Origin of the sequence: Pseudomonas fluorescens NCIMB 11764, assembly GCF_000293885.2 — a bacterium.
GTDB lineage: Bacteria > Pseudomonadota > Gammaproteobacteria > Pseudomonadales > Pseudomonadaceae > Aquipseudomonas > Aquipseudomonas fluorescens_B.
In genome coordinates, this window is sequence record NZ_CP010945.1 from 5444592 (window position 1) to 5501705 (window position 57114).

General features: G+C 57.1%; 57 protein-coding genes and 1 pseudogene (2 of these 58 running past the window's edge). 26 read left to right on the top strand and 32 right to left on the bottom strand.

The window, feature by feature from the left end; genetic code table 11:
- The 3 genes from B723_RS24760 to B723_RS24770 form a co-directional block, all read right to left on the bottom strand.
- Positions 1–370, bottom strand: the 5' end (the start) of a protein-coding gene (locus B723_RS24760) for a molybdopterin-dependent oxidoreductase (protein ID WP_017338431.1). The gene continues 410 nt to the left of window position 1, outside the view; only the first 370 of its 780 coding nucleotides appear in the window; its start codon is at positions 368–370; its stop codon lies beyond the left edge, outside the window.
- On the bottom strand, positions 367–975 hold the full coding sequence (locus B723_RS24765; protein ID WP_017338430.1) for a cytochrome b/b6 domain-containing protein: 609 nt from the start codon (positions 973–975) through the stop codon (positions 367–369). The genes B723_RS24760 and B723_RS24765 overlap by 4 nt, the downstream gene beginning before the upstream one ends.
- A 130-nt stretch (positions 976–1105) precedes the next feature.
- Complete coding sequence (locus B723_RS24770) at positions 1106–4201, bottom strand: hypothetical protein (RefSeq protein WP_144425271.1); 3096 nt, start codon at positions 4199–4201, stop codon at positions 1106–1108.
- Positions 4202–4484: 283 nt separating this feature from the next.
- Here B723_RS24770 and B723_RS24775 point away from each other — a divergent pair, with 283 nt between their 5' ends.
- Positions 4485–5423 (top strand): class I SAM-dependent methyltransferase, encoded by a 939-nt coding sequence (locus B723_RS24775; RefSeq protein ID WP_017338428.1) that lies wholly within the window; start codon positions 4485–4487, stop codon positions 5421–5423.
- Between the two features lie 23 nt (positions 5424–5446).
- Here the strand turns inward: B723_RS24775 and B723_RS24780 are convergent, their stop codons facing one another.
- Positions 5447–6220, bottom strand: coding sequence for a helix-turn-helix transcriptional regulator (locus B723_RS24780; RefSeq protein ID WP_017338427.1), 774 nt, complete (start codon positions 6218–6220; stop codon positions 5447–5449).
- Between the two features lie 111 nt (positions 6221–6331).
- On the opposite strand from B723_RS24780, the gene B723_RS24785 reads away from it, so the two are divergent.
- Together B723_RS24785 and B723_RS24790 are read left to right on the top strand one after the other, a co-directional pair.
- Positions 6332–7435, top strand: coding sequence for a polyamine ABC transporter substrate-binding protein (locus B723_RS24785; protein WP_017338426.1), 1104 nt, complete (start codon positions 6332–6334; stop codon positions 7433–7435).
- 73 nt (positions 7436–7508) lie between these two features.
- Positions 7509–8627, top strand: coding sequence for a P1 family peptidase (locus B723_RS24790; protein WP_017338425.1), 1119 nt, complete (start codon positions 7509–7511; stop codon positions 8625–8627).
- On the opposite strand, the gene B723_RS24795 is transcribed toward B723_RS24790, so the two are convergent.
- Positions 8584–9231, bottom strand: a complete 648-nt coding sequence (locus B723_RS24795) for an NAD(P)H-dependent oxidoreductase (protein WP_017338424.1) — start codon at positions 9229–9231, stop codon at positions 8584–8586. The genes B723_RS24790 and B723_RS24795 overlap by 44 nt on opposite strands.
- Positions 9232–9317: 86 nt before the next feature.
- Here B723_RS24795 and B723_RS24800 point away from each other — a divergent pair, with 86 nt between their 5' ends.
- Positions 9318–9971, top strand: a complete 654-nt coding sequence (locus B723_RS24800; protein ID WP_017338423.1) for a TetR/AcrR family transcriptional regulator — start codon at positions 9318–9320, stop codon at positions 9969–9971.
- Positions 9972–10413: 442 nt separating this feature from the next.
- Here the strand turns inward: B723_RS24800 and B723_RS24805 are convergent, their stop codons facing one another.
- Complete coding sequence (locus tag B723_RS24805; protein ID WP_017338422.1) at positions 10414–11031, bottom strand: TetR/AcrR family transcriptional regulator; 618 nt, start codon at positions 11029–11031, stop codon at positions 10414–10416.
- A gap of 155 nt (positions 11032–11186) precedes the next feature.
- Between B723_RS24805 and B723_RS24810 the strand changes: the two genes are divergently transcribed.
- Positions 11187–11627, top strand: coding sequence for a hotdog fold domain-containing protein (locus tag B723_RS24810; protein WP_017338421.1), 441 nt, complete (start codon positions 11187–11189; stop codon positions 11625–11627).
- 182 nt (positions 11628–11809) lie between these two features.
- On the opposite strand, the gene B723_RS24815 is transcribed toward B723_RS24810, so the two are convergent.
- The 4 genes from B723_RS24815 to B723_RS24830 all read right to left on the bottom strand — a co-directional run bounded on the left by B723_RS24815 (position 11810) and on the right by B723_RS24830 (position 14279).
- Complete coding sequence (locus B723_RS24815) at positions 11810–12493, bottom strand: GNAT family N-acetyltransferase (protein ID WP_017338420.1); 684 nt, start codon at positions 12491–12493, stop codon at positions 11810–11812.
- Positions 12494–12610: 117 nt separating this feature from the next.
- Positions 12611–13180: a YceI family protein gene (locus B723_RS24820; RefSeq protein WP_017338419.1), complete on the bottom strand. Its 570-nt coding sequence runs from the start codon at positions 13178–13180 to the stop codon at positions 12611–12613.
- A 124-nt stretch (positions 13181–13304) separates the two neighbouring features.
- On the bottom strand, positions 13305–13757 hold the full coding sequence (locus B723_RS24825; protein WP_017338418.1) for an Ohr family peroxiredoxin: 453 nt from the start codon (positions 13755–13757) through the stop codon (positions 13305–13307).
- Between the two features lie 69 nt (positions 13758–13826).
- The gene (locus B723_RS24830; RefSeq protein WP_017338417.1) at positions 13827–14279 is read right to left on the bottom strand and encodes an Ohr family peroxiredoxin; all 453 of its coding nucleotides are present in this window, start codon (positions 14277–14279) and stop codon (positions 13827–13829) included.
- 299 nt (positions 14280–14578) lie between these two features.
- Between B723_RS24830 and B723_RS24835 the strand changes: the two genes are divergently transcribed.
- The 4 genes from B723_RS24835 to phnE are packed head-to-tail and all read left to right on the top strand — an operon-like array spanning position 14579 to position 17809.
- Complete coding sequence (locus B723_RS24835) at positions 14579–15430, top strand: putative selenate ABC transporter substrate-binding protein (RefSeq protein WP_017338416.1); 852 nt, start codon at positions 14579–14581, stop codon at positions 15428–15430.
- Positions 15427–16224: a phosphonate ABC transporter ATP-binding protein gene (locus B723_RS24840; RefSeq protein ID WP_017338415.1), complete on the top strand. Its 798-nt coding sequence runs from the start codon at positions 15427–15429 to the stop codon at positions 16222–16224. The genes B723_RS24835 and B723_RS24840 overlap by 4 nt, the downstream gene beginning before the upstream one ends.
- Complete coding sequence (locus B723_RS24845) at positions 16218–17045, top strand: PhnE/PtxC family ABC transporter permease (RefSeq protein ID WP_017338414.1); 828 nt, start codon at positions 16218–16220, stop codon at positions 17043–17045. The genes B723_RS24840 and B723_RS24845 overlap by 7 nt, the downstream gene beginning before the upstream one ends.
- Positions 17042–17809 carry a phosphonate ABC transporter, permease protein PhnE gene (gene phnE, locus B723_RS24850; protein WP_017338413.1) on the top strand — a complete coding sequence of 256 codons (768 nt, stop codon included), beginning with the start codon at positions 17042–17044 and terminating at the stop codon, positions 17807–17809. Before B723_RS24845 ends, phnE begins: the two co-directional genes overlap by 4 nt.
- Before the next feature lie 2 nt (positions 17810–17811).
- On the opposite strand, the gene B723_RS24855 is transcribed toward phnE, so the two are convergent.
- The 3 genes from B723_RS24855 to B723_RS24865 form a co-directional block, all read right to left on the bottom strand.
- Positions 17812–18243, bottom strand: coding sequence for a cytochrome d ubiquinol oxidase subunit II (locus B723_RS24855; RefSeq protein ID WP_017338412.1), 432 nt, complete (start codon positions 18241–18243; stop codon positions 17812–17814).
- A 205-nt stretch (positions 18244–18448) separates the two neighbouring features.
- Positions 18449–19423, bottom strand: coding sequence for an alpha/beta fold hydrolase (locus tag B723_RS24860; protein ID WP_017338411.1), 975 nt, complete (start codon positions 19421–19423; stop codon positions 18449–18451).
- Between the two features lie 153 nt (positions 19424–19576).
- On the bottom strand, positions 19577–20935 hold the full coding sequence (locus B723_RS24865; protein WP_017338410.1) for an MATE family efflux transporter: 1359 nt from the start codon (positions 20933–20935) through the stop codon (positions 19577–19579).
- A gap of 431 nt (positions 20936–21366) precedes the next feature.
- On the opposite strand from B723_RS24865, the gene B723_RS24870 reads away from it, so the two are divergent.
- Positions 21367–21639, top strand: coding sequence for a hypothetical protein (locus tag B723_RS24870; RefSeq protein WP_031318826.1), 273 nt, complete (start codon positions 21367–21369; stop codon positions 21637–21639).
- Positions 21640–21787: 148 nt separating this feature from the next.
- On the opposite strand, the gene B723_RS24875 is transcribed toward B723_RS24870, so the two are convergent.
- Positions 21788–23116 carry an AAA family ATPase gene (locus B723_RS24875; protein WP_017338408.1) on the bottom strand — a complete coding sequence of 443 codons (1329 nt, stop codon included), beginning with the start codon at positions 23114–23116 and terminating at the stop codon, positions 21788–21790.
- 470 nt (positions 23117–23586) lie between these two features.
- Between B723_RS24875 and B723_RS24880 the strand changes: the two genes are divergently transcribed.
- Positions 23587–25074 (top strand): hypothetical protein, encoded by a 1488-nt coding sequence (locus B723_RS24880; RefSeq protein ID WP_238588297.1) that lies wholly within the window; start codon positions 23587–23589, stop codon positions 25072–25074.
- A 413-nt stretch (positions 25075–25487) separates the two neighbouring features.
- On the opposite strand, the gene B723_RS24885 is transcribed toward B723_RS24880, so the two are convergent.
- Both B723_RS24885 and B723_RS24890 read right to left on the bottom strand, forming a co-directional pair.
- Entirely contained in the window at positions 25488–26024 is a 537-nt protein-coding gene (locus tag B723_RS24885; RefSeq protein WP_017338406.1) for a dihydrofolate reductase family protein, read from the bottom strand.
- 180 nt (positions 26025–26204) lie between these two features.
- Positions 26205–28172: an alkyl/aryl-sulfatase gene (locus B723_RS24890; RefSeq protein WP_017338405.1), complete on the bottom strand. Its 1968-nt coding sequence runs from the start codon at positions 28170–28172 to the stop codon at positions 26205–26207.
- A 456-nt stretch (positions 28173–28628) separates the two neighbouring features.
- Between B723_RS24890 and B723_RS33825 the strand changes: the two are divergent.
- Positions 28629–28730, top strand: a pseudogene (locus tag B723_RS33825) (transporter); the annotation flags it as partial.
- Between the two features lie 66 nt (positions 28731–28796).
- On the opposite strand, the gene B723_RS24895 reads toward B723_RS33825, so the two are convergent.
- From B723_RS24895 to B723_RS24925, 7 genes are all read right to left on the bottom strand, one after another.
- On the bottom strand, positions 28797–30065 hold the full coding sequence (locus B723_RS24895; protein ID WP_031318824.1) for an OmpP1/FadL family transporter: 1269 nt from the start codon (positions 30063–30065) through the stop codon (positions 28797–28799).
- 222 nt (positions 30066–30287) lie between these two features.
- Positions 30288–31280 (bottom strand): TerC family protein, encoded by a 993-nt coding sequence (locus tag B723_RS24900; RefSeq protein WP_017338403.1) that lies wholly within the window; start codon positions 31278–31280, stop codon positions 30288–30290.
- Between the two features lie 165 nt (positions 31281–31445).
- Positions 31446–31739, bottom strand: coding sequence for an antibiotic biosynthesis monooxygenase family protein (locus B723_RS24905; RefSeq protein WP_017338402.1), 294 nt, complete (start codon positions 31737–31739; stop codon positions 31446–31448).
- A gap of 41 nt (positions 31740–31780) precedes the next feature.
- Complete coding sequence (locus B723_RS24910) at positions 31781–32755, bottom strand: zinc-dependent alcohol dehydrogenase family protein (protein ID WP_017338401.1); 975 nt, start codon at positions 32753–32755, stop codon at positions 31781–31783.
- A 61-nt stretch (positions 32756–32816) separates the two neighbouring features.
- The gene (locus B723_RS24915) at positions 32817–33119 is read right to left on the bottom strand and encodes an ArsR/SmtB family transcription factor (RefSeq protein WP_017338400.1); all 303 of its coding nucleotides are present in this window, start codon (positions 33117–33119) and stop codon (positions 32817–32819) included.
- 184 nt (positions 33120–33303) lie between these two features.
- Positions 33304–34059, bottom strand: coding sequence for a DUF4239 domain-containing protein (locus tag B723_RS24920; RefSeq protein ID WP_017338399.1), 756 nt, complete (start codon positions 34057–34059; stop codon positions 33304–33306).
- Positions 34060–34177: 118 nt separating this feature from the next.
- On the bottom strand, positions 34178–34672 hold the full coding sequence (locus B723_RS24925; RefSeq protein ID WP_017338398.1) for a cupin domain-containing protein: 495 nt from the start codon (positions 34670–34672) through the stop codon (positions 34178–34180).
- A 330-nt stretch (positions 34673–35002) separates the two neighbouring features.
- On the opposite strand from B723_RS24925, the gene B723_RS24930 reads away from it, so the two are divergent.
- A complete protein-coding gene (locus B723_RS24930) occupies positions 35003–35521 on the top strand; it encodes a hypothetical protein (protein WP_052909710.1) in 519 nt (172 codons plus the stop codon).
- 86 nt (positions 35522–35607) lie between these two features.
- On the opposite strand, the gene B723_RS24935 is transcribed toward B723_RS24930, so the two are convergent.
- From B723_RS24935 to B723_RS24950, 4 genes are all read right to left on the bottom strand, one after another.
- The gene (locus B723_RS24935; protein ID WP_017338397.1) at positions 35608–35952 is read right to left on the bottom strand and encodes a cupin domain-containing protein; all 345 of its coding nucleotides are present in this window, start codon (positions 35950–35952) and stop codon (positions 35608–35610) included.
- A 214-nt stretch (positions 35953–36166) separates the two neighbouring features.
- A complete protein-coding gene (locus B723_RS24940; protein ID WP_017338396.1) occupies positions 36167–37207 on the bottom strand; it encodes an alpha/beta hydrolase family protein in 1041 nt (346 codons plus the stop codon).
- Positions 37208–37503: 296 nt separating this feature from the next.
- Positions 37504–37830, bottom strand: coding sequence for a low molecular weight protein tyrosine phosphatase family protein (locus tag B723_RS24945; RefSeq protein ID WP_017338395.1), 327 nt, complete (start codon positions 37828–37830; stop codon positions 37504–37506).
- A gap of 44 nt (positions 37831–37874) precedes the next feature.
- On the bottom strand, positions 37875–38564 hold the full coding sequence (locus B723_RS24950; protein WP_017338394.1) for a winged helix-turn-helix transcriptional regulator: 690 nt from the start codon (positions 38562–38564) through the stop codon (positions 37875–37877).
- Positions 38565–38667: 103 nt separating this feature from the next.
- Between B723_RS24950 and B723_RS24955 the strand changes: the two genes are divergently transcribed.
- Both B723_RS24955 and B723_RS24960 read left to right on the top strand, forming a co-directional pair.
- Positions 38668–39609, top strand: a complete 942-nt coding sequence (locus B723_RS24955) for a carbon-nitrogen hydrolase family protein (RefSeq protein WP_017338393.1) — start codon at positions 38668–38670, stop codon at positions 39607–39609.
- Positions 39610–39638: 29 nt separating this feature from the next.
- Positions 39639–40073 carry a GFA family protein gene (locus B723_RS24960; RefSeq protein ID WP_017338392.1) on the top strand — a complete coding sequence of 145 codons (435 nt, stop codon included), beginning with the start codon at positions 39639–39641 and terminating at the stop codon, positions 40071–40073.
- Between the two features lie 81 nt (positions 40074–40154).
- Here B723_RS24960 and B723_RS33515 read toward each other — a convergent pair whose 3' ends face one another.
- Complete coding sequence (locus B723_RS33515) at positions 40155–40649, bottom strand: hypothetical protein (protein ID WP_080995154.1); 495 nt, start codon at positions 40647–40649, stop codon at positions 40155–40157.
- A gap of 141 nt (positions 40650–40790) precedes the next feature.
- Positions 40791–41252, bottom strand: coding sequence for an anti-virulence regulator CigR family protein (locus B723_RS24965; RefSeq protein WP_017338389.1), 462 nt, complete (start codon positions 41250–41252; stop codon positions 40791–40793).
- 338 nt (positions 41253–41590) lie between these two features.
- Here B723_RS24965 and B723_RS24970 point away from each other — a divergent pair, with 338 nt between their 5' ends.
- Positions 41591–42046 carry a VOC family protein gene (locus B723_RS24970; RefSeq protein ID WP_017338388.1) on the top strand — a complete coding sequence of 152 codons (456 nt, stop codon included), beginning with the start codon at positions 41591–41593 and terminating at the stop codon, positions 42044–42046.
- A gap of 51 nt (positions 42047–42097) precedes the next feature.
- Here the strand turns inward: B723_RS24970 and B723_RS24975 are convergent, their stop codons facing one another.
- Complete coding sequence (locus B723_RS24975) at positions 42098–43558, bottom strand: L-lactate permease (RefSeq protein ID WP_017338387.1); 1461 nt, start codon at positions 43556–43558, stop codon at positions 42098–42100.
- A 130-nt stretch (positions 43559–43688) separates the two neighbouring features.
- On the opposite strand from B723_RS24975, the gene B723_RS24980 reads away from it, so the two are divergent.
- The 3 genes from B723_RS24980 (at position 43689) to B723_RS24990 (ending at position 46515) form a co-directional block, all read left to right on the top strand.
- Positions 43689–44177, top strand: coding sequence for an Lrp/AsnC family transcriptional regulator (locus B723_RS24980; RefSeq protein ID WP_017338386.1), 489 nt, complete (start codon positions 43689–43691; stop codon positions 44175–44177).
- Positions 44178–44421: 244 nt separating this feature from the next.
- Positions 44422–45714 (top strand): MFS transporter, encoded by a 1293-nt coding sequence (locus tag B723_RS24985; protein WP_017338385.1) that lies wholly within the window; start codon positions 44422–44424, stop codon positions 45712–45714.
- 24 nt (positions 45715–45738) lie between these two features.
- Entirely contained in the window at positions 45739–46515 is a 777-nt protein-coding gene (locus B723_RS24990; protein WP_017338384.1) for a substrate-binding domain-containing protein, read from the top strand.
- Here B723_RS24990 and B723_RS24995 read toward each other — a convergent pair.
- Entirely contained in the window at positions 46505–47410 is a 906-nt protein-coding gene (locus B723_RS24995) for a LysR family transcriptional regulator (protein ID WP_017338383.1), read from the bottom strand. The genes B723_RS24990 and B723_RS24995 overlap by 11 nt on opposite strands.
- Before the next feature lie 409 nt (positions 47411–47819).
- Here B723_RS24995 and B723_RS25000 point away from each other — a divergent pair, with 409 nt between their 5' ends.
- The 4 genes from B723_RS25000 (at position 47820) to B723_RS25015 (ending at position 52870) form a co-directional block, all read left to right on the top strand.
- Complete coding sequence (locus B723_RS25000; protein WP_017338382.1) at positions 47820–48755, top strand: LysR family transcriptional regulator; 936 nt, start codon at positions 47820–47822, stop codon at positions 48753–48755.
- A 167-nt stretch (positions 48756–48922) separates the two neighbouring features.
- Positions 48923–50377 (top strand): FAD-dependent tricarballylate dehydrogenase TcuA, encoded by a 1455-nt coding sequence (gene tcuA, locus B723_RS25005; protein WP_017338381.1) that lies wholly within the window; start codon positions 48923–48925, stop codon positions 50375–50377.
- On the top strand, positions 50364–51521 hold the full coding sequence (tcuB, locus tag B723_RS25010) for a tricarballylate utilization 4Fe-4S protein TcuB (RefSeq protein ID WP_017338380.1): 1158 nt from the start codon (positions 50364–50366) through the stop codon (positions 51519–51521). Before tcuA ends, tcuB begins: the two co-directional genes overlap by 14 nt.
- Positions 51522–51568: 47 nt before the next feature.
- Positions 51569–52870: an MFS transporter gene (locus B723_RS25015; protein WP_031318821.1), complete on the top strand. Its 1302-nt coding sequence runs from the start codon at positions 51569–51571 to the stop codon at positions 52868–52870.
- A 318-nt stretch (positions 52871–53188) separates the two neighbouring features.
- Here the strand turns inward: B723_RS25015 and B723_RS25020 are convergent, their stop codons facing one another.
- Positions 53189–54064 carry a LysR family transcriptional regulator gene (locus B723_RS25020; protein ID WP_031318819.1) on the bottom strand — a complete coding sequence of 292 codons (876 nt, stop codon included), beginning with the start codon at positions 54062–54064 and terminating at the stop codon, positions 53189–53191.
- A 99-nt stretch (positions 54065–54163) separates the two neighbouring features.
- Here B723_RS25020 and B723_RS25025 point away from each other — a divergent pair, with 99 nt between their 5' ends.
- From B723_RS25025 to B723_RS25035, 3 genes are all read left to right on the top strand, one after another.
- Positions 54164–55333: a mandelate racemase/muconate lactonizing enzyme family protein gene (locus B723_RS25025; protein ID WP_017338377.1), complete on the top strand. Its 1170-nt coding sequence runs from the start codon at positions 54164–54166 to the stop codon at positions 55331–55333.
- Positions 55334–55435: 102 nt separating this feature from the next.
- Positions 55436–56743 carry a C4-dicarboxylate transporter DctA gene (gene dctA, locus B723_RS25030; RefSeq protein ID WP_017338376.1) on the top strand — a complete coding sequence of 436 codons (1308 nt, stop codon included), beginning with the start codon at positions 55436–55438 and terminating at the stop codon, positions 56741–56743.
- A 122-nt stretch (positions 56744–56865) separates the two neighbouring features.
- Positions 56866–57114, top strand: partial view of an isocitrate lyase/PEP mutase family protein gene (locus B723_RS25035; RefSeq protein ID WP_017338375.1) — the 5' end (the start) only. The gene runs 624 nt beyond the window's last position; the window shows 249 of its 873 coding nt (coding positions 1–249); its start codon is at positions 56866–56868; its stop codon lies off the right edge, out of view.

A 57114-nucleotide genomic window follows, 5' to 3' on the forward strand; every position in this document is an offset into this window, starting at 1 on the left:
TGTCGGCCACCAGCCCGGTGACTTCCAGTCGATAGCTTTCTTCCTCGACAGTGGGTGCCTCGTCGATGCCGTAAAAGGCATTGAACGGAAACGGCCGGGTGATCATCGACGCCGGATAGGTCGGCGCCAGTGCGTTGGGATTGAACAACCAGCCCTGCACCCGATCGTTGAACCGCGACATGGAGGACAACGCCGTCTCGACGCTTTCGTTGTCGGTGATGTTGCAGCCGGACAACATGGCCACGCCACCGAGGGTCAGCCCACGCATCAGGAACGAGCGGCGTGAGCGGTCCTCGATCTGCGGTGCAATGATTTTCCGGGCGTCTTTCAGGATGGACGACTCGTCCAGACCTTCGATGCGCTTTTTCATACGGACTCCTTGCGACCGACAATCATGGCCAGCAACGTTTTGGGAACGAGCGCGACCATCGCCAGGTGCACCGCCACAAAGGCCATCAACAGCGCCATCGCGATGAAATGCACATGCCGCGCCGCTTCGTAGCCGCCCAGCAATTCACGCAACAGCGGAAACTGGACGGACTTCCACAACACCAGCCCGGAGATCACCAGCAGCGTGATATCGACCATCACGAACAGGTAGGCCAGCCGTTGCACCTGGTTGTAATGACTCAGGTCGGCATGCCCCAGACGTCCGCACAATGCAGCCCACAGGTCGTGCACAACACCTTTGGGTGACACCGGGAAAAAACGCCGTGACAGACGACCGCTGGCGAGGTTGATGACCAGGTAAACGAGCCCGTTGATGGCGAGGAACCACATCGCGGCGAAATGCCATTGCAATGCACCGCCGAGCCAGCCGCCCAGGGTGATGCCTTTGGGAAAACTGAAGTCGTAAAGCGGGGAAGCGTTGTAGATGCGCCAACCGCTGGTGACCATGACCAGCACCGCCAGCGCGTTCAGCCAGTGGGTGAGCCGGAGCCAGCGCGGATGGGATGAAGCAGGTATCGGCGACATGATGGGCTCCCGGCGGTGTTGTTATTCGTTGGAGCCGAGTATGGGAGCCGACAGATCGCCAAATCCTCACGTAAAGTTAAATTATTTGTGATAACTCCAAGGGCCAGAGCCGCTTGTTTTGTCCCGTGAGTTAATCATCGACACGATGTTTAGCTAGCTCCGCCTCAAAATCTTCTATCTTAGGGCCTAGAGATAAAAATCTATTCACGCTGTCCTCATAGAGTCTAAACGCCTCCTCTGCCCCTACAGTGCTTCTCGCTTCCGGAATGTCCATATGAGTTTTTTCGACCTGGACCAAATCAATATCTGATAGCTCTGGAATATACTCACTCCTCAAGTCCAATATCTCCTGGTTTATATCAGCCGAAGTAATTGGCCCGCTACTAAAGGAACGACTCAAGCTACTCGATGAGCTGTAACCAGAATCAGAACTGTCAGTGCTGCTGGTGCGTTCCAAAGGCTTGTCGACATGGGTTTCCGGCAAACTTCTTTGCACGCTCCGCTGGCTATTTTCTTGCTCTTGTTTTCGCCTCTCACTACTTAGGTGTGCCTGATAAGTTTGCGACCGTCCAATTCCAGCAAGTACATTAGTCCACTCACGCCCCCTGACTGCGCGGGCATTCAGATAGTTTGTCTGTTTTTCTGCTTGCCCCCGACTCAGCATATCTTGGCGCTCATTCTCCTCTCGATCACGCTTATTCAAACTGGTTTGATAAGCCTGGGCACCCGCACGGACTGAAAATTTCGCCAGTTCAGCATCGTGCTGTTTGCGCTCTTGTTTCTTTCGCGCCACCTCATTTGCCTCATCGGCTATTCGACGGTTATCCGCTGCAATTCTTTCCTGGCGCTGCTCCCTGGTCCCTATCAATAAACTTATCTCGTGAACTGCCTGATCCTGCCTCCTGGGGTCGGCAAATATGTTGACGGACCCGGCTTGAGGACGCTCAAAGCCTGGAAACTTTCGAGCAAGAAAACCTCGTGCACGTTCCTCACTCAATGTCCCATTGCTTACACAGCTATTCAGAGACTGCATCAAACTCTTCGCTATTTGCCCTGGCACCCAACTTGCTTTCGACCCCAAGAGGCGACCATTGAAATACGAGACCGGAATTCTGAACAGTTCATCTGCTCGCTTAAAAAGATTCAAATCAATGACCGAGGCTTGTACGACAGGTGAAGACTTCGCCAGTAAAATGGCAAATTCCAACATCCGTTCAATTTGCACCGCCTTGATTTCTTCTCCTGAGTTCAAAGCCATTGTCAATTTATGTTGTAGTTCAACGCTAGCAGGACCAACAGTATCCAGCGATTTGCTCACTGGAGCAGTGGGCGGGGTCATTGCATTGGCAGAACCGGATGGCCTATCTGGCTTTGCGTCATCCTCACTATCGCTGTCAGATAAAATATCTGTTCGGTGAGTTGTCGAGAATGCCCCCGCACCGGCTCCGCCGTTATCAGAATCATCGTCACGAGGCTTCTTTTCCATAGCATTGGATACAGGAGCGCAGACGCCTTCCGATGTTTTTCGATCGGCTGCGCCCCCTCCTCTCAAACCCGTTTTTTTACGCTGGGCAATGAAGGCGGCGTTTTCATCGTCTTCGCTCAGACTGTCATCGCCATCATCTGAAACATCCTCTAATTCCTTCGGAATTGTTTTATGCCTCTCCAGCGCCTGTATTTCCGTTCCAGTCAATTTATCGTGGTCCCGAAAACAGTCTTCCGGGAGTAGGCGTTTAGTCAAATCTGTGAGATTGCTAAAGCGGTGCTCGGCGTGAGGCTTATAATGGCCACTACCATTTGTCCAGAATTTTATTTTTCCTTCTTCAAATAGAATCTCGCCCGCAAAGAGTGTTGGTTTGCCGCCGCTTAACGAACTGTGACCGTCTACAAAGAACGGGTCTTTATATCGATGATTGTTGAGCTTTCCGTTCGAACTTCTTTCGTAATTTCTCGAACCGCAAATAATATGGTCAGGCTCCTCGGCAAGGATCACAAACGCGAGCACACCTTCCAGGTCATACCTTTCCCCATTGTCTTGCCGAACAAACTCATATTCATTTTTGTCGTTTTTTCTGAGGTCAAAAAATTGATCCGGATAAGCTGGTTTCTGCATTTGACCATTGGGATCCTCCCTGAGCACTACTCGGCTTTTCTCCAGAACACTTGGGACTTCAAATGTTGACATTGCAGAAGCATTCAATGTCGTACCCGACGATGCCACACCGGGTGGAGCTGTTTCTTTCGCGGGTACATAGCGAGCCCACAATTCTGGATCCTGCTCCCACGGCGAGGGTTCCGGCATGTTGTTTTTATAGAACCTGACGGTATCGCCCAGTTGCGCTCTGCATCGATACAAATGGCGCAGTTCTTCCGCCGTTATTCCGTTTGCTTCCAGCTCTTTATTATCAACCACATCAACCATCTGAATATCATCCAGCAGAACATGGAGGCAGGCCGTTGACACTCCTTCACTTTTTTGCTGAATAAACTCATCGATCATACGTTTACTTATATTAGAAAAGAGGTAGGTGGCCGATTTATGAATCCGTTGCCATGCTTCTCCCCTGGTAAATTTTTCCCGTCCTTCTTCTGCATCGAGGAGGCCGTATGCATGAGCATAACCAGGATGCTTGCACATATCTGAAAACAACTTATCCAGTTTATTGCTTGTACTATCCGGAATGTCTGAAAAAGCATTGTTAATACTTCCACTCTCTTGTGCTCTCTCTTCCAACTCGACAATACAATCAAAAAAACCGGTCACAAAATCTATAACACAATCCACCGGCACACTGGGTGTAACATCCGATAAAGCAACCTTGTCATCCTTGGCATTGTTATTGCCAACCGAATTATTATCCCTACTTGGCTTTTTTCGTTGTTTCTCTGCCGTCACGACAACTGCCAGCGCGTCTTCCACGTCGATTATCGTAGTAGGTTTGTCGTTTACCTCTGTGCCTGGCAGACTTTCAAAATTATAGGCTTCAGGCTGCTCAGCCATTATATTAAATGCAACCCTCAGACTTTCCAGGAGACGGACTGGCGTCCATGTAGAATTTTCCTTGCTGGTGATCGAAGACAGACCTAGTACGCGATCTCCTCTAGCTTCAGAAAAAGAAGAGCAGAAATACTGTTCGGATACTGCTGTTGCAGAGGCTGTTTCGCTAACTTTCTGTCGAACACTTTGAGTGCTTAACAAGTTTGAAGAACCGCAAGAAGAGAACATGCTATTTGTTTCTACCGTCAATGTATGCAGGGGTCTAACGCTGCGAAATGGTTTGTCACGCAGTTTGAACGTCCAGCCAATTACAGCAACGCCGGCATCGTAACTAAATATTTGATGGCTGCGACCTGTGTTGACTTTGATGAAAAGCCAGGCGGATACAAGCCAGCCCTGTATCTGGGAGTAGGACCTCCAAGCATAGAAACTCCCACATTGATTGCGTCATCCGCTCATTCGCTGCAATTGTGGTTAAAATGCCGCCCCCTCAAATCGCCGATCCGACCCGATGAACTCAGAAGCGCTGACCACCCTCCACGACCATCTGCTGACAGCCCTGGCAACGGCCCCTGCAGAAACCCGCCGGCTGTTCCACGGTCGCGGTCGCTGCTGGCCGGGTCTGGAGCAACTGACCGTCGACTGGCTGCAGGGCGTGGTGCTGGTGTCGCTGTTCAAGGAACCTGAAGCAGCGCAACTGGATGCGTTGAAACAGCGGCTGATGGCGATCACCCGGTCACCCGAGTGGACGCAATCCGGTGCACATACCCTGGCGCTGCAGCATCGTTACCTGCTGCAAAGCACCACCGAATGGCTGGTCGGGGATGTGATCGAGGACATGACCATCACCGAGGGTGGCCTGCGCTATCGCGTGGACCTGGGCCGCAAGCAGAACACCGGTTTGTTCCTCGACATGCGCTATGGCCGCGATTGGGTGCGCGCCAATGCACAGGGCAAGCGGGTGTTGAACCTGTTCGCCTACACCTGCGGTTTTTCGGTGGCGGCCATCGAGGGTGGCGCTGAACACGTGGTCAATCTGGACATGTCCAGCCCGGCCCTGAGCCGTGGCCGCGACAATCACCGGCTCAACGGGCACGACTTGAGCAAGGTGAGTTTTCTCGGCCACGACCTGTTCAAGTCCTGGGGCAAGGTGATCGGCAAAGGTCCGTATGACCTGGTGATCATCGACCCGCCCTCCTTTCAGAAAGGCAGCTTTTTGCTGACCAAGGATTACCAGCGCGTGCTGCGGCGGTTGCCGGAATTGCTCAGCCCGCACGGCACGGTGCTGGCCTGCATGAATGACCCGGCGTTTGGCGCGGACTTCCTTATCGAGGGCGTGATGCGTGAAGCGCCGAGCCTGCGGTTCGAGCGACGGCTGGAGAACCCGCCGGAGTTTCCGGATGCGGATGTCGAGTGCGGATTGAAGGCGTTGGTGTTTACGCTCGGCTAACTAAAGATCTTTTGAAGTTGATATCAACGCGGCCGCAATACCAACGCGAACAACTCGCCATGCCCGTTCACATTGAGCTTGTGATAGACGTTGCGCCGATGCACCTTCACCGTTTCCGGCGATATCCCCAGTTGCTGGGCAATCGCCTTGCTGGAGAAGCCCTGAAGAATCAGGCGCGCCGTTTCGATTTCCCTCACCGTCAAGCGCGCATCAAAGCGATCCAGCAGGGTCGCCAAATCCCCGGCCACAGCCTCGGTGGCCGGGCCTTCCGGCGGCATCAATTGCAGGTGACGACGCATCGCGGCCAACACCCAGTCACGCACACAGAGCAGACGGCCCTGCTCTTCCAGGGTAAAGCACGTCGAGCGACCCAGTGACAGACCGAGCACGGCACCTTCGGCGTTGATCATGAACTGCAACTCATCACTGCCCACCACCGAGCGGAAGTAGCTCAGGTAATACTCGCTCTGCTGAAACTGGTCGGGGGCTACCGAATCGAGGCTATGCAAACCGTCAGCGATACCGGCACAGGCCGCCTGATAAAACGGATCGAGCAGGTACATGCCGGCGCTGTAGCCGGCCAGTTCGTCAGGGTCGTCGCCGCTGCCCCTGGTGTCGAAATCAATCAGCAGGCGCGGCACTCGGCCAGGCGTCATCACCGCGACCAAGGCATTGTCCAGCGGCACCAGCAGTCGCAGCGTGTCGAGCAGCGCACGCCAGAAACCGTCCTGCCCCAACGCGCCAAACACCCGCGCCAGGCCCTGGTGCACCGGCAACTCTTTCAGCAACGCATCCACGCTCTACCCCTTTCGAGTAACCCATGATGGGAATGGGTGAGTTCCCGGCCTGCCGATACGCTGCAAGCACCTGTTCATCACCGGCCTGCAGCAGGCCAGGAGTGCCGCATCATGAGTCGTCCCCGTCAACAGATCAATCTTGGGTTGAGCGCCTGTCTGTGCGTTTCGCTGGCGGCGGTGGCTGCCGAGGGCCCGACGGTTCACGTCTACAACTGGTATGACTACATCGGCCCCACGACCCTGCACGACTTCAAGCGCGACACCGGCATCTCACCGGTTTACGACACGTTCGACAGCGCCGAAGTGCTGGAAGGAAAACTGCTGACCAGCCGCAGCGGTTATGACGTGGTGGTGGCCAGTAACTTCAGCCTGCCGACCCTGATCAAGGCTGGCGCACTCGCGCCCCTGCCCCATGCACAGATGCCTGACTTCAAAAACATGGACGCTGATCTGTTGGCGAAACTGGCCAACAACGACCCAGGCAATCAGTACGCCGTGCCGTACCTGTGGGGCACCAACGGCATCGGCTACAACGTCGACAAGGTTCGCGCCGCGCTGGGCGACAAGGCACCGGTGGATTCCTGGGAGCTGGTGTTCAACGAAGCCAACCTGGCCAAGCTCGGCCAGTGCGGCGTGGCCATGCTCGACTCGCCGTCCGAGATGCTGCCGGTCGCCCTGCACTACCTCGGTCTGCCGCCCAACAGCACCAACCCCGAGGACTACAAGAAGGCGGAAGCGCTGCTGCTGAAACTGCGTCCGCACATCGCCTACTTCAACTCGTCGAAGTTCATCAGCGACCTGGCCAACGGCAACATTTGCGTGGCGGTGGGCTGGTCGGGCGCGATGCTCGAAGCCAAGACCAACGCCGAGCAGGCCAACAACGGCGTGAAGATCGCCTACAGCCTGCCCAAGGAAGGCGCGCCGGTGTGGTTCGACACCCTCGTGTTGCTCAAGGATGCACCGCACCCGGAGCAAGGGCTGGCGTTCATCGATTACTTGATGCGCCCTGATGTGATTGCCCCGGTCAGTGACCACCTCAACTACCCCAACGGCAACCGCAGCGCCACGCCACTGGTGGCCGAAGCGACCCGCAACAATCCGGCGGTGTACCCGTCCGCGCAAGCCTTGGCCACGTTGTTCACCCTTCAGCCGCTGCCGCCGGCCACCGAGCGGGTGCGGACGCGGATCTGGAGCAAAGTCAAAAACGGTCAGTAATTGCGCCGCTCCCGCAGGGTCTGCGTCTAGCCCAGCCACTTTTTTCTGCCACGAATTGAAGATGAGAGAATCGATGAAACCACGTGCCCGCGACCTGAACCTCCAGTTCGGCCAACTGCAACCTGGCCCGCTCAATGCCATCACCGATGTACCCGGCGTGCGGGTCGGCCACAGCAATGTGCGGGGCCGCAGCGCGCATGGCCGCGACATCCTGACCGGGGTCACCGTGATCGAGCCGCGAGCCGGTTCCACGAGCCAGCACCCGTGCTTCGCCGGTGTCCATGTGCTCAACGGCAACGGCGATGCCACCGGTCTAGAGTGGATTCGCGAAGCGGGTCTGTTGACCAGCCCGGTCGCCTTCACCAACACCCACAGCCTGGGTGTGGTTCGTGATGCGTTGATTGTCCTGGACCGTGAACAGCAACCCGACGACGGACGACTTTACTGGAACATGCCGGTGGTGCTGGAAACCTTCGACGGTTTGCTCAATGACATCAATGGCTTTCACGTGAAGCCCGAACATGTGGCTGAAGCCCTGCGCACCGCAACGGGCGGGCCCGTGACCGAAGGCTCGGTCGGCGGTGGCAGCGGCATGATCTGTCACGAATTCAAGGGCGGCATCGGCACCGCTTCGCGACGTCTGAACAGTGCCCAGGGCGGCTGGACCGTTGGCGCCATCGTCCAGGCCAACCACGGCATCCGCAATGAATTGCGCGTCGACGGTTACCCGGTCGGGCGCTCCATGGAAAAAGCTGACTCGCCATTTCTCAAGGCCTCGTTGCCCCATCCGGGCATGGGCTCGATTGTCGTTTGCCTGGCCACCGATGCGCCGCTGTTGCCGCATCAATGCACCCGCCTCGCCCAGCGCGCCAGCCTCGGCCTGGCACGCACCGGCGGCGGTAACGAAGACCATAGCGGCGACATCTTCATCGCGTTCGCCACCGGCAACGACGTCCCACCCGCGGCTTATGAAAGCAAGAAGGCGCCGACTACAGACAACCTGCGCATGGTCAACAACGACCACATCAGCGAGTTGTTCCTGGCCGCCACCGAAGCCGTGGAAGAAGCGATCATCAACGCCCTGCTGGCCTCCGACACCGCCGAAGGCAATGGCCATGCGGTGCCGGGGCTGGACGCCGAAACGCTGCTCAAAGCCTTGCGTCGGGCAGGCTGGCCGGGCGAACAGGCGTAACGGGATCGACCTGTGCCGAAGCCGCAAGGAGGCGGCGACCCAAGGCGCTAGCGGCCTCCAGATGCACCGTCGGGTTCTGGCTTTCCGACTCGAGGAACAGCTCGGACGTCAGCACCCGAGCACCGCAGTAATCGAAAATGCCGTGGTCGATCTGCGTTCTCATCGCCTCAGTGAAACCGTGTCGATCAAACGTGCCCGCATCGGCACCGCCGACGCCGATGAGGTGAACCCGCAGGTGACCCAGTTTTTTCTCCAGGCTGTCCGCCGTGTAATCGAACGCCCAGCCGTTGGTGAACACTCGATCGATCCAGCCCTTGAGAATCGCCGGCATTGACCACCAGTAGACCGGATAGACCAGCACCAAATGGTCGGCACGGTCGATTCGTGCCTGTTCGGCGATCACATCCGCGGGCGGTGACGCTTCCCGGTGATGCACCGCAAAATCCGCGGCGCCGAACCTCGGTTCGAATCCTTGGGCGAACAGATCGGCAAATTCCACGGTGTTGGCGGGATCGCTGGCGGTCAGGCCTTCAGCGATCCGGGCCGCGAGGCTGTGGGTAAGCGAATCGGGATTGTGATGAGCGACAACGATGAGGGTATGCATGATGGAAACTCCTGGTTGAGAGCACAAGGCGGACCTTATATACTCTTGGTAAGTTACGATCAGTAAGTTACTTTTGGTACATAGCCATGTCAACCTCCAAAACAACCGCGCAAGATTCCACCCCGCAACCACGACGACGCCTGTCCCGGGAGGACCGCCTGCGCCAGTTGCTGGACGTCGCCTGGCAACTCGTTCGGGAAGAAGGCACCGACGCGCTGACACTGGGGCGGCTCGCCGAACAGGCCGGGATCACCAAACCGGTGGTGTATGACCACTTCACGACGCGCCCCGGCTTGCTGGCGGCGCTCTACCAAGACTTTGATGCGCGCCAGACTGCCGTCATGGATACGGCACTGCAGAACAGCGAACCGACGCTGGTCGGCACCGCCAGGGTGATTGCCTCGTCGTACGTGGACTGTGTGTTGCTGCAGGGCAACGAAATCCCGGGCGTGATCGCCGCGTTGGCCAGTTCGCCGGAATTGGAGAAGATCAAGCGCGAGTACGAGGCGATCTTCCTGAACAAATGCCGATCCGCCCTCGCCCCCTTCGCGGGCACGGGCGAGATCACGGCAGCGGGTTTGCGGGCGATGCTCGGTGCGGCGGAAGCCTTGTCCCAGGCTGCCGCGACGGGTGAAATCAGCGCCGTACAGGCGCAGGACGAGCTATTCGAAACCATCGTCGCAATGGTTGAAAGAGGCGCGCGTGGCAGGGCTGGCACAGAGGCGACTAGCGGTACTTGAGTGCCGAACCTCATCTTCCTACGATGATTCTACGCAGCCGTTTGTTTGCTCAACTCAGCGGTTGCGTAGGTGGTGAGTGATCTGAACCCCTACCAAGCTCGCCGCTTGTTTCACGTGCATCTTGAGCCTCGAGGGCTCTACTTCCTCCCCATCAAAGAGCCTTGAGGCTCTTTTTCAAGTGCACGCATTCCAGACAGGAAAAAGCCCGGCTTCTGACCGCAATGTTGTTCACTTAAGAGTGTCTTGAATCAAAGGAAACTTGTGGTGAGGGAGCTTGCTCCCGCTTGAGTGAGTAGCACTCACAAAACTCGGCAATAGTTGTCAGATTTTTGGGGCCGCTACGCAGCCCAGCGCGAGCAAGCTCGCTCGCCACAAAGGTATGCACGATCCAAGAGCGCGCTTAAGTGAACAGCATTGGGCTTCTGACCGGGCTTTTTGCTGTTCAATCGCCGGAAACCGATCGCCACGCCGCGTGTGCAAGCGTGTCCCGGTACACCTTCGGACTGCCCTTTACCCGGCCCGACAGCCATGCCCTGCAATAGCTGTCTGCCTGGCCAATGATCAGCGACAGCAGCAATTCGGCCGGAGTGCCTTTCAACTCATCGCCTCTGGCCGAAGCCGACAGCCATTCCAGCAGTTGCTTGTTGCGCGCCTTGTTGCGGGTCGTCAGTTCGTCCTTGAAAGGCCCTTTGGTGACGGCAAATCGCGCGTGGTACTGGAAGCGCGCCCACTCGGGTTGGCTGTCGACCCAATCCACGTAACTGTGCACCAGCGCGTATACGCCTGCTTGCGTGGTTTTCGCGTCGCTCAAATAGCTGTCGCGCAACCTGGCCTGATCGTCCAGGGCGGTGAAAAACAGCGCGGCCACCAGACCTTCCTTGTTCCCGAAGTGGTGATAAATCGCGCCCACGCTGGTGTCGCATTCGGCGCGGATCATTTCGATGGTCGTGGCCTCGATTCCCTGCTCGTTGAACAGTGTGAGGGCCTTTCGAAAAATATCGCGCTTGAGTTCAGCGCGTCTTCCGGGGTAGCAGCGCTCGAGTAAATCTGACGTTTCCATGTTTAACACAGACCCAAAAAACCAAGAGTGAAGGCATGTGATCGCCATCGAACAAGGTTGACAGATTTCCCGCTGACAGAATACTGTTCCGTTACAGAACATTATTCTGTTACGGAACAACATTCTGTTAATCCGATCATCAATGAGGTTTCAAAATGAGTCAGTTCCTCAGCCTGTTTAACAGCGTGGGCCCGCAAGCCTTCAGCACAATGGCCTGCCAGGTGGCGCCCTACTTCAGCACCATCAACCCGCTGGTCACGGAGTTGCGCAAAGGCTCTGCGACGGTGCAGGTGCCGTTCGCCAAGGAAATCACCAACCACCTGGGCACCGTGCACGCCATCGCGATGTGCAATGCGGCTGAACTGGCAGCGGGGATGATGACCGACGTGTCGATTCCCGAAGGGGCACGCTGGATTCCAAAAGGCATGACAGTCGAGTACCTGGCGAAGGCAAAGACCGACGTCACGGCGGTGGCCGATGGGGGCGACGTCGACTGGACCACCGGAGGCGACAAGATCGTGCCGGTGGACATACTCGACGTTGAAGGCAGGAAGGTGTTCACGGCGCGGATCACCATGAACGTGAAGCTTTCTTAAACCCTGATTGGGTCTAATGTGGGAATGGGCTTTTTGTGGCGAGGGGATTTATCCCCGTCCGGCTGCGCAGCAGTCATAAACCCTGTACATGCGGTTTAACAAGGAAATGCTGGGGCCGCTGCGCAGCCCAACGGGGATAAATCCCCTCGCCACAAAAGCTCGCTTGTACATTTAGAGCGCGGTTACTCGCCCAACCGCTCCCGCACAAACTCATTGGCCTTGTACGTCAGCTGGTCCAGATGCCGGTCACGCTGTTTCTCCGCATCGAGCATCGCGCGCTTGCCGTGTTTTTGCAGCAAGTAGGTATGAATCTGCCGCACCTCCAGCGAGCTGTAGATCGACGCCACATCCAGCAATCCCATCAAGCCGCCGGAACGATGATCGCGGGTGTTCATCAGCACCTGAGTACCGCGCACGCCCACCACCTGAAAGCCCATCGACTCAAACCACGGTACCTTGGCAACCGCGCAGGTCAGCTCGGCATGCGGGTAGCGACCGACCATTTCCCGCAGCATCTTGCGCGCCACGCCCTGGCGCCGATGACCGGCCTGGACCGCCATGTACGCCACGCCGCACGCCTCGGGATCATCCTGGAACGGCAAGTACAGCAAGAAACCGATAACCGTTTCCGGATCGTCCACGTCCGTGGCGACGATCAACTCCACTGCAACCCCTTTCGACCCGTTCAACGCCTCCAGATAGAGGTGCACTTCGTAGCCGATCGCGTACTGGTACACGTTGTACAACAGGTTGCTCGGCGGGATGGCGACCATGCTGATGTCGGTCAGGTTGTCGACGACCATCTGCAGGATCTGGCTGGAAAGATGCTCAGGGCATGGGGTCTTGAAGTGGGTGATCTGGGGCATTGAGGCTCTGGACTCTGGGAACGGACGGGCGTGCGTATCATAACGTGCTGGCGGGACCGAAGGGGGGAGCTGTGCTGGTTGTTCGGGCCTTGGCGCCGGCAAGCCGCGACGTGCACCCTACTGCTGCGGCGCAACCATGCGAAACCTGATGTTGATGTCGTCGGAAACCACCGTATCCGCCCACTCGCCCTCGCCTATATTGAAGTCGCTGCGCTTGAGCGTCAGTTCGCCATCGAAGATGCCGATGGCGTTCTCGGCTTTCAGTTGCACGGGCACTTCCACCTCGCGGGTGATGCCCCTGAGCGTGAGTTGGCCGGTGATCGAATAGCGGTCGTTGCCCACTGATTTCACAGCGGTCGACTCAAACGTCGCTACCGGCGAGTTCGCGGTGTCGAACCAGGCGGGCTTTTTCAGTTCTTCGTTGGCGTCAATGCTGCCGGCATCGATGCTGTCGAGCTGGATGGTGAGCGCGGCATGGGCCGCTGAAGGGTTTGCGGTGTCGAAATCCAGCTTGCCTTCGAATTGGCTGAACGTGCCGTAAACCCGAGAGCTGAACTGGTTATAAGTGAAGGAAAGCGTGCTGGCGGTTGTATTGACTTGCGTGTATTCGGCGGCATCGGCGCCAGACAAGGCGCCAAAGGTGAGCGCAACAACCCATGCGGCGAAAGGTGGCAATCGAGGATTCATGGGACTCTCCGGGCGAGGCTCCCACTGATTTGATCAGGTTGTTGCACCGTTTCACCACCGTTTTTTTTTGCAACGGCGTGAACTCGTCCGGCGCCCGCCCGTGGCGCCGTCGAGTCCTGTCGCATCACTCGGTGATGACGTTCAGTGCCACGTCGATGTTGCCGCGGGTGGCTTTCGAGTACGGGCAGATCTGGTCGGCCGTGTGCGCCAGCTTCGTTGCAATCTCGTTCGACAGGCCTGGCACACGCAAGGTCAATCGAGCCTGCAGGAAGTACGCCTGACCGGTCTGGCCCAGATCGACCTCGATGTCCACGGACGTCTCCGCCGGCAGTGCCACGTTCAGGTCCTTGGCCACCAGCCCGACCGCTGCGGTGTAGCAGGCGGACCAGGCGCCGGCGAACAGTTGCTCGGCCGTCGGGTGCGGTTGAGTGTTCGAAAACACATGTGCCGGTGTGGCGCTGCCGGGCGACGACAGCACGATGTCGAGGCTGCCGCTATGTCCGCGCGAGGTCTTGCCAGCGGCGCTGACGGTGGTGTGGGTTTTGCCGGTGGCCAGTACTTTATCGATCTTGCTCATGATGATTCCCTTAAGATTTGTATTCGTATGCGCTTTTATCGCATGCGATATATGAGATAAAAAAAAGATTTAAACGGTGAGGACATTCAGCGCCACGTCGATGTTGCCGCGAGTCGCTTTCGAGTACGGGCAAATCTGGTCGGCGGTATGCGCCAGGGTCGTTGCAATGTCCTGCGACAGGCCAGGTACACGCAAAGTCAGCCGAGCCTGAAGGAAGTACTCCGCACCGCCCTGCCCCAGATCGACTTCGATGTCGACCGACAGATCCGCCGGCAGCACCACGTTCAAGTCGTTGGCCACCAGACCGACCGCGGCGGTGTAGCAAGCAGACCATGCACCGGCGAACAGTTGCTCGGCCGTCGGGTGCGGCTGGGTCGCGGCGAATACGTGGGCTGGCTTGGCAGTGCCCGGCGTCGACAAGGTGATGTCGAGGCTGCCGTTGTGACCGCGTGAGGTGTTGCCGGCAGCGCTGGCGGTGGTGTGGGTTTTGCCGGTGGCCAGGACTTTGTCGATCTTGCTCATGGGGTGAATCCTCTACGGTGCAATGGGGTTTGATTTCTTGTCGCGTTCGATTGTGTCGTGTACGATGGATTAATATTCACTCAGGCACGCACCGGTGTCAATAGGTCGTAGCGCACATCGCTGACGAACGGTATTTATCGCCCCGGCTTCCCCCTGGCTTACATCCACGTCACACTTGCACCAAGGCCTGAAGTAATCGGCCCCGCTACGCTTCGTCTAACCTCACAAAGCGCCTTGCCGTCACCTGCGTGTGCCCGGCGCACCTCTATAGTGTTCCGTAAATGCACCGGAGAATTTCCATGTTCAAGCGTACCCTGGCATTGACTGCCGGCCTGGCCCTGTCTTTTTGCACCCTGCTGTCGCAGGCCGCCGACACCTTGAAGGTCAGCGCAATTCCCGATGAAGCGCCCACCGAACTGTTGCGTAAATTCAAGCCGCTGGGCGCCTACCTGGAACAGCAATTGGGCATGAAGGTCGAGTTCGTGCCCGTCAGCGATTACCCGGCCGTGGTCGAGGCGCTGGCCACCGACCGGATCGATATGGCCTGGCTGGGCGGCTTCACGTTCGTGCAGGCACGCCTGAAAACCGGCAACGCGATTCCGTTGGTACAGCGCGAACAGGATGCGCAGTTCACCAGCAAATTCATCACCGCCGACCCCGCCGTCAAATCCCTCGCCGACCTCAAGGGCAAGACCTTTGCCTTCGGCTCGGTGTCTTCCACGTCGGGCAGCCTCATGCCGCGCTACTTCATGCTCAAGGACGGCATCAAACCGGAAACCTACTTCAGCCGCGTCGGCTACTCCGGCGCCCATGACGCCACGGTCGCCTGGGTCCAGGCCGGCAAGGTCGACGCCGGGGTGTTGAACGCCAGCGTGTGGGAAAAACTGGTCGCGGCCGGCAAGGTCGACACCAACAAGGTCAAGGTGTTTGCCACCACCCCGGCCTACTTCGACTACAACTGGACGGTACGCGGGACCCTCGACCCGGCACTGGCGGCCAAGATCAAAGCCGCGTTCCTCGCACTCGACCCGGCGAATCCGAAGGACAAGGAAATTCTCGACTTGCAGGCCGCCAGCCGATTCATCGAAACCAGCCCGGACAACTACAAGGGCATCGAGGAAGCCGCACGCGCCGCCGAACTGCTCAAATGACGTTGCATCTGACCCAGGTCAGCCTTACCCACGCCAACGGCGTTCAAGCGCTGCGTGGCGTGGACCTGCACATCGAAGCCCACGAACAGGTCGCCATTATCGGCCCGTCCGGTGCCGGCAAATCGAGCCTGCTCAACCTGCTGGCCACCGCCCTGCGACCGGGCGCCGGCGAGCTGCAAGTGCTCGGCGAGCGTGCCTGGCAGTTGTCGGCCGGTCAGCGTCAGCGCTTGCGCGCACGCATCGGTTTGATCCATCAAGCGCCGCCGTTGCCACCGCGCCAGCGTGTGGTCACGGCGGTTCTGGCCGGCAAGCTGGGTCAATGGGGATTGGGCAAGAGCCTGCTGAATTTGCTCTATCCGCTGGACATTCCGGGCGCGCGAGCGGCCTTGGCCAGGCTGGACCTGAGCGACAAACTGTTCACGCGATGCCAGCAGTTGTCCGGCGGACAGCTGCAGCGCGTGGGCATTGCCCGGGTGTTGTACCAAGCGCCCGAGGTGTTGCTGGCCGATGAACCGGTCTCGGCCATGGACCCGGTGCTGGCCGAGCACACGCTGTCGGTGCTCTGCCGTCATGCCCGGGAGCAAAACGTCACACTGGTCGCCAGCCTGCACGCGGTGGAGCTGGCCCTGGCGCATTTTTCGCGGATCATTGGCCTGCGTGACGGGCAGATTCTGTTCGACCTGCCCGCCAGCGCCGTCGACCGTGAGCAGCTCGACGCGCTCTACGCCAACGAGCAACTGGAACGCTCGCCGGTGCCTCCCGCTCACTTGAGTGTGCAGATTCCCCGATGCTGACGTCCGACACCCGCGATCCGGCCACCCTGCCGCGCCTGCTGCTCAGCCTGCTGGCCATCGCCCTGCTGTGGCCGGGCATCCACTACAGCGAGCTGGACCTCGGTGTGCTGGTCGCAAGTGACAGCCAGAGTGAAATCGGCCGGTTCGTGTCCGCCTTCTGGCCCCCGGCCCATGACGCGGCGTTCATCGAGCTGTTGCTGCAAGCCACCCTGCAAACCCTGGCCATCGCCACGGCGGGCATGGCCCTGGCGTTGCTGTTGGCGATTCCCGCCAGCCTGTTGGCCAGTCGTGCGCTGTCGTTGTCGGCGGCGTCGCGTGCGGGGCGCCCGAGTTATGGGGGTCAACTGCTGCGCTGGCCGGTGCGCGGGCTGCTGATTTTCCTGCGCAGCGTGCCGGAAATCGTCTGGGCCCTGCTGTTCGTGCGGGCCGTCGGCCTCGGCCCAACCGCCGGCGTGCTGGCCATCGCCATTACCTACAGCGGCATGCTGGGCAAGGTCTACGCGGAAATTTTCGAATCGGTTGATCAACGTCCGGCCCATGCATTGCTGCAATCCGGCAGCGGTCGGCTGGCGGCGTTTTTCTACGGAATCCTGCCCAATGTCTCGGCAGAACTACTGTCGTACACGGTGTATCGCTGGGAATGCGCGATACGGGCCTCGGTGGTGATGGGTTTTGTCGGCGCCGGCGGCTTGGGTCAGCAGATGGACCTGTCGTTGCGCATGTTCGCCGGCGGAGAAGTGGCCAGTCTGCTGCTGACCTTCCTGGTTCTGGTGCTGCTCGCCGACCAACTCAGCCGCCTGCTGCGCTGGAGGCTGGCATGAACCGTCTGTTCAACCTGGCCCTGCTGCTCGGCATCGGCGCCGCCGTCATCGCCTCGTTCATCTACCTCGGCATCGACCTCAGCGAACTCGGCAGCACCGGCAACCTGAACCAGATGGGCGCTTATGCGCAGCGCTTTTTCAGCCCGGACCTGAGCCCCAATCACCTGCAAGCCATCGCCCATGGCGCCCTCGAAACCATCGCCATGTCCGCCCTCGGCACCCTGCTCGCGGCGGTGTTCGGCTTGCTGTTGGCATTGCCCGCGGCCGGACGTTTCGGCTGGCCGTTGCAGAGCGCCTCGCGACTGCTGCTCAACGCGTTGCGCGCCGTGCCGGAACTGGTGTGGGCCGCGCTGATGGTGCTCGCCGCCGGTCTCGGCCCCAACGCCGGTACGCTGGCGCTGGCGCTGCACACCACCGGCGTGCTCGGCCGACTGTTCGCCGAAGCGCTGGAAAACACCCCGTCGGAACCGGCCGATGCCATCCGGTTGCAGGGCGGCAACGCCGTGTGGGCCTTCTGTTACGGCACCCTGCCCAACCTGTTTCCGCAGCTGCTGGCCTACATCCTGTACCGCTGGGAAAACAACATCCGCATGGCCAGTGTGCTCGGCTTCGTCGGCGCCGGTGGCCTGGGGCAAATGCTCTATGTCAGCCTCAGCCTGTTTCAGGAAGCGCAAGCCAGCACAGTGATTCTGGCGATGCTGATCCTGGTCTTCGCCGTCGATACCTTGAGCAGCTGGAGTCGGCAACGCTGGGTCCAGGCCTGAGGTCAATCACGCACCGCACGCACCTTGCCGCTGAAGACGCGGAAGCCGTAGGTGTTGTAGATCAGCGTCACCGGTATCAGCACGGCAAAACCAATCAGCATGAATGTCTGACTGGTCGGGCTGGACGCCGCCGCTTGCAGGGTCAGGTGCGGCGGAACGATCAGCGGATAAAGCGCCATGATCATCAAGGCAAACGCCAACACGAAAACGCCCAATGCCGCGAACAGTGGCAACGCATGAAGGCGACTTCGAAAGCCCAGCCAGTAACGGTAAACGTCCAGATAGCGTTGTTGGCCACGCCACAGCCAAAGCGCTTCAAGCACCATCAGAAAATTGGCCAGGCCGATGGTGAGCGCGGCCAGCACAATATGGAAACTGATGGTGAGCGCGAACTGCACGCGTGCGGCCATCAGCACCGACTCAGCCGCGTCCATGCGGGTCCTGATGCTCGCGCACGTTGATGGAAATGCGGCAGTGGCTAGGCATGACGACTGTCCGAAGGTGGCCTTACTGGTTGACCCCTTCGCTACGGGTTCATTCCGTGAGAGTGCAGCGTCACGCCTGTCGGTTTGCATCACCCTCGATTGCCAGGCTGAAGGTGGCCCACGACCAGCCCACCCTCTTACCCGAAACCCTGCTTTATTTTCCTGTTGTCTTCACGTGCTTGCCGAGGAAATCCCCCACCAATCGCGCAATGTCATCAGGCTTCTCATCCAGCGCAAAATGCCCCGCCTCCAGCACATGAATCTCGGCGTTGGGCAAATCCCGGCGATAAGCCTCCGCTTCCGCCACCTCGAACGACGGATCGAACTTGCCCCACACCACCAGCGTCGGCGGTTGATGCTCGCGCAGCCACGCTTGCCACTTCGGATAGCTGGCGACGTTGTTGCGGTAGTCATAGAACAGGTCGCTCTGGATATCGGCCTGCCCCGGCTGGTTGAGGAAATTGAATTCGTCGGTCCACAGGTCCGGGTTGAACACCTCGATCTGCGGGTTGGCGCCGACATGCCGTTGTCGGGTCGTCGCCAACGAGAAAAAGCTCGCTCTCAACCCCGCCTCGTTGGCAGCCCGGTTGGCCCAGAATTCACGACGCTTTTGCCACAGCGGCCCCAGGCCCGCCTCATGGGACACCGCATTCTGCACAATCAGCGCCTGCACGCGTTCGGGGTGGGCGAGCATCATCCGCATGCCAACGGGGCCGCCGTAGTCCTGCACATACAGCGAGTAATGATTCAGGCCGAGGGCTTCGGTGAAATGCTCCATCACACTGGCCAGATGATCGAACGTGTAGGCAAACGCCTTGGCCTCCGGCGCATCGCTATGGCCGAACCCCGGATAGTCCGGCGCCACCAGATGATAGTGCTGCGCCAACCGCGCCAACAGCGGGTCATACATGCGTGAAGAACTGGGAAAACCGTGCAGCAGCAACAAGGTGGGCGCATCCGCACGACCGGCTTCACGATAGAAAATGCTCAGGCCATCGACCTTGACACTGCGGTAGGCCACCGCCAACTGATCCGAGGAATAGCCGGCCGGTTCGGCGGCGTGGGAAGTATTGACCAGTGACAGACCCAACGTGCAACCAAGGGCCAATGCAGACAGCAATTTATTCATCGGGGGCTCCGACTGAAGGGTGGAAAGGAGGTATGGGCAAACCTTGCCACCTCGATGTATCCCCCACGTATCGGTTTTGTAATGGCCTGTATCTCTCGCGGCCAATCTTACTTAGCGATACGTCTTCGTGCGCAGCCGTACCCGGAACAGCGCCTACACCAACCGCTCAATCTTCTGATGCTTCCACACCAGCTTGTAATACAGCGTCTGCAACACCAGCATCCCCAGATACGCCACCGGAAACGCCATCCACACGCCCTGCAACCCGAACTGCCCGTCCAGCGCATACGCCACCGGCAACTGCACGCCCACCACGCACACAATCGAAATCGCCATCGGCACCAACACCGTGCCGCTGGCGCGCATGATCCCGCCGATGATCGCCTGGAAGCCAAACAACAGCAGGCTCCACAGCATGATGTGCAACAGATGCTCAGCCTTCGCCCGCGTCGAATCGTCCGTCAGAAACAACCCCAGCAACCAGTGCGACAACAGGTAACCCAACAGCACCAACCCACCGGTCAGGCACACATTGATCAACAACCCCGTACGCAAAATCGGCCCGATCCGCTCCACCCGCGCCGCCCCAATCGCCTGCGCCCCAAGAATCGACGCGGTGATAGCAATCGACAACGCCGGAAACTGCACGTAATTGACGATCTGCGTCACCGCCCCATACGCCGCCGTTGCCTGCGAACCGTGCTGATTCACCAGCGCCAGAATCACCAGCTCCGACACCGACAACACCACCATCTGCAACCCGGTCGGCAAGCCGATGCGCAACACCTTGCCGAGAATCACCCGATCCAGGCGCATTGCCGCAAACATCTCCCGATCCGGCGCCAACGGATGCCCCTTGCTGATCAACCGCCACGCCAGCCACCCCATCGCCGACAGGTTACCCACCAACCCCGCATACGCCGCACTCTGAATCCCCAACATCGGCAACCCGAACCAACCGCGAATCAACGCCGGCGTCAGTGCCAACCCGATACAGGTCGACACCACCAACGCAATCAGCGGCGACACCGTATCGCTCACCCCGCGCAGCAGTTGGGTGAACAGCACGTAGACCAGCAGCGACGGCATGATCCACATCATCACGTGGGCGTAGGACACGGCGTCGTCGAGCACATCGGCCGGTGTGCCCAAACCCTGCAAGGCTGACCTCGCGAATACACTGCCCAGCACCGCCGCCGTCAGGCCGATGATTGCGCCCAACAGCAAGGTGGTGGCAGCGATGGTTTTCACCAGATGCGGCTCCCGTGCGCCCCAGGCTTGGCCAATGAGCACCCCCGCCCCCGCGCCAAGGCCGATGACCAGGGCGATGAAGAAGAACACGATAGGGAACATGCCGGACACGGCGGCCAGGGCTTGGGTGCCGAGCATTTGGCCGATGTAGATGCTGTTGACGGTGCCCGACATGGATTGGAGGAAATTGGAGAGGACCATGGGGGCGAGGAAAAGGAGGTAGGTTTTCCAGAGGGGGTGTTGGGTGGTGGGGGTTTGCATTGGGTGGAGGTCCGTCTCGACTGCGGAGTTGGGATTCTAGAGGATAGCGTTAGCCGGGATGAACAAAGTTGAATGAATGTTTTGACGCTGTTTTCGGACGCAGATATTGCGTCCTAGGACGGCATAAAAATTCCTACACAAACCTCGGAATGCGTCACCTTCCCCGCTGTTCTGATGAGGCTTATAGTCGGTCCCGTCGCCCAAAATGGCGATACGGGTTTGGCGACCCGAGATACGAATGCGAGGGCCGCCTGCTCATTTGCAGGCGTCGTCGCAACTGCAAAACCGCTGTACTATGGCGGTTGCGCGCGGGAGACCTTCGGGTCTGCCGGTTACTCGTTCCCGGTTCGCCAACCTGCGCGCAACTGCCACCCTATTCGTTTGGCGACGATCTGTTGGCGGTTCTCATCTAACTGAACGAGATCTCACCTATGGAAAGATACATGCCTCTCACCGGAATCGACCTGATCCCGGCCTCCCTGCTCATCGATACCCAAGCTCCACTCGACGTCCTGCAAGCAGCCGCTGATCACCGCATCCGCACGGTTACGCAGGTATTGGAAAACATCGCCTACCGCGCCGAGCTTGGTTGCGACACGGTTGTGTTGAAGGACTTTTCTCAGCTGCTGGCCATTCCGTTGCGGGATGGCTGCGACTTGATGGATGTGATCGGTCGACGATTGCGGGCGCAGACGATGGAGTAAATGAAAACGGGCGCTGAAGGCGCCCGTTTTTTGTGCACTATAAACAGATCTGAGATCTGGATTCTAAGGCATAACTCTCGTCCGCTTTCGGCCAAAAGCAGCCATTCGGATACTTGCCGCTTCTGTGCTCTAGTAACTATGAAGCTAATCATCCATTAAATTTAGATTTAAAATGTACAGCGAGTTGTCCAGCAGCCATATTCAGAAGCATTTGAAATACAGATGCTACGATAGTTCTATTTTCGCGCCAGCGAAGGTAGAACAAAAAACTTGGCTCCAATATATACACCGTCTTATCGCATTTACTCCATTCTAGCAACTCAAAATTTCTTTTGTCTTGAAAATTCTTTAGAGATGCTAGGGTGCTGTTGATAGATGCTGCGGGCGGCAGTTCAGAAGCGGCTAATCCAGCAGCTTTCAGGCGGATATCAATTTCGTGCCTGGTAAAACTAAATGTCGGGGGATCTTGGGCAAAAAGTGCAAGAATTATTTTATATGTATCGTATTTTCTGGCCTGCTTCCTAGGCCCTTGTACAAGCTGGGCATACCACGATTCGAAATTTGAATAACGGGTCTTAGCAACCTTGTGCATCGCTTTTTGAGCATCACTCTTAGTAAAGGAGATACTGTTTTCGGGATCCCACTCGGTAATGCCTTTGTCGATAAAAAGTTGAGCGCATATTTGTTGAGTAAGAATTGGCAAGCCTGCACTTTCTTCCGATATCGGATTTACTACTAGAGATTTATCAGCAACATTCAACAATGTCAGGCCCTTATTGGCGATGGCCTTTAGGTCACTGTCCGACCACCGACCAAGGTCAATGTGCGTGATTCTCCCAATTAGATCCGAGTTCGCTGTTGCCAAATCAACACCATGGTGAGTGGTGCCAACAACTATCACTGAAACCTCATTATCTGTGAAGATTTTCCACTGCTGAAAAACCTCTCGCTGTACCTCTTCAGTTAAGTAATGAAAATCCTCGACCACTAGTACTGCATTTGATTTTTTAAGCAAAGGAACCAGATGAGTTGGAGATGGTTTCGCGAGTATGGCGTCTTTCACTTCCTTTTCAGCTTTAGCATCGGTGATACCTACCCCTACTGTTCCCTTTAAGCTCGCAAGCCATCCCCAGCCTAAAGTCCCGCTTACGCTACCTGTTCCGCTAATTGTTCGGGTGCCCCCATCCTCCAAGGTCTTTAGGCGAGAAAAATCTAAATTCTCTAATGGATAGCTCCAGAAATCATCAGCTTTAAGGGATGCACTGCATCGTACACGAAGAGGTTCCTTATCAAGTTCCGACAATACTTTTTGGTAAAGGGTCGTCTTTCCTGTTTTTGAGGATCCGGTGATTAAACAAAGAATTCCATTTTCCAAGATTCCCTGCTTGAGCTCTGCTTCGTATCTCCCTTTTTCACGTTGGACATAGGTTTCACTAGAGGCTTTGCCCCCATTAAAAACGTTAGCGATAGCGATCATGTGCCGTCCTTGCAAAATTTGAAATTCTAAAAAATAATGGCGTAACGTATGATTCTACTATATCGCTTTATCATGGCTGATAGCTATCAGTGCTAGTGGGAAAGCCAGACACTGTCGCCACGGTTACCGCCTCTGATTTACTCGTAGTGTTTGGCTGACGGCCAATGGCCGGTATCTGACCACGACAGGCCGAAGCCGGCCATAACCGGCCCGTCAGGTTCAACTTGAACACCTAGACAAGTTCAGGAACCGAGAATTTTCATCCCCCGAAAGCCTCGCTATCGAATTTAAAAGGCGTGCTACCATTTGCGTCGAGCAGTTCATAATGCGACCGCACCCATAGATCAGACGGCTAAGAAATGTCAGCAGCAGCTCAAATCAACACAACAAATTTGCTAACCATACTGGGGGTGATAGCAGCCGTTTGGGCCTTCATTCCTCAAGTCAGCAAACTCCAGCTTAGGTTCTGTATGAGCCGTCTGGACTGGGCGATTGTAGGTTTCGTATTTCTACTTATTCACTATCTGGTTTTTGCACCCGCGCTGGTACAGCTAGGATTGTACTTCAGCTTTGGCCCCTGGTGTTTTGGTTTTAACAGCGACACGGCGGTGTACGTCCTTCTACTCATGATTGCAACTTACTTTTTTTGGAGGACCCGTTCTCCCAAATTAGTCAGAGGAAAAGTAGGGATTTTCCGTGAGATGATAGAGGCCCTTATCCTCACTAAGCGCTATGACGAGTTGGTTCTACATGTAGAACCACAACTGCCGAAATTGATTAAATTTAGTAGGAGGACCCCATCGCCTTCTCAACTTATCTACCATGTTAAACGCCTGCCCATTTTCACGCTATCGGCCAATGGCGGAGAACGATCGACTGCAATGCGGAAGCAGAGAAAGAAGCCGAATCTAATAACAGCTTGGTTTTCGAATCGCGACAAATCCAAAATTCAAGCTCGCGAAATTCTACAAAGTCTAGTCATTTCTTCAGAGCTGACCCGCTCGTTAACGCTAAATCATCCTTATTTTTGCCTCAAGTTGCTTGATACGGAAGAATCAGTTCTGAATGACTTCACTAAAGAATTCTTGGAAGCAATGCTCGAAGCTCCCGGGAGCCAGCTTTACGTTGAACTTAAAAATAATAAAAATCTGAATGGCGCTGCGCGTTTGGCGATCCCACAGAGCAACCGAATATTACGCTTCTTTTTTGAGGATCCCACGGTCGCGGTCAAACTTGGCGTTTACCAAGCTATTGGCGATGCGGTTTGTCGTCGGCTAGATGAGGACAAAGCGCTTATCTCGAAGCTCAATGAGCCGCTGGGATCTTACTACGATTTAGGGCGATATCGATGCCCAATTAACTCAGGTATCACGCTATTCGAGATCATGGTACATGAAGGTATCCACCATGGACTCCACGATCATATGTGGCTCCATTATTTCCAGCACTTCGCGAGAAGCATCCTCGCTCAGATGCAACAAATACCTGAGGAACCTTCATTCCAGGAATGGCCTACCCCTCTTCACTATTTACTGGCACGACTCTTTTCGGTCGCAATTGATTGGATGGAGCAATGTGGACGCATCAAGCCCCCAAGCACGTCCCTTGCGATTCCTACGCCTGAAGGCTTCGACAAACTGTACATCTCTAAAGAGGCTGCAAAGTCCATCGGTGAGATGATGCAGAGTATCATCCCTAGCACGACCATCCCGGTCTATTTCAAGCGTAAGTTGCTAGGTCTGGTCATTGCTAGCCACAACAACCTTAGAGGGCAACTAGGTCTTATTGGGGTGGCGGACGAGCTTAACAAGGCAACGATTTTTGGTACCGGTATGCCGGCTAAGTGCAGCTACCGGTCGGCGTTGCTAACCCACTTCCGGGAGCTTGATCATCGACTCAGAGACAATGCTGTTCAGTTTGAAAAAGACCTAGATGACGCGCTGATGAATTGCCCGTAAAGCAAAATTTGGATACTCATGCTGTTCACCTAGCTCTCTAGACGGTTGAGTTTCTGCATTTAACAGATGTCCGCTTTTGGCCGATTCTGTTGAAAAAGTCGGCCATGGTTTACGCGTCAGAAAAGTACGCGTCCGAGATTGAAAATCTTTACTTTTTGCAGGGGCTTCCGACTCGGATTTCACGTAGCAGCGTGCAAAAAAGGCGTTTTCACCACTCAATGATCAGGCAGTTTGGGCAGACCGACTTTTTCAACAAAATCGGCCGATTTCTGCCCTCCGTAAGGGGCCGCTTTGGATCGTTTGCTCCCTATCGCGACGGGTAGTAATCGGCCAGAAGCGGTGATTTTCACGACAGCACCGTAGACGAGATGCCATCTCACCCTCGCCTTTGATCCGGCCTCCCCTTCAGAAGATCAACGCACCAACTGATAGGTAGACTGCACAAGCCCCGAAGGAAAGCACCGGCTGGTGACCAGCTTCAAAGCAATGTCCTGCGTAAGGGCCCCGAACAATGGTCTTCCCGACCCGATCAGCACGGGAACGGTGGTGATCACCATATCGGCGACTAACCCTTCACGCAGGAATGATTGCACCACCTGCCCGCCATCGACATAGACTCGACGCACACCTTGGCTCGCCATTTCCGCCAACAGGTCTGAAGGCGTGAGGTTGGAAAAACGCACCTTGCCCTCTAGCGCCTCAGGCACTTGCGAGTCGGCCAACTGTTGAGACAACACCACCACTGGCCGGTCGTAGAACCAGGTGTCGAAGGTCAGCACTTTCTCATAGCTCCCCCGCCCCATCACGATCACATCCTTGTCGGCGATGAAGGCCAGGTAGCCGTGATCCTCGCTCTGATCATCGCGCTGCAAAAGCCAGTCAATGTCACCGTCGGGTCGGGCGATGAAGCCATCCAGACTGGTGGCGATGAAAACATGTGCAGTGGTCATCGGAGTCTCCTTGTTTAGACGACGCATGGCTGACCGCATCGAGGACGGCGAAACCAATATATAGCTAAATTTCCTGGCGGGTTTTCCCGACTTGGCCGATAGATGCCCCTTCTCAACCAACCTCCGATACGTGAACGCCCCAACTGTGGGGCGTTCTTTAAAGGTGCAGGCTCGTCTGGGCTAAGGCTCGGAAATGGTGAACCAGAAGTCAAACTGGTCGAAGTGGGTCAGCATTTCCTTGAATTTGGCCTTGTCGCCGTCGATGGTCACTTCGCCGCTTTCAGAGAGATTGCCCAATTTCAGTTTGCCCAGGGCAATGTCGTCGAGGGTGGTTCGGTTTAGAGTGACAGTGCCATCGGCCTGATCCAATTGCTTGTCTTTGCTGTAGTTCATGACGCCGTTTTTTACGGTCAACACGTACTTGGCGTTAATGTCGGGGAAGTTGAGGTTGAAGAGGTATGACTTGTCTCCGACTCTAGGGCCGTTCAAGTGAATGGCCAGGAAGTCGAGAAACATTTCAGTGGTCATGCCGCGAATGATGTCAGGTGAACTGGTATTGGGCGTGACCATTTTTTTCACGCCACCACGCAGTTCCTGCGCACCGGACAGGTAAAAGTTTCGCGCCGGGCCGGACTCGGCCTGGTAACCCATCTGTTCCAGAGCATCGGCCTCGATGGCACGTGCCGCCTGGTTTTTCGGGTCCGCAAAAACCACCTTGTTGGCCACGGTTGCTGCCCAGCGATACTCGCCTTTGGCATAGGCCGCTGTGGCTGTATCAATCATTTTGTCGGCGCCGATCATCTCGACATACTTTTTCGCTTCCTCTGCTGGCGGCAGCGGGTCGAAGTTCGCGGGGTTACCGTCCCAGAAGCCTAAATACAGCTGATAGGTCGCGCGCACGTTGTGTTTGAGATTGCCGTAGTAACCCCGGTTATAAAACTCTTTGGCCAGGCTATCAGGCAGGACGAACGCCTCGGCGATCTCGTTCATGGTCATGCCCTGATTGGCCATGCGCAGCGTCTGATCGTTAATGTACTTGTAGAGGTCGCGCTGTTTCTCGAGATGCTGCACAACGCGATCATTACCCCACTGCGGCCAATGGTGGCTACCGAACGACACCACGGCATCCGCCCCCCACAGATCAAGGGTTTGCCCCAGAGCGCTGGCCCACTTCTGCGCGCTGCGAACTTTTGCACCACGCAGGGTAAGTATGTTGTGCAAGGTGTGGTTGGCATCCTCTGCCAGGTCAATGGCTTTGAATTGCGGGAAATAGAACAGCATTTCCGCCGGAGCTTCGGTGCCGGGTGCCATTTGGAACACCACCTCGATGCCATCGACGCTGAGTGTTTCTCCGGTTTTCTCGATCAGTTTGTTCGGTTCGAGCAGCGTGATGGTGCCGGCTGCCGTGGTTATGCCCAAGCCGCCACTGACGGTCCCTTTGGAGCCTTTTGGCAACAGGTTGCCATACATGTAAGAAGCGCGACGGCTCATCGCAGTGCCGGCAAACACGTTTTCACTGACCGCTTCCTCCATGAAACCTTCAGGGGCGATCACTGGGACTTTGCCGGATTTCGCATCGGCTTCAGTGACAATGGCACGCACGCCAGCGAAGTGGTCGACATGTGAATGGGTGAAGATCACCGCAGACACCGGAAGTGTTTCAACCTTGTCATTGACCAGCGCCAGTGCCGCTCTGGCTGTTTCCGCCGAGGTCAGTGGGTCGATTACGATCCAACCGGTTTTGCCTCGCACGAAGGTGATGTTGGCCAGGTCGATATTGCGCACCTGATAGATGCCATCCACCACTTTGAACAAACCTCGAATCGCCAGCAACTGCGATTGCCGCCATAAACTCGGGTTGACTGTGGTGGGTGTCGGGCCTTCTGTCTTGAGGAAATCGTACTGAGACAGATCGATCACGGTGTTGCCCGCATCGCCCTTGATCACAGGGCTGGGTAAATCGGCAATGAAGCCGTGGTTCGCGTCTTCGAAGTCTTGTTTATTGGCAAAGGGTAAGTAGCTGAGCAAGGCGTCGTTGGCTTTTCGAGTGACCTCGGAGGCCTCATTGGGAGCGGCATGCGCCGCGCCGATGGCAACGCAGGTCGATAAAAGTGCGAGCGCTATTTGTTTGGGAAGCGGAGCTAGCATGTTTTTCTCCTCGTGTTTGCAAACACATTCCCGAAACTGCTTCTGACGTCGGGCATCATTTCGTACAAATCAACGAACAGCGCAGACCCTGAAATGGCGACAGCACGGTGCAGTGGCGCCATTCTGACTGTGCTTACCCTCACACCGTAATCAAGCCTGCCTCTATTATTTTCGTGCTCGGCACTGCTGAAGTATTACGAAGCCCGGGCGGACAGAGTTGAGATAAATCAACCAGTCAGTGATTGTGAATTTGTTTTGTGAGGATGGGGGAACGCCTGGGTTTCTAGCCGACCGGATGACTGTTCGGCCAGTCAGTCGCTCATCGATAGGTGGTAAAGGTTGCGGGGGGCGAGAAATTGTCTTTCCATTTTTCAACTGCGGCCAACGCCAAATAATCCAGCTATACCTACCTGAATTTGTTGGTGGTGTTTAGAAGGCCAGTAGGTCGCGGACGGGGATCAAAAGATGGGGCTTGCAGGTGACGGAATACGCAGCGTCACTAATCTCCAGCCGGTACTCCCATTCAGTTTGAACGACGATTGGAACCTGATTTCCAGATTTCCGGACAGATCCTTAGTGGTTTTACTCTTTGGATGAAATGGACGTTCTTTCGTTTACTGAGTATCAGAATCGCCAAGTCATGTTGCCGGTCAGCGCTTGAATCCAGGCATTGTCGAACTGACCGGAAGTTCGAGTGCCTGACACGGATTTGGTCTGGTCCACCGGCATGTCGCCCAGCCAGACCATGGCCCAGCTGAGATTGACATCGGTGTCCCTGTTCAGGGCATAGGTGGCTCCCGCGGCAATCCGCCAGGATTCGCCCATGGGCACGATTACGCTGCGTTTGCTGTCCGAGACTGCGCTACTGTCGTAGGCCACACCCACATTCCACAGCCACTGCTCGGCGGCTTGGTACTGCGCGCCCAGTGACAAGTGCCAGGTATCCTTGAAACCGGCATCGACCGTTTTCGATTGCGTGCCGAGCGCGGTGGTATCGACCTGCACTCCGATATCGCCGAATTCCGACCAGTCCTGCCAGTTGGCTGAGGCCAGCAACGCCCATTGCCGGTCCAGTTGTTGGAAAAGGCTCAGGGTCAGGGTCTGCGGCACTGTCGTGTCGAGTTTGATATTGGTGTTGTTGACGCGCTCCAGCAGACGGCCGTCGCCTTGCACATCCAGCCGGTCTTCGAAGTTCAAGTCGACTTTGCTGGTATAGGTCAGGCCTATGCGCGTGCCGGCTTGCGGGGCGTAGATCACCCCGACGTTGGCGCCATAGCCCCAGGTGCCATCCTTGTATTTGTACTGACCGTCCGTGCGGTCGGTGAAACCGAAGGGGGACCGGTCGATAGCCGTTTGCGCCTGCAACATGCCGTACATGGCCTTGATGCCCACGCCCACCGACCATTGCTCGTTGAAGCGATACGCCACGCTGGGCACCAGGGACAAGCCGAGCAGGCTGGAGTTTTGCGCGAAGTAACGCCCGGACCAGTCGTTGTCGTAATTGACCGCCAGACCGAAATCGCCGTACTGGCCGAAACCGACACTCCAGTGATCGTCAAGCTCATGCGAGATGAAGAAGCTGCCGCCGGGAATCGGATCAAGGGCATTGCCACTTCTGCGGCCAGGGACATTGGTGTCGGAATCTCGATCGAAGGTCAGGTCGCCGTAAAGCACTTGCAAACCGCCGGTGATCTGCGTGCCTGGCAGGTAGCTCATGCCCGCCGGGTTACTGGATATTGTCGAAGGGCCTTGGCCGCGGGCGGCGGCACCGGCGTTGGCGAGGCCGGCGTTATCGGTGCCGATTTCGTAGAGCATGATGCCGCCAGCCCACACTTGCTGACAGCAAAACGCAAGGAGCGTAAGGGCGGGCAAGGTGGTTGTTCTGGCGTGCATTAGTACCTCGGCAAGTATCTATTCTTGATTGAGCGTAGCTAATGTCTACCTGTCGATGGACTTATCAATAGTTACCCCCATGCCCCCTCTTAAGTTGAAGCGCCACGCTGATAGTCGTCGAAATGCCGATATTCGCCGCACGCGTGACTGGCACGGATTATCCAAACCCGGCCCTCGCGCCGGGTTTGCTGTTTTCGTGTGGCAGCCGCCATCTGTCCGGATCTAAACCTGCGGGCCGGCAGAGGCCTGGCCGCGGGTTTTCCAAAGCGATAGCAGCACGCCGCCCAGCAGCAAAGCCAGGGTCACGCTCAGGGAAATGACCGCCGGAATCTTGCCGATGATGCCGACCATGAAGATCTTGCCGCCGATAAACACCAGCACCAGCGCCAGGGCGTACTTGAGATAGGCAAAGCGGTGAATCATCGCCGCCAGGGCGAAATACAACGCACGCAGGCCAAGGATGGCGAAGATGTTGGAGGTGTAGACGATGAAGGGGTCCTGGGTGATGGCAAAGATCGCCGGCACGCTGTCCACAGCGAAGACCAAATCGGCACACTCGATCAGCACCAGGGCCAGGAACAACGGCGTCGCCCAGACCACGGACTTGCCACTGGCATCCGCCTGGCGCACGAAGAAGCGCCCTTCATGCAAGCGATCGGTCACCCGCATGTGTTTGCGCAGGAACTTCACCAGCAGGTTATCGCTAAGGTTGGGCTGGGCATCGATCTTGCTGAACAGCATCTTTACCCCGGTCAACAGCAGGAAGATGCCGAACACATAGAGAATCCAACTGAACTCGGCGATCAGCGCCGCCCCCAGGCCAATCATGACAGCGCGCAGCACTATCACACCGAGAATGCCCCAGAACAGCACCTCGTGCTGATACTTACGCGGAATGGAGAGAAAGCTGAAGATCATCGCCATCAGGAATACGTTGTCCATCGACAACGATTTCTCGATCAGAAAGCCGGTGTAGAAATCCATCCCGGCGTCACCGCCCTTGACCTGCCAGACCCAGAGGCCGAACAGCAAGCCAGCGGTGATATAGCCAGCAGACAGCAGCAGGCTTTCACGAACGCCGATTTCTCGATGCCCGCGGTGTAGCACCCCGAGGTCGAAGATCAACAGGCCGATAACGATGCTGATAAAAGCGAGCCACAACCAAGTGGCGGTGCCGAGAAACTCGGCAAGAAAGAACGGTTCCAGGGCAGTCATGAGCCCCTCCTCCAAGTGTCGAAGTTGTACAAACTGCAACTCCGACATGGCAGCTATTCGCTGTCAGAGGGGCCCGGCGTTGTGGGAAAAAATCTAGAGAGACGCGTGGAATTTCTCAATCACGCAAGGGTTGCAAGTTATTTCAATGTGCGAGGCCCGTCAGTCCTAAAAGTTTCCGCCCTCAATATGGAAGACCTTCGGTTCTCCCGAAAAATATTCCTCTATGCCCATCATGAACAGCCGATGGTCTTCACTCGCTTCGAAGCCCGGCGTGTGATCCTCGAGTGATCGCCACCTCACTATCAGGTTGAACATCTCGGGGCTTTCGATCCCTTGCGCAAGCAAGTGGCCGCCGTAACCTTCGGCGCGGCTGAGCAAAGGAGCGACCTCGGCGAATGCACGTCGGAACGGTTCAATCCGTTCTTTGTGAACGGGGAGCAGAGCGATTTCATAAATCATGGCGTACCTCTGAATGGACGTGAACGATTGAAAGTGCGCACTTACGAGATGAGCGATGGCTCGACAGCAATCGCGATTTTTCCTTGAATACCGTTGTTAAGACTTTCCAGCCGGGCATGTGCGAGGGGAATGTCGGCAAGCGAATAGACGGCGCCAACGTGTGGCCGTAGCTGACCGCGCGCTATCAATGCGCTCAACTCATCGAGCTTGCCGCGGTTTTGCCGGGTGAAAACGAAGTGATAACTCGCGTTTTTGCCCCAGGCTTGAACGACGTTTTGTGGCTGCGCAATGTCTACGATCGTGACGACGCGACCAAGTTGTGCGAGCACGTCGGGGCTGCGTGACAATGTGTTGCCGCCGATGGTGTCGAACACAACATCAACGCCGCGGCCACCCGTTTCCCGAATGACGGCATCAACATAATCTTCTTTTTCATAGTCGATGATCACATCGGCCCCCATGCTGCGTGCGAACTCAACGTTTGCTTCACGCACGGTCGTGAAGACCCTTGCGCCAATGGCTTTCGCCAGCTGGATCGCGACATGACCGACGCCTCCCGCGCCGCCGTGGACAAGAATGCTTTCCCCTACCCTGAGCGCCGCACGCACGACCAGTGCTTCCCACGCCGTTCCGCCAACCAGGGTCAGGCTTGCCGCCTCAAGATGGCTCAACGAGGGAGGCTTTTTCCCGACAATATTTTCGGCCGCGATGTGGTACTCGGCATAACTGCCTGGCCCTTCAAATATTTGCGGGGTGTACCAGACTTCGTCTCCTGGAGCGAAGGTCGTCACACCTGGCCCAACTGCTTCGATAACACCAGAGACGTCGTGCCCGGTAATGGCCGGCAGTGGCACCAGGTCGGGATAATCGCCACGTCGAACCTGGTAATCCAATGGATTGATGGAGGTTGCGTGCACCCGGACCAGGACCTGCCCTGTTTGCGGCACGGGCTTGGGCACGTCGCAAAGTTCGAACGATTCAGGACCGCCGAATGATTTAAGCATCATCGCTTTCATAGTAAATCCTCGCATCGATAAAATGGAATATCGAGATATCTCGATATGTTGCGGTAAAAAATTACAAATCTTTCCCGATGATCTCGGCAAGCGCGCTGATGGTTGCTTCATTGCGTTTGTAGTAGGTCCACTGACCGATGCGCCTGACTTCGACCAGGCCCACTCGTTGCAACGTGGCCAGATAACCGGACACCGTTGACTGCGACAGTCCGATCCCTTCTTGAATACTGCTGACGCAAACGCCGACCGTGAGAACGTCACCTTCGTCCTGCGGAGGGAAGTTCTTTGCGGGATCCTTCAAACCTTTCAGGATTTCAAGACGCGTCGGGTTTGAGAGGGCTTTGAATATTTCGATCAATTCCATGAGCCGAGGATATCGAGATTTATCGATATGTCAATGCGAGAGCTTAAAACAATCTCGAGTTTTGCATTGCCAACGGTTTCTCACGCTAGACCGAGTGACTGTTTATGGCTGTGGATTGATTTTTCATACAGAAGACACAGGCATTCGAGCCTGTTCAAAACCGTGTTTTGCTGAACGCAAGCCTCTACAACTGCATCTCTGCAAGCGCTCTGCGCAACGGGGCATCTGAGATTTGTATCGGGCCGTGGAACGGAACATTCATGTCCAGTACAAGATAAACAGAGGCGGCTATGAGTAGCGCCGATACGGTGAACATTCCCACGACCATAGGGTTGCGCGGCGCCCGGTAACCCAAACTGGCGTAGATAAGTGTCATCCATGCCACCAGCATGCCGATCAGCGGGCCCGGGATGGCACCCTCTGATTGTTCAACGATCTTCCAGCGCTGTTCGATCAGAGAGTGATACTGCTGACGTATATCCACCATCATGGTCTCGTGAAAGCGGTCCACTGGTTTGATGGCGGTCAATGCCCCACCGATAGCGTCCAGATATTGGACCGCGAGACTTTTTTGGTGCTGTAGCGCCTGGTCACCCCGATAGGGATTGGCAATGGCCTCTTCGACATAAACCATCAGATGCCCCCGGGCCTTTTCTGCGGCGGTGCCATAGGCTCGGAATGATCGATCGAGAATAATCAGACTTGTTGCATAAGCATGCACATTGGAGTCGATGGCTTCGAATGTGTTTTTGGCCGAATTAATCATCAGGCCGAATACCAACGAAGTCATTACCACGAATATGTTCGCCACCAGACGAACCACGGCATTCGTGTCTTCGTCTTTGTGGCGCGCTGCCAGCTTTGGATACAGTTGCATCATCAGCAACGATGCTGCCAGCAAACAGGTGAAAATGGCTACCGCTACCCAGATAGAATCCATGTGTTGCCTTCGAAGTCAGCGATTTGCAAGAGTCTGGCGTCGAGCGATTGATAGCTTGATGCATCAAATCCTAGCCTATCTGCCATCGAATGGCATGGGTTGCTCAGTTCAAGCGAAGTTACTTCGCCGCATTCCGGGGATCATCATGGCTATCAATGTATTCAAGGCCCAGCGGCCCCGTTCCGTAAACCTGTGAGATGTACTCTCCTGATTTAGCCCAGTGAAAATGTGGCGTATTGGCCGGCAGTATTACTACGCTGCCCGGACCGTAAGCCACCAGTTTTGCTGGATCGAAAACTGTACCGAAGCCAATGTAGAACACACCGGACATCACCGTGTAGATACGATCTTCAGGATGGGTATGGGGCATTAATTTGGTGCCACTGGGCACTTTGACTCTCACCACATAGGGTGCTGGCTTGCTCGGGTCGCCGGCCAACACAGCCAGTTTCACTTCTTTCGGGAACGCTGGAAAGCTGCGCCACTCCACGTCTTCATTATGCAAAGCACCCACTTTATCGAGTGGCAATGATTGTGCCTGGGCGAATGGCATTGCTGCGCTGGCGACAAGAAGTGCAGCCAGACCAGCAGTTTTCATCATGTTCTGAATCATGAAAGACACCTTAATTACGCAGTAAACACATTGAGATCGTCACCTGCTCCGCTAGTACATCCGGTGAGCAAATCGTGGCGAGTCACTGTATTTGTCACTGGCAGCGCTGAGAAAGACGTTGCCGCGCATTACAGTTGATACGCAATGTAATCAATGTGCTGGCACGTTCCGGTTGCCAGCGCCGCACTCCATCATCACGTTCACCAGAGGCAGGCCGTTCGCTCTATCAATGCCGTCGATGGTCACCATCACGTCAATGAAGTTCTCATAAAAAATCCGCGGCGTAACATTGGCTCCATACCAACCAACAACACCCCGGAGCACACGATCATGAAACGCCAAACCATCCTCAGCATCGCTTTCTCGGTTTTTGCAGTTAACGCTTTTGCCGCGACCTCGACTCACCCGGTTGTCGCTGAAGGCGGCTCGGATCGTCTGATTGAAAGTCGTGTGGCTGAAGGTGGTTCGGATCGTTTGATCGAGAATCGTGTGGCCGAAGGTGGCTCGGATCGTTTGATCGAGAACCGCGTCGCTGAAGGTGGTTCGGACCGTCTGATCGAAAAACGCGTCGCTGAAGGTGGCTCGGATCGCTTGATCGAGAACCGCGTTGCCGAAGGTGGCTCGGACCGTCTGATCGAAAACCGCGTTGCCGAAGGTGGCTCGGATCGTTTGATCGAGAACCGCGTTGCTGAAGGTGGTTCGGATCGTTTGATCGAGAATCGTGTGGCCGAAGGTGGCTCGGATCGTCTGATTGAAAACCGCGTTGCTGAAGGTGGCTCGGATCGTCTGATCGAGAACCGCGTTGCTGAAGGTGGCTCGGATCGTCTGATCGAAAGCCGCGCAGCATAAACAAATCGCGTCACCGCAATTCCCAAAAAGCCCGGCCTGATCAGCCGGGCTTTTTCGTGTTCATTGTCTCGATGCAGTCAGCGAACTCACCCTTGCCTGACGATATCAACCGAGATTTCCACCGCCGCAATGGTGCCTCTGTTCTCCAGCCAGTGCGTGGTGTTCCTGTCTTCGGGCCAGCCCACTCCCGGCCCATAGTCGGTGGCGACTCCGTCGCGGTGATCAGTGATCGTTCCTTGCAGGATGTAGACGGTGCCTGGTCTGTCCTTATGGTTATGAATCGGCCCGAAGACGCCTCCAGGATCAATGGTCACCAAACGCATTCGAAGTTGGCGCCCTGCCATGCCCTCGATCTCGGGGCCGAGGTCGACCGTTGCCAGTAACTTCACCGCCACCCCTTTCGTTTCAGGGGCCACCTGTTCAATGCTCATCGCGCTCTTCTCTGTACAGACAAGGGTCTGACTAGAAGTAAACACCCTTAAAGGCGTGATCAGTTGGGAGGCGACAAAGGGTCAAATACGGACTCATGTGGCTAATGCCGGTCAGTTAAGTGACTGCAGCTCCTTGTAGCGATGGACGTTAACGACAACGCGTGTTTGCTGGATAAACGCGTCATCCTCAGGTCCATCGCGAGCAGACTCGCTCTTACAAATTTCCTGATGACTGAAGAAACTCCGCTATCAGCGATATAACCTGCTGTTGAATCTCTTCACGCGCACGACCGTTGTCGCCATCCAGGCAAATGATGCCATCGCCCGGTACTTCTTCTTCGAGCATTGCCTGCGCGCCAGGTTTGCACATCGACAAGAAACTGAAATGGCTGGCGTCGCTGATTTCGACGTAACGGCTTGACGCTGGAGGCAGGCGTTTGGCCAGGTTGGCAGACTCCAGCTCAGCGGGTAGATCGTGCGACGGTACGCCGGCAGCGATCACCAGCGTGGGTACTGGCAGCGCGGCCAGGCTTTCATCGGTCAGGCCCCGTGAAAGGCCCAGGTCCAATGTCACCACGGCCGTGACGCGTTTATCACGCAAATCGGCGGCCAACGCGGCCTTCGATTCTGCGGTGCTTGCCGGGTTTATCTTTCCATAGACGGAGCAACTGGCTAACTGCGGGTGTGCTTTGCACTCCTGAGCGAAGCGGTCCGGATCGAAACGAGCACCGGCAATCTCCAGGGCGGTCATGCCGCCGAGTGAATGGCCCGCTACTGCAATTTGGCCATTGGCGACCACGCCGAATTTTTCAGGTTGAGTCGTGACGCTATCAATGGCGCGGCGCACATCAACGGGCCGCTGCCACAACTGCGCCGCTGCTTGAGGGCTACGGTCATGAGTGGTGGTGCCAGGGTGATTGATCGCAGCGACGATGTAACCCCTGTGAGCCAGAGCACTGGCAAGCCAGATCTGGTTGCTCCAGTTTCCCCTGTACCCGTGGGAGAGCACGACCAAGGGATGCTTGCCGGCAGCGGGCGGCGCGTCACGAACGGCAGAAGCCCCGACAAACACCACATCATCGCCGATCAATTGCGTGGCGGCGGTCGTTGCACTGGGGTACCAGACGACCATCTCCAGTGAGCGGTCATTTTGCGGGTCCGGTAGTGTGGAAGACTGGAAGCCGATTGGGTTTTCGTCAGCGAGTGCGATAGTCGTCAGACAGGCCAAAAACAGGGCGCAGAAAGGTATTTTCAATGTCGATTCTTCCTTGATTAGACATGTGCATGGCCACCTGAACCCGCCGGTCGGCGCATTCCATCTTCGTACGGAGTCGAAGCTAACGAGGCTGCCTATGGGCACGACATTAAAGCCCACATTCGAACCGCCCGCTGAACGATTTAACCAACCTGCTGCATCGACCGGTTGAATCCACAGCCGATTGCCGTCTTCTGCAAAGGGACTAACGGTCTTGGGACCACTAGTGCTGCTTCTCGCGAGACGCAAAAAAAGAGTCTGTTCAAACGTGAACCGGCCCAGCAGGAGGCATCACCTCAGGAAGGCAAATACCGCCTGACTCTCACCTCCAACACCTTGACCAGCCCAGGCTCCATGTACTGATAAACATCCGGTATGTCCAAACAAACGACACGCTTGTCCACCAGCTCCGCACCAAATCGAGCCACCAGTTTGTTGCGATGAATCGGCTCCATGACACATACCAGATCAGCCCACTGCAGCAGCTCCAGGCTGACTGGAACATACGCATCGTTACTGATACCTGCCGACGCAGTTTTCACGCCCGGCCAGTCAGCGAAATGTCGTTCGGCCGTGGGGCTTCGCAGGCGGTTCTGGCTGCAGATGAAAAGCACGTTCAACATCGGATTAACTCCAAACAGTTAACGTGACCCGGGCTCAGCCAAGATCACCGATTGACTGCCGCGCTTCGCGTCCCCGCAAACGCACTCGTGCCCAGCCAACGCCACAGACATTCCGCATCCTTCACCGCGCCATCCACTCGCAACTCTCGCGACTGAAGCACTTCCCGCGGTGTGCGATCGCCCGACCACACTTCGGTCAATGCGCGCACGCTGGAATCCACGACCAGCGTCAGTTCACGGCCGGGGTCGTCGCGGCACAGGTCGGCCACGCCCTCCTCGACCACCAGCCACCACGCTTGCTCGCCGGGCCGGGCGTCGCGGAATTTGAAGTGGATGACCACCGGTCGAGGTGGGAATGTTTCGATTCGCACGAACCGGCGCACGTCCCACATCAGCAGGCCCGCGTCGAGTTGGTCATCGTGCAGGCGACTGCCGATCCAGCGTGCGCCCCAATGACCCAGTGCCATGATGATGGGGCGCAGTTCCTCGCCCGCTTCGGTCAGGCTGTACTCCCAGACTTTGCCGGTGGCCGAGCGGTGTACGACGCCGATTTCTTCCAGGTGGCGCAGCCGCTGTGCCAGCAGGCTGGTGGACATTCGGGGTACGCCGCGGTGCAGTTCGTTGAAGCGCTTGCTGCCGCACAACAGCTCGCGCACGACCAAAGGTGTCCAGCGCTCGCACAGTGCTTCGGCACCGCGTGCGACCGTGCAGAACTGACCGTAGCTTTCGTCCATTGCCTGGCCCCCGCGACTGAAACGCTTCAGATTGTGAACTAGCCCCGTCACTCCGCCACGCGCACGCTCAAGCCTTCGAAGCCAAGTGCAAACGGAGAACGCCATGACCAAGGTAGCCATTATTCAGCGCCCGCCGGTGTTGCTCGACCGCGGCGCGACGATCGCCCGGGCCGTGCAATCGGTCGCCGAGGCAGCAGCGGCTGGAGCCTCGCTGATCGTTTTGCCCGAATCGTTCATTCCCGGTTACCCGTCGTGGATCTGGCGGCTGGCGGCGGGAAAGGACGGGGCCGTAGTGGGTCAGTTGCACACGCGGCTGCTGGCCAACGCCGTCGATATCGCGAAAGGTGACCTGAACGAATTGTGCGAAGCCGCCAGGGTTCACGCCGTGACGATCGTATGCGGCATCAATGAATGCGAACGGCAAACGGGTGGCGGCACGCTCTATAACAGCGTAGTCGTTATCGGCACGGACGGCGCAGTGCTCAACCGCCACCGCAAGCTGATGCCAACGAATCCCGAGCGCATGGTGCATGGCTTCGGTGATGCCTCCGGGTTGCGCACGGTGGACACACCGGTTGGCCGCGTGGGTGCGCTGATCTGCTGGGAAAACTACATGCCACTGGCGCGCTATTCACTGTATGCCCAAGGGGTGGAAATCTACGTCGCGCCCACGTACGACACGGGCGATGGCTGGATCAGCACGATGCGTCACATTGCGCTCGAAGGCCGCTGTTGGGTGCTCGGCAGCGGCACCGCGCTGCGCGGCAGCGACATCCCCGACGACTTCCCGGCGCGTGCGCAACTGTTTGCCGAGCCGGATGAATGGATCAACGACGGTGACTCGGTGGTGGTCAATCCGCAGGGCCGGATCGTCGCCGGTCCACTGCACCGCGAGGCCGGCATTTTGTATGCGGACATCGACGTCGCACTCGTGGCGCCAGCGCGGCGAGCGCTCGACGTTACCGGGCATTACGCGCGCCCTGACATTTTCGAATTGCAGGTGCGGCGCACGCCGGCGACGCCGGTGCGCTACATCGACGAATGAAGGCAAACCATTGATCAAGGAGTCACGCCATGAACATTGAACGCTCTTACAAGGGCAGTTGTTTTTGCGGCGCAGTCGAGTTCACCGTCAGCGGCGAGCCGGTCGGGATGGGTTATTGCCATTGCGAGTCGTGTCGGCATTGGTCAGCAGGGCCGGTCAATGCCTTCACGCTGTGGAAACCCGACGCGGTGCAAGTAACTCGAGGGGCTGACAACATCGGCACCTACAACAAGACCTCGCGCAGTTACCGCAAGTGGTGCAAGACGTGCGGCGGGCATCTATTCACTGAACACCCGGAGATAGGACTGATCGATGTATATGCCGCGGTCATCCCGGATCTCGCGTACTCGCCAGGCGTTCACGTTCACTATCAGGAGACTGTGTTGCGTATCAAGGATGGATTGCCGAAGCTGAAGGATGTCCCCAAGGAACTGGGAGGATCGGGCATCAACGTGGACGAATAGCACTTAAACCGGAGCCAATGAAAACGGGCGCCTTGTCGGGCGCCCGTTTTGTTCAGGGTTGCGTGCTGCGAATATCGCTGATCAGTGCGATTTCTTTGATACGGACGTCCCGGCTTTACTCAACCCTTTCCCGTTGTGGTCCCCTGGTGTCGAGTCCGAGATTGCCGTGGCTTTGGTCACGCCACGCGTATCTTTGGAATGGGCGATGCCTGAAGTCGTTGTGCCATGACCGCGCTCACCATTGCGATCATTGCCGTAGTGGTTTCCACTTTCGCCGTGGTCACGAACAGACTTGCCGGCATGATCGCTGCTCAATCCATTACCGCGGCCGTTGCTGTTAGCGTTGCCGTGATCTGAACCGCTGTGACCACCACCGGTACCGCCGCCGTGGCCACCGCCATTACCGCCGCCATTACCGCCCCCATTACCGCCTCCTCCGTTACCGCCTCCGTTACCACCACCATCCTTCGCGTAGGCGGCGCTCATGGTAGAGAGGTGAGCAGGGAGTAAGGGTGCGGCTGCAAGCATCATGGCGCATGACATGACAGCAACGAAACTCTTGTTTTTTAAAAGCATGATCGCTTCCATAGGGTTGATATCGCGTACGTTAAGACGCGTTTTTCCCTCCGCAGTTCAAGTCATGCGACAGACGGGATGCGGTGCGCACTGACCCAATCAGCATGCCGCCAGAACGATCGCCGAGTCTTCACTCATCCATTAATCAAACGCTCCGTTGAGCACTTCGTAGATGAGCCCGGTTGCCAGCGCGACCAGTATCAAATCGGTGCCCGCTTGCTGCCATTCGTATCCGTCGTAGTGCGGCAGCCTGCCAACCAACCGACCGTCCAGTTTTTTCGCAATGCCGGGTGGAAGAGGCTTGCCCCGAGCGAGGTTTTTTTGAATGCCGGGTGGCAAAGCAGGGCCGGGACTCCAGTAATCCCTGTAACCGCCAATGATTCCGAGGATGCTGCCTCGATTGATGCTCGGGCCATGATCCCAATCACCGCCCCCGGCGTTTTTGCCTTTACTGCCCTGATTGCCATGTACCTGGCTGTTTTGCGGGTTTCCCTTGCCGTTTCCCTGGCCCTTTCCATTACCGGGATCGGCCAGTGCAGTCGCTGAGCCGCTGACCAGCGCAAGACATGTAATCGCGACAACCAATGAGCGTGATTTGAGCATGAGTCGTTCCTTCAGTGTGGCGGGACATCTCTCTGAATCTTAGACGCGATTGACAGCGCGGGTTCCGATCCTGCGAGCCATGGGCTGTATGCCTATGAACAATTGGAGCTTCCCGCATGAAGATTGGACGGGAGCGTCCTTGCAGAAAAAGTAATAGGAATTAGGACAAAAGAGGCATTTCGGCAGGCAACAACCGCAAAAAAGCAGACACTCTTCCTCACGGGTCGCCCAAGTCTCATCCATGGGTGAATGGCATCACCTGGATGACTTTTCATGACGCCATCGAGTTCCGAAGGTGCGGTAGTTACCATGGACATCAATTCGGAAGGAGGCATGCCATGGATCTGAAGTTCAGCCACATCGATGTACTGGTCGAGAATCTCGAAGAAGCCTGTGATTACTACGCACAGATACTGAAAGCCAGGATCTCCAAAACGCTCGTCTGGGAAAGAGGTGGCTTGCATGTACGCTACGCGATTGCGCTGATCGGTCAGGAGCGTTTCATGTTGGTACAGCCACTGGCGGGGAATCTACGGGAGCTGTTGGACGCCTCGAGCGAGGGAATGATTTATCGCCATTGCTACTCGACACCCGACATCGAAAAGACCTATGACGAATTGATGGCGGCGGGTGTTCAACCGGAAGACGAAAACGGAAAGCCATTGGCCCGTGCGAACCTGCAATCCCCGTCCGGGACACGCATCATCTGGTTGCCCAAGCGCTTCGGTCACTTCTCTATCGAGATCCTGGAAGCCAAGGCGCTGGAAGCATTTGTCGAGGCTGCATTTGCCTGAGCACGTTCAAACTCGTTGTCGTGCCCAGACCGGCCAGCTCACCCGGCAATGCTATCCAAACCACCCGCTCAGCAACCCTGCGCCCAACGCGACCAATGCCGTATTGAGGCAGACCAGCGCGAAGCCAAACCTTACCAGTTCGCCCTCTTCCGTGGCCTGGGTTTTGGCAAGACCCAGGATCAGCATGACGATCGACAGCGAGCCCAGTGCGGCATGCCCTGCCGCGCTGTTCTGTACCGCTGCCAGCAACAGCCGAGAGGGTTCGGGCAACATCGCGATGGCCGGCATGAAGATCGCGTTGCCGCCCACGTTCGACCCCGTCATGTAGCCTGACAACGCACCAAAGAGGGCCACCAGCGACGTCGCGGCGGTGGGCGACAAGCCCGCCAGCAGTTGCATCAAGCCCGCGAGAAAGCCGGCCTTCACCATCATCTGCGACATCGCGAGAAAGAAAAAAATGGTCAGCAATGGCCGCCTCGCACGCGCCGCCAAGGCAGCAGGCACACTGATGTCGGACGCTGTCTGGCGTGGTGTGTTGCGCGTGTAAAAACCTAACCCGATCAGCACCAGAACCAACGCCAGGCCGGGGGATGCCAGTGGCTTCCAGGTGACTTGGGCACCTTGTACGATCCAGCTGTCCTGCCAAGAGGTGATCGTCCACACCATCTTCAACGCGACGATGTAGACAATCAGCAACAGATACGGCCAGGCCTGACGCGGCCATTGCACTGAACCGCGCTCACTATCGCTGCGACGCAAGCGCCAAAGCCCGGCCGATAGAACGGCAACGGCCGTCACCAGGCCCGCGGCAACACCGGCCACTTCCGGCCCCAACCACCGACTGGCACTGTAAAGCACACCTACAAACAGCAGCCAGAAAACGCCCAGCGCCCTCCACTCCCGCCACTCACGAACGCCTGCCAGAAAGAGCGCTATCGCACTGAGGGCGAAAAAAACCGGTGCGCTGGTGAGTGCCGAGGTCGACGCCAGCGCGGCGGCGTCCAGGTGAGCCAGCGAGGCACCAATGACCGAAGCCAGGCCCAGCGTTCCCCACGGCATGATTGCCATGCCGGCGAGCGCTATGCGCAGCGCGACCCGGCGCTCGAAGAGGCTGAGCAACAGGGGCACCGTTGCGATCAATGACACGCCGAAGCCGGTCATCGCTTCCAGTAACGGTGCCAGCCCGAGGACGATGAACGCCACTTGATCGCCGCGTCGCAAACCCAGTGACCGCACCCATTGGCTCAGCGCCAGGTTGACGCCCAGGCGCTCGATAAAAATCACGAAGGCCAGACCCGGCACGATCACGAAGGCCGTGCTGGCAAACAGCACAGCGGTATCTTGAACGGCAGCCATCATACTGCTCGGCTGCCACGCTTCGGCAACGCCGGCGAGCCAGAGCACCACGACGAGTAGAGTGCCGGCGATGGCGGCATGAACGGGCGGCCGGCGCAGCACGACGAGCATGGCTGTCACCAACAGGACAGGGGAAAGATGAAACAGTGCGAGCATGCCAATTATCCTGTGTGAATTCCCGATCAAGGCGGCGAGAGCCGTCTGCAGGCAAGATAATATTTCTCGCAGCTAGATAAAGGGCCGCAGTTTTCTGGTAGTTTTCGAGAAATTTTCTCGCGGGCCTGACATGGCAAAAATCGACGCAGCCTCTGCACCACTGGACAAATTCGACCGTGCCATCCTGGACCTCGTCCAGCGCGACAACACCACACCGCTGCGCCTGATGGCCGAGCAGGTCAATCTCTCCACGGCTGCCGTGCAGCGCCGCATCAAGCGGATGGAAGAAAGGGGTGTCATCACGGGCAATGTCGCCATCGTCGATCCCACCGCCGTAGGACGGCCGATCACGATCATTGTGGAGGTGATGGCCGAGCGCACGAGCATCGAGGCACTGGAGGCGATGAAGGCACACTTCGCGGTGCCCGAAGTTCAGCAGTGCTACTACGTCACCGGCGAAGTGGATTTCGTCCTGGTGTTAACCGTTGCCAGCATGCAGGAATACCAGGCGTTGGCGCGGCGATTGTTTGCCGAGAATGCCAACGTGACCTGGTTCAAGACCATCGTGGCGCTGGACCGTGTGAAAGTCGGGCTTGAGGTACCCAGCGTGCCGGGGTAATCGTTCCCTGAAGCTTTCAGTTGTCAGACCGATTTAAAACAACCTGGTACCCGGAAATCGACGAAGGACCGTCCGTGAGCCGCTTACCGGCCCTGCCCTTTGCTTCCATTGATCTGTTTGATGCATTAATGAATGCCAACAATGCACTTATCATATCGATCCCCCTACTCCACCATTCGCCCTAATAAGATCCGTGCGCCGCGTCCAGGCAGCGCACGTCATAAAAGCGGTGGAGTACAGGTCAATGACAACATCAAACCCTTCCGGGCGTTCACGCGCCAGTGCGATTTTTCGAGTTACCTCGGGTAACTTCCTCGAACAGTTCGATTTCTTCCTTTTCGGCTTTTACGCTACGCAGATTGCGGCTGTGTTCTTCCCGGCCAGCAGTGAGTTTGCCTCCCTGATGATGACCTTCGCGGTGTTTGGCGCGGGTTTCCTGATGCGTCCGTTGGGTGCGGTGGTACTCGGTGCTTACATCGACGATGTGGGTCGGCGCAAAGGCTTGATCGTGACGCTGTCGATTATGGCCAGCGGCACGATTCTCATTGTGTTGGTGCCCGGTTACGAAACCATCGGGTTATTTGCACCCGCCCTCGTGCTGATCGGTCGCTTGCTGCAAGGCTTCTCGGCCGGTGCGGAAATGGGGGGTGTCTCGGTGTACCTCTCGGAGATCGCCACTCCGGGCAACAAAGGCTTCTTCACCAGTTGGCAGTCGGCCAGCCAGCAAGTGGCGATTATCGTCGCGGCGGCTTTGGGCTACGGGTTGAATCAGTGGATGGCGCCCGCAATGATTGCCGATTGGGGCTGGCGGATTCCGTTTTTCCTCGGTTGCATGATCGTGCCGTTCATTTTTTTCCTGCGCCGTAACCTCGAAGAAACCAAGGAGTTCGAAGCGCGCAAGCATCGGCCGAGTATGGGCGATGTGTTCCGCACTCTGGCGCAGAACTGGGTCATCGTGTTCGCCGGGATGATGATGGTCGCCCTCACCACCACGGCTTTTTACCTGATCACCGTGTACGCGCCAACCTTCGGCAAAACCGTGCTGCACCTGAGTACGTCCGATGCGTTATTGGTGACCTTGCTGGTTGGTGTTTCGAACTTCTTCTGGTTACCCATTGGCGGCGCGTTGTCTGACCGCATCGGTCGGCGTCCAGTGCTGATCGCCATGGCACTGTTAACCCTCGCCACTGCGTATCCAGCGCTGACTTACCTGGTCAACGCGCCCAGCTTCGTCAACATGCTGTTGGTCTTGCTGTGGTTGTCGTTCATTTACGGTTTGTACAACGGCGCGATGATTGCCGCGCTCACGGAAATCATGCCGGTCGAAGTTCGGGTCGCCGGTTTCTCCTTGGCTTATAGCCTGGCTACGGCGGTGTTTGGCGGCTTCACCCCGGCGATGTCGACTTTCCTGATTCAGTACACCGGCGACAAGGCCGCCCCCGGTTACTGGATGAGTTTCGCCGCGCTCTGCGCCCTGTGCGCCACGTTATATCTCTATCGCCGCTCCACTTACCGCCTCCAATCAGCGATGTCTTGAACCCGCACTTTCGAGAAAATAACCATGAAAAAACTATTCAATGTTGCCGCCTTCGCCTTGTTGACCAGCCTCAGTCTGAGCACCCTGGTCCAAGCGGAAGAAATCCGCGTGATGACCTCCGGTGGTTTCACCGCGGCCTACAAAATCCTCGGCCCTAAATTTGCCGCGTCTACCGGCCACACGCTCGACACCGCCCTTGGCCCGTCGATGGGCAAAGCGCCGGAAGCTATTCCCAACCGTCTTTCTCGCGGAGAAAAAGCTGATGTAGTGATCATGGTCGGCTACGCCCTCGATGACCTGATCAAGCAAGGCAAAGTTGATCCCGCTTCACGGGTTGAACTGGCCGATTCCCGAATCGGGCTCGTAGTGCGCGAGGGCGCGACGAAGCCGGACATCAGCTCCGTTGACGGACTGAAGAAGACCTTGCTCGACGCGAAGTCCATCGCCTATTCCGATAGCGCCAGCGGCGTGTACATCGAGAATCAGTTGTTCAAGCGCCTGGGCATTGAAGACCAACTCAAACCCAAATCGAAGATGATCTCGAAAATCCCCGTGGGCTCGGTGGTTGCCGCTGGCGACTACCAACTGGGCTTCCAGCAGGTCAGCGAATTGCTGCCCGTGCCGGGCGTAAGTTTTGTGGCAAAGATTCCAGAGTCGGTGCAATCGGTAACGCGTTTCGCTGCCGGCATTCCAGTGGGTGCGCAACACCCGGCTGAAGCCAAGGCGCTGCTGGAGTATTTGGCTTCCTCGACCGCTCAACCGGATGTAAAGGCCACCGGGCTGGATTCGGTCAGTCGCTGACCTGAACTTTCATTTCCACCACCAGCCGTTCCAGTTCCAACGCAGCCGGGGTCAACGTGCGACCCCGGCGCTTGATCAGGCCGACACTGCGCATCACCTGCGGGTCGGTCAGCGGCACCCGCGTCAGAATCGGGTGATCAGCTGCCGGCATCGCCATCATCGGCACCGCCGCCACCCCCAACCCCGCTTCCACCAAGCCGATCATCGTCGTCACATGCCGGGTTTCACAGATGCTCTGCCGGTGCGGCACGATTCCGGTCAGCGCCTGATCCAGCAAAAAGCGATTGCCCGAGGTCTTGTCCAGCGAGATGTAATCCTGCTGATAGAACTCATCCCAGGTCACGCTGGTTCGACCCGCCAACGGATGATCGCGCCGACAGGCCAGCACATAACCTTCCTGCACCAATGGCTCGAACTCGACTTCAGTCTCCAGCGTACCCATGAAGCTCAGACCGAAATCGGCTTCGCCATTGACGACGGCGCTGAGTACGTCGTGGGCGCTAGAGTCGAGCACTTTTACTTTGATCCTCGGGAACTGCCGGTGGTAATGGGCGATCACGCGCGGCATGAAGTAATACGCCGCCGAGGGCACGCAGGCCACCGTGACATGGCCGAGCCGGGTCGAGGCGACTTCGCTGATTCCCAGCAGCGCCACGTCCAGATCGTCCAGCAAGCGCTCGACGCTGGGCATGAAACCGCGCCCGGCCTGAGTCAAGCTGACCTTACGTGTAGTGCGTTCGAACAATCGTACGCCGAGGGCGTCTTCAAGTTTTTCGATACGCCGGCTCAGCGCAGGCTGAGAGATACGCACGGTGTCGGCGGCTTTGCGAAAACTGCCCTGCTCGACCACGGCGCGAAAAGCTTGCAGGTCGTTGAGGTCGAAGTTTATGGCCATGGTGCGCACTCGGGATCAGACATGATTGATCAGCTTATCCTATCAATGTACAAAATTATTCCACAATGCAGGTTCCGGTGAGGTTGGAGACCGTGTGCGAAATACGCTGGCTACGATCATCAGGAACTTAGAATTCATCAATATGACGCAGCGGTGCCGATGACCCCGCAATGAGTTCATCCTGACAAACAGCAACCGGCGAGGAGCGGTCATTCGACACTCCCTGTGCCAACCGTTATCAATGGCCTCAGTCTTGATGACAGCTTCGGGGCAACGGCTACAGTCCTCGACAAGGCGCACGCGCTCAACGGCCAACCCAAACCTGCGACAATGCGGCCTCGTCGGGCTTCGTAACTTGCGTGACAGACGTTCAGGTATTTGAATAACAAATTCGCGGGGAGCAGCCACATTGGAATTGAGACAACTGCGCTATTTCGTAAAAATCATCGAGCTGGGCAGCCTGGGGCGTGCGGCACTTGAACTGGACGTTGGTGTGTCAGCCCTCAGTCAGCAAATCTCCAAGCTGGAAAGCGAACTGTGCACCCGCCTCCTGAATCGAACCTCCACCGGCGTGACGCCCACTAGCGCCGGATTTGCGTTTTTACACCATGCCCAATTGACGCTACGCCAGGCGGAAAACGCAATCATGGCCGCCCATCGCGGGCGAATGAGCGGTTATGTCAGCGTCGGCTTACCGCCGACTACCGCAACGGTGCTCGCGTTGCCGTTGATCAACGCAATGCGTGCGCGTTATCCGGACATACAACTGCATTTGGTGGAAATGCTTTCCGGCCACTTGGCGGCGCAGCTCAACGCACGGCAAATTGATCTGGCCATCCTCTTCCAGCTCGAAGGGGGGAAACGCTGGAGCGTGACTCCGCTGCTGGATGAAAAGCTGTTTGTCATTGCCTCGCCCAGCCTGCCTCAAGCGCCGTCTGGCGACAGCGTGCAGTTAGCCGACCTCGGCGGCCTGCCGCTGGTGATGCCCAGCGTGCAGCATGGGTTGCGTTCAACATTGACCAGCGCGTTCGAGCGGGTCGGGCTAACGCCCAATGTCATTATGGAGGTCGACGGCCTCGCTGTTTTGATGAACGCCGTTCGGGCCGGTCATGCGGCAACGATACAACCGGGGGCCGCCGCTGCATTGAAAGACGGGTCCGGACTTTCACTGATCAGGATTGCCGATCCCCATGTGGGCCGGCGTAATCTTCTGGCGACGCTGGCTGACGACGAACTCTCTTCGGCGGCGCTGGCAACGCGGTTGGTCATTGTCGATGTGGCGCGACAGCTGGTCGTCGACAAACAGTGGCCAGGAGCGACATGGATAGAAGGTGTAGACGCGTAATCCTCCTTCACCGCGGGCACATGAGTCCGTCTTGACGAAAAAGCCTTTAGAAAAACTAAACACCCCGCGTCAAATGCAGCCTTTCGGCCGCTCCGTCCCCACCTTATCGTTCTCCCCACTCGCAAGGAGCACTTCGTTCCCGCTTCCTTGCAAATCGAGGAGCGATAATGATCGATGTCTTAATCATAGGGGGTGGCAACGCTGCCTTGTGCGCCGCTCTGATGGCGCGAGAAGCGGGCGCCAGCGTGATGCTGCTGGAAGCCTCTGCGAAAATCTGGCGCGGTGGCAACTCCCAACACACCCGTAACCTGCGGTGCATGCACGACGAACCGCAGGATGTGCTGATCGATGCCTATCCGGAAGAAGAATACTGGCAAGACCTGTTGAAGGTTACCGGTGGCCTCACGGATGAAAAGCTTGCACGCATTGCCATTCGGGCATCGTCTTCTTGCCGCGACTGGATGCGTTCGCACGGCGTGCATTTTCAGCCACCGCTGTCCGGCGCGCTGCACGTGGCGAGAACCAATGCATTTTTTATGGGCGGCGGCAAAGCGCTGGTCAATGCGTATTTCCGCAGCGCCGAGCGCCTGGGTGTAAAAGTTCGCTACAACACGCAAGTGACCGACATCGAGCTGGATGGGGGGAAATTCGTCGCCGCCCACGTGGGCGAACATGAGGTCGACGGTCAGCATTTCGCCGCGGAACGCATTGAAGCCCGAGCCTGCGTATTGGCGGCCGGCGGCTTCGAATCCAATCGTGAATGGCTGCGCGAAGCCTGGGGTCAGAACGAGCGCGGTGAATGGCCATCGGACAATTTCCTGATCCGGGGCACCCGATTCAACACCGGCATTTTGCTACGGCGCATGCTCGACCTTGGCGCAGATGTGATCGGCGATCCGACGCAAGCACACATGGTCGCGATTGATGCCCGCGCGCCACTCTACGACGGCGGCATCTGCACCCGTATCGACTGCGTATCGCTGGGTGTGGTGGTCAATCGTGATGGCGAACGCTTCTACGACGAAGGTGAAGATTTCTGGCCAAAGCGTTATGCGATCTGGGGGCGTCTGGTGGCCGGACAACCCGGTCAGCAGGCGTATTCGATCATCGATCAACAAGCCATCGGCCGCTTCATGCCGCCGGTCTTTCCCGGAACCACCGCCAATACCCTGCAAGACCTTGCCCGTCAGTTGCAGCTGCCTCAAGAAAAATTCGTCAAGACTGTCGAGGACTACAACAACGCCTGCCGCGTTGGCACGTTCGACCACACGGCATTGGACGACTGCCACACCCAAGGACTGACGCCCGCCAAAACCCATTGGGCGCGGCCATTGGTGAAACCACCCTTCTACGCCTACCCGCTTAAACCGGGTGTCACGTTCACCTACCTCGGCCTCGCCACCGACGAAACCGCTGCCGTGCATTTCAACGGCAAAGCGAGCCCCAACCTGTTCGTCGCGGGAGAAATGATGGCCGGCAATGTTCTGGGCAAGGGCTACACCGCCGGCATCGGCATGGCCATCGGTACCGCGTTTGGCCGTATCGCCGGTGTGCAGGCGGCTGCTTCGGTGGGCTTTGGCGTTTCATCTGCAAACTCGGAGTCTCGACATGCAACTGTTTGATCCCCAAGCGTCGGGCGGGCTGATCCCGGTGTTGAATCTTGACGAAAGTGAAGTCCAGCGGCAGATGACCATCTGCAATGCCTGCCGTTATTGCGAAGGCTTTTGCGCGGTATTTCCGGCGATGACCCGGCGCCTGGAATTCACCCAGGCCGACATCCATTACCTGGCGAACTTGTGCCATAACTGCGGCGCGTGCCTGCACGCCTGTCAGTACGCCGCCCCACACGAATTCGACGTCAACATACCCAAAGCCATGGCCAAAGTGCGCCTGGATACGTATGCCGAATACGCCTGGCCGCCAGTGATGGGCAGGTTGTATCAGCGCAACGGCCTGACCCTGGCGCTGGCTTCCGGTGGGGGACTGGCCTTGTTTTTATGCCTGACCCTGATGCTCATGGGCAACCTGTTCACGGCCATTCCCGGGGGCGACTTCTACAAGATTTTCCCGCATAACACCCTGGCGCTGATGTTCGGTTCAGTGTTCGGCTTTGCGGTACTTGCCCTGACCCTGGGTGTACGGCGCTTCTGGCGCAACGTTTCACCGGTCGCAGCGCCACTGCCGTTGAAAGCGTCCGCTGCATTGGAGGCTACGGCCAACGTCGCGAAACTCAAATACCTGGACGGTGGCCATGGCGAGGGCTGCAACAATGCCGATGATGAATTCACCTTGTGGCGACGCCGATTCCACCACCTCACCTTCTACGGCTTCATGCTGTGCTTCGCCGCCACCGGTGTCGCCACGCTCTTTCACTATCTGCTGAAGTGGTCGGCGCCTTATCCGATCTTCAGCTTGCCGGTGATGTTGGGTATTGCCGGTGGCATCGGCCTGCTGATCGGCCCGGCGGGTCTTCTTTGGCTGAACCTGCGTCGCAACCCTGCGCACGGCGACGAGAACCAAAAACCCATGGATCGCGGCTTCATCGCGCTGCTGTTTCTGGTCAGCGCAAGCGGCCTGGCGCTCCTGGCGTTGCGTGAAACCAGCGCCCTGGGCTTGATGTTGGCTATCCATCTCGGCCTGGTCATGGCGTTTTTCCTGACCATGCCCTACAGCAAATTCGCCCATGGAATATTCCGCAGCGCAGCGCTGCTCAAACACGCCATCGAGAAGCGTCAACCCAACCCGATCAACGCCGGCAGCGACTGACGGCTGAAGCACTCATTCCAAAAACAATAGTGAGCATAACGGTAGCCATGATGAAAACGACAACGGCAACAACCCGAGCCAAGGGGTCCAAATTGGGCGCCATTTTGCGGGTCACCAGCGGTAATTTTCTCGAGCAGTTCGACTTCTTTCTGTTCGGGTTCTACGCGACCTACATCTCCCGGACGTTCTTTCCAGCCACCAGCGAGTTTGCCTCGTTGATGATGACCTTCGCGGTATTCGGCTCCGGATTCCTGATGCGTCCGTTAGGCGCCATTGTGCTGGGGGCGTACATCGACAAGGTGGGCCGTCGCAAGGGGCTGATCGTGACGCTGTCGATCATGGCCGCCGGCACCGTATTGATCGCCCTGGTGCCGGGCTATGCCGCCATCGGCGTGGCGGCACCGATTCTGGTGTTGTTGGGCAGGCTGCTACAGGGCTTCTCCGCTGGCGCGGAAATGGGCGGTGTTTCCGTGTATCTGGCGGAAATTTCCACCCCCGGTCACACCGGTTTCTACACCAGTTGGCAATCGGCCAGCCAACAGGTGGCGATCGTCGTCGCGGCCGCGTTGGGCTACACGATCAATGCCACGATGCAGGCCGCTGAAATCGCCGATTGGGGCTGGCGTATTCCGTTCTTCATTGGCTGCGTGATCATCCCGTTCATTTTCATTATTCGTCGTTCACTGGAAGAAACCGCTGCCTTCACGGCTCGCAGCCATCGTCCAACAACTCGCGAAGTTTTTCGCTCGATGCGTGACAACTGGCGCACCGTACTGGCGGGCGGTTTGCTGGCGTCCATGACCACCACCACGTTCTACCTGATTACGGTCTACACACCGACGTTTGGCAGGACAGTACTGAACTTGAGCACCACCGACAGCCTAGTGGTCACATTGCTGGTCGGCATCAGCAACTTTATCTGGCTGCCTATCGGCGGCGCCCTCTCCGACCGCATTGGCCGTCGGCCACTGTTGCTGGCGATATCGTTGCTGTGCATCTTCACTGCCTATCCCGCCATGCACTGGCTGGCAGAGGCGGCGAGTTTCGAACGACTGCTCGCTGTCCTGCTGTACTTCTCATTCTTCTTTGGCATTTACAACGGCGCCATGGTCGCGGCACTGACCGAAGTCATGCCACAGAACGTGCGGGTCGTCGGGTTTTCACTGGCCTTCAGTTTGGCCACCGCGGTGTTTGGCGGTTTTACCCCGGCAATCTCGACGCTGCTTGTCCAGGCCACGGGCGACAAGGCATCACCTGCCTACTGGCTGATGTTCGCGGCGGTGTGCGGGTTCACGGCGACGACGATCCTCTATCGTCGGCAAAAAGCTTTGGCAGTCAGAACCGTTTAGTTCCTCGATCGCCGACGCTTACCACGCGTCGATCCGCGGCGGAAACCGAATGAGAGGGGTATGAGGTCGATTTCAGTCTTTCGTCAGGACAGTGATCGGCCTCAGCCCCCGGCATAACGTACCCAGGGCAGCGCCCAATAGAAGGTACATAGCCCAATCGATCATTTGAGGCTGTCCCGCCTTTGGCTCATGACTTGAATGTTCGAAATATAGCGCGCAGGCCATTGGCTCTAAAAAACCACATCAAACATAAAGTCCTCGCTGCGAGGCCGCACTGGCGGTTGTAGGAAATTCGCGGCCTCGAGCGAAATGAGATGACTAGTTGCCCAGCTTGGCCCAGAACTCTTCCGCAGAGGGGCTGATTGGGGCCCTGGGACGAGTGAGATGAATCTCTAGGGGAATATCCCAGCTTTCGTCGAGTGCCCTGACCAGACGACCGTCAGCCATTTCCTGTTCTGTCAGGCTTTTCGGTAACCATGCGACACCCTTGCTTTCCAAGGCCATGGACATCAGCACCGCTGCAAGGTGGCTGCTGAAAAGTGGCTTTAGGTGAAGGTAGTCTTCCTTTCCGTGAAGTCGGTGAGCGACGATGCGGCCTAGACCCGATTCGTGGGTGTATGCCAAGTAGGGCAGCGTTTCAGGTGAGGTACCAAAATTGGCAGAGACGCTTGCCAAAGGCACTAGCACATCCTCTCCAACCTTTTTCCCAATGAACTGATCGGGAGCCAGTAACGGCGGAACGTCGGGGTGGCGATGGCAGAGCAGGAACTGAACCTGGCCCTGGATCAGCATCTGTTCACAAACAGCCATGCTATCTGAGTGCAGGCGTACAGCCTCTATCGGCGCGCCGTTTTCAGTACTTCTCAGCCATCTTGGGAAAAATGTAAATGACAGGGAGTGAGTTGCCGCGAATTGGAGTGTTTTGGCTGCCATCCCAGCCACTTCCTGTGCCTCTGTGCGCATCCTGTACAAGCGTCTGGCAGCCTCCTGTGCAGCGGGCAAAATCTGCCTTCCTGCCTCGGTAAGCGTTGCTCCTTGAGGGGTGCGCACAAACAAATCCACCCCCATCCAATTCTCCAGTGAACGGACTCTGCGACTGAATGCCGGCTGAGTAACGTGCCGCGCTTCTGCGGCACGAACAAAGCTGCCGTATTCCGCAAGAGCTGAAAAATCTTCGAGCCAGACGAGTTCCAAGGGCAATGCCTCCTGTGCATAGGGCGCGGCATTAATAGCATTGGGCGAGTGTCATCGCAAAGCATAACGTGGGGCCACCAACAACAAGAGGAACCCGTCATGCGTATCGTAGACATCCGTGAAAAAACAGTTTCGATTGCGTCCCCAATCGCCAATGCCTACATCGATTTTTCCAAAATGACCTGTTCGGTCGTCGCTGTTGTCACGGATGTGATTCGCGATGGTAAACCTGTCATCGGCTACGGCTTCAACTCCAACGGTCGCTATGGTCAAGGCGCATTGATGCGTGATCGCTTCCTGGCGCGAATCATGGAAGCTGATCCGGACACTCTAATCGACCATGAGAACAACAACCTGGATCCGTTCGCCATCTGGAAGACCCTGATGACCAACGAAAAGCCAGGTGGCCACGGCGAACGTTCAGTTGCAGTCGGCACCATTGATATGGCCGTGTGGGATGCCGTTGCCAAGATCGAAGGCAAGCCGCTATACCGCCTGCTGGCCGACCGTTATCGCGATGGCGTGGCAGATGACAAGGTTTGGGTTTACGCGGCGGGTGGCTATTACTATCCAGGCAAAGACCAGACCAAGCTCAAGGCAGAGATGCAGAGCTATCTGGATCGTGGGTACGACGTCGTCAAGATGAAGATCGGCGCTGTGCCACTGGACGAAGATATCCGTCGCATCGAAGCGGTACTCGAAGTGGTTGGCGACGGTCGTCGCCTCGCGGTAGATGCCAACGGTCGCTTCGATCTGCAGACAGGTATTGCGTACGCCGAAGCCATCAAAAAGTACAACCTGTTCTGGTACGAAGAGATTGGCGATCCGCTGGACTATGCACTCCAGGCCGAGTTGGCCAATCACTACGAACTGCCAATGGCTACTGGTGAAAACCTGTTCTCCCACCAGGATGCACGTAACCTGCTGCGCCACGGTGGCATGCGCCCTGATCGCGACTATCTCCAATTCGACTGTGCACTGTCCTACGGGCTCGTGGAGTACATGCGCACCTTGAAGGTGATGGAGGAAATGGGTTGGTCTTCTCGCCGCGTAGTGCCGCACGGTGGTCACCAGATGTCCCTGAACATCGCTGCGGGCCTGCACTTGGGCGGTAACGAATCCTATCCGGACGTATTCCAGCCATTCGGTGGATTTGCTGACGGCATACAGGTTGAAAACGGCTACGTAGGCCTTCCTGACATCCCTGGTGTTGGTTTTGAAGCCAAGTCAGCTCTGTACGCAGTTATGCGCGAGCTGGGCGAAGGCTGATAGCCCCGAACTGTGGCCTCTGCGCTTGAGGCCACAGTTATCCGGCGTCATCCACTGACGCCACGCCACACGCCCATCACAAAAATAAAATGAGGTGCTTCCGTGGAAATCTCCAAGTCCCGCTGGTACAGCCAGCTGTATGTGCAGGTGCTGATCGGCATCGTAATCGGTGCAGCAATCGGCCACTTTGAACCGCAATTCGGAGCCAGGCTTCAACCTTTTGCGGATGGCTTTATCAAACTCATCAAAATGCTGTTGGCGCCTATCATTTTCGGTACCGTCGTCGTTGGTATCGCTAAGATGGGCAGCATTAAGGAAGTCGGGCGGATCGGCGTCAAAGCGCTGCTCTACTTTGAAATCCTTTCAACCATTGCGCTGGTCATCGGCCTTATTGTGGTCAATATCGCAAAGCCAGGCGTTGGGATGAATATCAACGCTACCACGCTTGATGCCAGCGCTATCACCAAGTACAGCCAAGCCGCCAGTGAACAGGGCGGAACAATCGATTTCTTTCTCAACATAATCCCGAGCACCTTCATCGGCGCATTCTCGAATGGAGTCATGCTTCAGGTCATTCTGATTTCGGTTTTGATGGGCGTTGCCCTCGTTCAAATGGGCGAAACCAGCAAACCGCTGATCAATACCATCGATCTGTTTCTGCAAGGGTTGTTCAAGATCGTGGCAATGGTAATGCGCCTGGCTCCGATTGGTGCCGGTGCCGGGATGGCTTTTACCATCGGCAAGTACGGGATTGGTTCGTTGTTGTCACTCGGCCAGTTGCTGATCGCGCTCTACATCACGACCTTGATTTTCATCGTGGTAGTGCTGGGCACGGTTGCTAGATGGTCGGGCATGCCGCTATTGCAATTTCTTCGTTATTTCAAAGATGAAATTCTCATCACGCTTGGCACCTGCTCAACCGAAGCCGTGCTTCCGCGAATGATGGTGAAACTTGAAAAGCTGGGCTGCAAGAAGTCAGTGGTGGGCATGGTGCTACCAACTGGGTATGCCTTCAATGCGGATGGCACCTGCATCTACCTCACCATGGCCGCGATTTTTATCGCACAGGCAACCAATACGCCACTGACGTTTGTGGATCAAATGATTCTGTTGGGCGTGTTCCTTCTGACCTCAAAAGGCTCCGCTGGTGTGGCGGGTGCCGGGTTCATAACCCTTGCGGCAACGCTTACAACCATCCACTCCATTCCGCTGGTAGGCCTTGTACTGCTCTTGGGCATCGACCGTTTCCTGAACGAAGCGCGAGCCGTGACCAACCTGATCGGCAACGGCATCGGCACTATCGCGATTGCCAAGTGGGACAACTCGTTCGATGTCGAAGCCTGCGAGCGTGAAATTGCTGCAATGAAAAGCGAGAAAGCAGAGCGTAAAGCGTTGCTGGCGCAAAAGTAATCGCCATCGCTTACCGGTCATTCCTCTTCAAACAAGGCGTAATGACCGGTAGCCAATGCTATGTCTCGTTCTCACAGGACGATTCAGCGATGTACTCAGTTGAAATGTGATGGAGCCGAAAAATGATTGAGCGATCTCATCATGAACTACGACAGGCGTTCGGTGATTTGCTTCATGGAACAGCCTGTAAATTTGCCGCATCAGTATTTGATCCGATCTCTGTTCGAATGGCTGATGACCTTGGCTTTGAGGTCGCTATCCAGGGTGGATCGGTCGCCTCGCTTCAAGTGCTGGGTGCCCCGGATATCTCGTTACTCACGCTCGATGAGTATGTTGAGCAGGTTTCCAGAGTCGGGCGTGCCAGCCAAATC

Coding starts and splice junctions, on each gene's coding strand:
- B723_RS24765 (WP_017338430.1), bottom strand. CDS start 975: ATGTCGCCGATACCTGCTTCATCCCATCCGCGCTGGCTCCGGCTCACC.
- B723_RS24770 (WP_144425271.1), bottom strand. CDS start 4,201: ATGTTCTCTTCTTGCGGTTCTTCAAACTTGTTAAGCACTCAAAGTGTT.
- B723_RS24775 (WP_017338428.1), top strand. CDS start 4,485: ATGAACTCAGAAGCGCTGACCACCCTCCACGACCATCTGCTGACAGCC.
- B723_RS24785 (WP_017338426.1), top strand. CDS start 6,332: ATGAGTCGTCCCCGTCAACAGATCAATCTTGGGTTGAGCGCCTGTCTG.
- B723_RS24790 (WP_017338425.1), top strand. CDS start 7,509: ATGAAACCACGTGCCCGCGACCTGAACCTCCAGTTCGGCCAACTGCAA.
- B723_RS24795 (WP_017338424.1), bottom strand. CDS start 9,231: ATGCATACCCTCATCGTTGTCGCTCATCACAATCCCGATTCGCTTACC.
- B723_RS24800 (WP_017338423.1), top strand. CDS start 9,318: ATGTCAACCTCCAAAACAACCGCGCAAGATTCCACCCCGCAACCACGA.
- B723_RS24805 (WP_017338422.1), bottom strand. CDS start 11,031: ATGGAAACGTCAGATTTACTCGAGCGCTGCTACCCCGGAAGACGCGCT.
- B723_RS24810 (WP_017338421.1), top strand. CDS start 11,187: ATGAGTCAGTTCCTCAGCCTGTTTAACAGCGTGGGCCCGCAAGCCTTC.
- B723_RS24815 (WP_017338420.1), bottom strand. CDS start 12,493: ATGCCCCAGATCACCCACTTCAAGACCCCATGCCCTGAGCATCTTTCC.
- B723_RS24820 (WP_017338419.1), bottom strand. CDS start 13,180: ATGAATCCTCGATTGCCACCTTTCGCCGCATGGGTTGTTGCGCTCACC.
- B723_RS24825 (WP_017338418.1), bottom strand. CDS start 13,757: ATGAGCAAGATCGATAAAGTACTGGCCACCGGCAAAACCCACACCACC.
- B723_RS24830 (WP_017338417.1), bottom strand. CDS start 14,279: ATGAGCAAGATCGACAAAGTCCTGGCCACCGGCAAAACCCACACCACC.
- B723_RS24835 (WP_017338416.1), top strand. CDS start 14,579: ATGTTCAAGCGTACCCTGGCATTGACTGCCGGCCTGGCCCTGTCTTTT.
- B723_RS24840 (WP_017338415.1), top strand. CDS start 15,427: ATGACGTTGCATCTGACCCAGGTCAGCCTTACCCACGCCAACGGCGTT.
- B723_RS24845 (WP_017338414.1), top strand. CDS start 16,218: ATGCTGACGTCCGACACCCGCGATCCGGCCACCCTGCCGCGCCTGCTG.
- phnE (WP_017338413.1), top strand. CDS start 17,042: ATGAACCGTCTGTTCAACCTGGCCCTGCTGCTCGGCATCGGCGCCGCC.
- B723_RS24855 (WP_017338412.1), bottom strand. CDS start 18,243: ATGGACGCGGCTGAGTCGGTGCTGATGGCCGCACGCGTGCAGTTCGCG.
- B723_RS24860 (WP_017338411.1), bottom strand. CDS start 19,423: ATGAATAAATTGCTGTCTGCATTGGCCCTTGGTTGCACGTTGGGTCTG.
- B723_RS24865 (WP_017338410.1), bottom strand. CDS start 20,935: ATGCAAACCCCCACCACCCAACACCCCCTCTGGAAAACCTACCTCCTT.
- B723_RS24870 (WP_031318826.1), top strand. CDS start 21,367: ATGGAAAGATACATGCCTCTCACCGGAATCGACCTGATCCCGGCCTCC.
- B723_RS24875 (WP_017338408.1), bottom strand. CDS start 23,116: ATGATCGCTATCGCTAACGTTTTTAATGGGGGCAAAGCCTCTAGTGAA.
- B723_RS24880 (WP_238588297.1), top strand. CDS start 23,587: ATGAGCCGTCTGGACTGGGCGATTGTAGGTTTCGTATTTCTACTTATT.
- B723_RS24885 (WP_017338406.1), bottom strand. CDS start 26,024: ATGACCACTGCACATGTTTTCATCGCCACCAGTCTGGATGGCTTCATC.
- B723_RS24890 (WP_017338405.1), bottom strand. CDS start 28,172: ATGCTAGCTCCGCTTCCCAAACAAATAGCGCTCGCACTTTTATCGACC.
- B723_RS24895 (WP_031318824.1), bottom strand. CDS start 30,065: ATGCACGCCAGAACAACCACCTTGCCCGCCCTTACGCTCCTTGCGTTT.
- B723_RS24900 (WP_017338403.1), bottom strand. CDS start 31,280: ATGACTGCCCTGGAACCGTTCTTTCTTGCCGAGTTTCTCGGCACCGCC.
- B723_RS24905 (WP_017338402.1), bottom strand. CDS start 31,739: ATGATTTATGAAATCGCTCTGCTCCCCGTTCACAAAGAACGGATTGAA.
- B723_RS24910 (WP_017338401.1), bottom strand. CDS start 32,755: ATGAAAGCGATGATGCTTAAATCATTCGGCGGTCCTGAATCGTTCGAA.
- B723_RS24915 (WP_017338400.1), bottom strand. CDS start 33,119: ATGGAATTGATCGAAATATTCAAAGCCCTCTCAAACCCGACGCGTCTT.
- B723_RS24920 (WP_017338399.1), bottom strand. CDS start 34,059: ATGGATTCTATCTGGGTAGCGGTAGCCATTTTCACCTGTTTGCTGGCA.
- B723_RS24925 (WP_017338398.1), bottom strand. CDS start 34,672: ATGATTCAGAACATGATGAAAACTGCTGGTCTGGCTGCACTTCTTGTC.
- B723_RS24930 (WP_052909710.1), top strand. CDS start 35,003: ATGAAACGCCAAACCATCCTCAGCATCGCTTTCTCGGTTTTTGCAGTT.
- B723_RS24935 (WP_017338397.1), bottom strand. CDS start 35,952: ATGAGCATTGAACAGGTGGCCCCTGAAACGAAAGGGGTGGCGGTGAAG.
- B723_RS24945 (WP_017338395.1), bottom strand. CDS start 37,830: ATGTTGAACGTGCTTTTCATCTGCAGCCAGAACCGCCTGCGAAGCCCC.
- B723_RS24950 (WP_017338394.1), bottom strand. CDS start 38,564: ATGGACGAAAGCTACGGTCAGTTCTGCACGGTCGCACGCGGTGCCGAA.
- B723_RS24955 (WP_017338393.1), top strand. CDS start 38,668: ATGACCAAGGTAGCCATTATTCAGCGCCCGCCGGTGTTGCTCGACCGC.
- B723_RS24960 (WP_017338392.1), top strand. CDS start 39,639: ATGAACATTGAACGCTCTTACAAGGGCAGTTGTTTTTGCGGCGCAGTC.
- B723_RS33515 (WP_080995154.1), bottom strand. CDS start 40,649: ATGCTTTTAAAAAACAAGAGTTTCGTTGCTGTCATGTCATGCGCCATG.
- B723_RS24965 (WP_017338389.1), bottom strand. CDS start 41,252: ATGCTCAAATCACGCTCATTGGTTGTCGCGATTACATGTCTTGCGCTG.
- B723_RS24970 (WP_017338388.1), top strand. CDS start 41,591: ATGGATCTGAAGTTCAGCCACATCGATGTACTGGTCGAGAATCTCGAA.
- B723_RS24975 (WP_017338387.1), bottom strand. CDS start 43,558: ATGCTCGCACTGTTTCATCTTTCCCCTGTCCTGTTGGTGACAGCCATG.
- B723_RS24980 (WP_017338386.1), top strand. CDS start 43,689: ATGGCAAAAATCGACGCAGCCTCTGCACCACTGGACAAATTCGACCGT.
- B723_RS24985 (WP_017338385.1), top strand. CDS start 44,422: ATGACAACATCAAACCCTTCCGGGCGTTCACGCGCCAGTGCGATTTTT.
- B723_RS24990 (WP_017338384.1), top strand. CDS start 45,739: ATGAAAAAACTATTCAATGTTGCCGCCTTCGCCTTGTTGACCAGCCTC.
- B723_RS24995 (WP_017338383.1), bottom strand. CDS start 47,410: ATGGCCATAAACTTCGACCTCAACGACCTGCAAGCTTTTCGCGCCGTG.
- tcuA (WP_017338381.1), top strand. CDS start 48,923: ATGATCGATGTCTTAATCATAGGGGGTGGCAACGCTGCCTTGTGCGCC.
- tcuB (WP_017338380.1), top strand. CDS start 50,364: ATGCAACTGTTTGATCCCCAAGCGTCGGGCGGGCTGATCCCGGTGTTG.
- B723_RS25015 (WP_031318821.1), top strand. CDS start 51,569: ATGATGAAAACGACAACGGCAACAACCCGAGCCAAGGGGTCCAAATTG.
- B723_RS25025 (WP_017338377.1), top strand. CDS start 54,164: ATGCGTATCGTAGACATCCGTGAAAAAACAGTTTCGATTGCGTCCCCA.